This is a genomic window from Polaromonas sp. (assembly GCF_036676035.1).
Classification (GTDB): domain Bacteria; phylum Pseudomonadota; class Gammaproteobacteria; order Burkholderiales; family Burkholderiaceae_C; genus Polaromonas.
Genome location: NZ_JAKFDR010000123.1, coordinates 1 through 56,028, shown reverse-complemented (window position 1 = coordinate 56,028; position 56,028 = coordinate 1). Strand labels below are relative to the sequence as shown.

The 56,028-nt window shown below is 63.6% G+C and carries 54 protein-coding genes (1 of these 54 only partly in view); 29 read left to right on the top strand and 25 right to left on the bottom strand.

The genetic code is table 11. From position 1 onward, the window contains the following. Together paaX and gloA are read left to right on the top strand one after the other, a co-directional pair. A protein-coding gene (paaX, locus tag V6M61_RS19415) for a phenylacetic acid degradation operon negative regulatory protein PaaX (protein ID WP_332778242.1) crosses the window boundary here: on the top strand, nt 1-807 show its 3' portion. 117 nt of this gene lie to the left of the window's left edge; 807 of the gene's 924 nt are visible here — the last part of the coding sequence; its start codon lies off the left edge, out of view; its stop codon occupies nt 805-807. Between the two features lie 269 nt (nt 808-1,076). Continuing rightward, nucleotides 1,077-1,463 (top strand): lactoylglutathione lyase, encoded by a 387-nt coding sequence (gene gloA / locus V6M61_RS19410; RefSeq protein WP_332778241.1) that lies wholly within the window; start codon nt 1,077-1,079, stop codon nt 1,461-1,463. A gap of 81 nt (nt 1,464-1,544) precedes the next feature. On the opposite strand, the gene eda is transcribed toward gloA, so the two are convergent. The 7 genes from eda to V6M61_RS19385 form a co-directional block, all read right to left on the bottom strand. Then, nucleotides 1,545-2,195 carry a bifunctional 4-hydroxy-2-oxoglutarate aldolase/2-dehydro-3-deoxy-phosphogluconate aldolase gene (gene eda / locus V6M61_RS19405; protein WP_332778240.1) on the bottom strand — a complete coding sequence of 217 codons (651 nt, stop codon included), beginning with the start codon at nt 2,193-2,195 and terminating at the stop codon, nt 1,545-1,547. 23 nt (nt 2,196-2,218) lie between these two features. Next, nucleotides 2,219-4,036: a phosphogluconate dehydratase gene (gene edd, locus V6M61_RS19400; protein ID WP_332778239.1), complete on the bottom strand. Its 1,818-nt coding sequence runs from the start codon at nt 4,034-4,036 to the stop codon at nt 2,219-2,221. Between the two features lie 171 nt (nt 4,037-4,207). Next, nucleotides 4,208-4,558 carry a DUF4238 domain-containing protein gene (locus V6M61_RS21080; RefSeq protein ID WP_442957820.1) on the bottom strand — a complete coding sequence of 117 codons (351 nt, stop codon included), beginning with the start codon at nt 4,556-4,558 and terminating at the stop codon, nt 4,208-4,210. Between the two features lie 104 nt (nt 4,559-4,662). After that, a complete protein-coding gene (locus V6M61_RS21075) occupies nt 4,663-5,076 on the bottom strand; it encodes a GFA family protein (protein WP_442957819.1) in 414 nt (137 codons plus the stop codon). A 102-nt stretch (nt 5,077-5,178) separates the two neighbouring features. Continuing rightward, nucleotides 5,179-5,610: a DUF4145 domain-containing protein gene (locus V6M61_RS19395; RefSeq protein WP_332778238.1), complete on the bottom strand. Its 432-nt coding sequence runs from the start codon at nt 5,608-5,610 to the stop codon at nt 5,179-5,181. A 323-nt stretch (nt 5,611-5,933) separates the two neighbouring features. Continuing rightward, entirely contained in the window at nt 5,934-6,260 is a 327-nt protein-coding gene (locus V6M61_RS19390) for a barstar family protein (protein WP_332778237.1), read from the bottom strand. Nucleotides 6,261-6,988: 728 nt separating this feature from the next. Further along, entirely contained in the window at nt 6,989-7,531 is a 543-nt protein-coding gene (locus tag V6M61_RS19385; RefSeq protein WP_332778236.1) for an OmpA family protein, read from the bottom strand. A gap of 97 nt (nt 7,532-7,628) precedes the next feature. On the opposite strand from V6M61_RS19385, the gene V6M61_RS19380 reads away from it, so the two are divergent. Both V6M61_RS19380 and V6M61_RS19375 read left to right on the top strand, forming a co-directional pair. After that, a complete protein-coding gene (locus V6M61_RS19380; protein WP_332778280.1) occupies nt 7,629-8,177 on the top strand; it encodes a gamma-glutamylcyclotransferase in 549 nt (182 codons plus the stop codon). Between the two features lie 194 nt (nt 8,178-8,371). Next, nucleotides 8,372-8,887: a superoxide dismutase family protein gene (locus V6M61_RS19375; RefSeq protein ID WP_332778235.1), complete on the top strand. Its 516-nt coding sequence runs from the start codon at nt 8,372-8,374 to the stop codon at nt 8,885-8,887. A 30-nt stretch (nt 8,888-8,917) separates the two neighbouring features. Here V6M61_RS19375 and V6M61_RS19370 read toward each other — a convergent pair whose 3' ends face one another. Further along, nucleotides 8,918-9,481, bottom strand: coding sequence for a nucleotidyltransferase family protein (locus V6M61_RS19370; RefSeq protein WP_332778234.1), 564 nt, complete (start codon nt 9,479-9,481; stop codon nt 8,918-8,920). A gap of 52 nt (nt 9,482-9,533) precedes the next feature. Here V6M61_RS19370 and pdxH point away from each other — a divergent pair, with 52 nt between their 5' ends. The 9 genes from pdxH to xylB all read left to right on the top strand — a co-directional run bounded on the left by pdxH (nt 9,534) and on the right by xylB (nt 19,550). Beyond that, a complete protein-coding gene (gene pdxH, locus V6M61_RS19365) occupies nt 9,534-10,184 on the top strand; it encodes a pyridoxamine 5'-phosphate oxidase (protein ID WP_332778233.1) in 651 nt (216 codons plus the stop codon). A gap of 335 nt (nt 10,185-10,519) precedes the next feature. Then, nucleotides 10,520-11,827, top strand: a complete 1,308-nt coding sequence (locus tag V6M61_RS19360; RefSeq protein ID WP_332778232.1) for an ABC transporter substrate-binding protein — start codon at nt 10,520-10,522, stop codon at nt 11,825-11,827. A gap of 266 nt (nt 11,828-12,093) precedes the next feature. Continuing rightward, on the top strand, nt 12,094-12,951 hold the full coding sequence (locus V6M61_RS19355) for a carbohydrate ABC transporter permease (RefSeq protein WP_332778231.1): 858 nt from the start codon (nt 12,094-12,096) through the stop codon (nt 12,949-12,951). Nucleotides 12,952-12,958: 7 nt separating this feature from the next. Next, nucleotides 12,959-13,789, top strand: a complete 831-nt coding sequence (locus V6M61_RS19350) for a carbohydrate ABC transporter permease (RefSeq protein WP_332778230.1) — start codon at nt 12,959-12,961, stop codon at nt 13,787-13,789. 31 nt (nt 13,790-13,820) lie between these two features. Continuing rightward, nucleotides 13,821-14,870 carry an ABC transporter ATP-binding protein gene (locus V6M61_RS19345; RefSeq protein ID WP_332778229.1) on the top strand — a complete coding sequence of 350 codons (1,050 nt, stop codon included), beginning with the start codon at nt 13,821-13,823 and terminating at the stop codon, nt 14,868-14,870. A 14-nt stretch (nt 14,871-14,884) separates the two neighbouring features. Beyond that, on the top strand, nt 14,885-16,300 hold the full coding sequence (dalD, locus tag V6M61_RS19340) for a D-arabinitol 4-dehydrogenase (protein ID WP_332778228.1): 1,416 nt from the start codon (nt 14,885-14,887) through the stop codon (nt 16,298-16,300). Beyond that, on the top strand, nt 16,297-17,079 hold the full coding sequence (locus V6M61_RS19335; RefSeq protein ID WP_332778227.1) for an L-iditol 2-dehydrogenase: 783 nt from the start codon (nt 16,297-16,299) through the stop codon (nt 17,077-17,079). Before dalD ends, V6M61_RS19335 begins: the two co-directional genes overlap by 4 nt. A gap of 35 nt (nt 17,080-17,114) precedes the next feature. Continuing rightward, on the top strand, nt 17,115-18,050 hold the full coding sequence (locus tag V6M61_RS19330) for an AraC family transcriptional regulator (RefSeq protein WP_332778279.1): 936 nt from the start codon (nt 17,115-17,117) through the stop codon (nt 18,048-18,050). Between the two features lie 15 nt (nt 18,051-18,065). Further along, nucleotides 18,066-19,550: a xylulokinase gene (xylB, locus tag V6M61_RS19325; protein WP_332778226.1), complete on the top strand. Its 1,485-nt coding sequence runs from the start codon at nt 18,066-18,068 to the stop codon at nt 19,548-19,550. 8 nt (nt 19,551-19,558) lie between these two features. On the opposite strand, the gene folK is transcribed toward xylB, so the two are convergent. From folK to V6M61_RS19300, 5 genes are all read right to left on the bottom strand, one after another. Then, complete coding sequence (folK, locus tag V6M61_RS19320; RefSeq protein WP_332778225.1) at nt 19,559-20,059, bottom strand: 2-amino-4-hydroxy-6-hydroxymethyldihydropteridine diphosphokinase; 501 nt, start codon at nt 20,057-20,059, stop codon at nt 19,559-19,561. 11 nt (nt 20,060-20,070) lie between these two features. After that, nucleotides 20,071-21,696 carry a polynucleotide adenylyltransferase PcnB gene (gene pcnB, locus V6M61_RS19315; RefSeq protein WP_332778224.1) on the bottom strand — a complete coding sequence of 542 codons (1,626 nt, stop codon included), beginning with the start codon at nt 21,694-21,696 and terminating at the stop codon, nt 20,071-20,073. A 63-nt stretch (nt 21,697-21,759) separates the two neighbouring features. Next, nucleotides 21,760-22,434, bottom strand: a complete 675-nt coding sequence (locus tag V6M61_RS19310; protein ID WP_332778223.1) for an HAD family hydrolase — start codon at nt 22,432-22,434, stop codon at nt 21,760-21,762. An 11-nt stretch (nt 22,435-22,445) separates the two neighbouring features. Continuing rightward, entirely contained in the window at nt 22,446-23,132 is a 687-nt protein-coding gene (gene hda, locus V6M61_RS19305; RefSeq protein WP_332778222.1) for a DnaA regulatory inactivator Hda, read from the bottom strand. A gap of 40 nt (nt 23,133-23,172) precedes the next feature. Beyond that, nucleotides 23,173-24,243: an AI-2E family transporter gene (locus V6M61_RS19300; protein ID WP_332778221.1), complete on the bottom strand. Its 1,071-nt coding sequence runs from the start codon at nt 24,241-24,243 to the stop codon at nt 23,173-23,175. A 145-nt stretch (nt 24,244-24,388) separates the two neighbouring features. Between V6M61_RS19300 and purM the strand changes: the two genes are divergently transcribed. The 3 genes from purM (at nt 24,389) to V6M61_RS19285 (ending at nt 27,713) form a co-directional block, all read left to right on the top strand. Then, nucleotides 24,389-25,420 (top strand): phosphoribosylformylglycinamidine cyclo-ligase, encoded by a 1,032-nt coding sequence (gene purM, locus V6M61_RS19295; protein WP_332778220.1) that lies wholly within the window; start codon nt 24,389-24,391, stop codon nt 25,418-25,420. A gap of 48 nt (nt 25,421-25,468) precedes the next feature. Continuing rightward, nucleotides 25,469-26,659 carry an MFS transporter gene (locus V6M61_RS19290; protein ID WP_332778219.1) on the top strand — a complete coding sequence of 397 codons (1,191 nt, stop codon included), beginning with the start codon at nt 25,469-25,471 and terminating at the stop codon, nt 26,657-26,659. Between the two features lie 127 nt (nt 26,660-26,786). Then, a complete protein-coding gene (locus V6M61_RS19285) occupies nt 26,787-27,713 on the top strand; it encodes a ParA family protein (RefSeq protein ID WP_332778218.1) in 927 nt (308 codons plus the stop codon). A 21-nt stretch (nt 27,714-27,734) separates the two neighbouring features. Here the strand turns inward: V6M61_RS19285 and V6M61_RS19280 are convergent, their stop codons facing one another. The 4 genes from V6M61_RS19280 to murJ form a co-directional block, all read right to left on the bottom strand. Then, nucleotides 27,735-28,691, bottom strand: a complete 957-nt coding sequence (locus tag V6M61_RS19280) for a PA2778 family cysteine peptidase (protein ID WP_332778217.1) — start codon at nt 28,689-28,691, stop codon at nt 27,735-27,737. Continuing rightward, nucleotides 28,688-29,074: a PA2779 family protein gene (locus tag V6M61_RS19275; RefSeq protein WP_332778216.1), complete on the bottom strand. Its 387-nt coding sequence runs from the start codon at nt 29,072-29,074 to the stop codon at nt 28,688-28,690. Before V6M61_RS19275 ends, V6M61_RS19280 begins: the two co-directional genes overlap by 4 nt. A gap of 185 nt (nt 29,075-29,259) precedes the next feature. Next, nucleotides 29,260-30,108 carry a SirB1 family protein gene (locus V6M61_RS19270; RefSeq protein WP_332778215.1) on the bottom strand — a complete coding sequence of 283 codons (849 nt, stop codon included), beginning with the start codon at nt 30,106-30,108 and terminating at the stop codon, nt 29,260-29,262. Between the two features lie 104 nt (nt 30,109-30,212). After that, entirely contained in the window at nt 30,213-31,778 is a 1,566-nt protein-coding gene (gene murJ, locus V6M61_RS19265; RefSeq protein WP_332778214.1) for a murein biosynthesis integral membrane protein MurJ, read from the bottom strand. A 239-nt stretch (nt 31,779-32,017) separates the two neighbouring features. On the opposite strand from murJ, the gene rpsT reads away from it, so the two are divergent. Then, nucleotides 32,018-32,320, top strand: coding sequence for a 30S ribosomal protein S20 (rpsT, locus tag V6M61_RS19260; protein WP_332778213.1), 303 nt, complete (start codon nt 32,018-32,020; stop codon nt 32,318-32,320). Nucleotides 32,321-32,603: 283 nt separating this feature from the next. Here the strand turns inward: rpsT and V6M61_RS19255 are convergent, their stop codons facing one another. Next, nucleotides 32,604-32,915 (bottom strand): DUF3579 domain-containing protein, encoded by a 312-nt coding sequence (locus V6M61_RS19255; protein WP_332778212.1) that lies wholly within the window; start codon nt 32,913-32,915, stop codon nt 32,604-32,606. A gap of 240 nt (nt 32,916-33,155) precedes the next feature. Here V6M61_RS19255 and V6M61_RS19250 point away from each other — a divergent pair, with 240 nt between their 5' ends. Next, nucleotides 33,156-34,370, top strand: a complete 1,215-nt coding sequence (locus V6M61_RS19250; protein ID WP_332778211.1) for an aspartate aminotransferase family protein — start codon at nt 33,156-33,158, stop codon at nt 34,368-34,370. Nucleotides 34,371-34,372: 2 nt separating this feature from the next. Beyond that, nucleotides 34,373-35,296, top strand: coding sequence for an ornithine carbamoyltransferase (gene argF / locus V6M61_RS19245; RefSeq protein WP_332778210.1), 924 nt, complete (start codon nt 34,373-34,375; stop codon nt 35,294-35,296). A gap of 56 nt (nt 35,297-35,352) precedes the next feature. Here argF and V6M61_RS19240 read toward each other — a convergent pair whose 3' ends face one another. Further along, on the bottom strand, nt 35,353-36,117 hold the full coding sequence (locus V6M61_RS19240) for an SDR family oxidoreductase (protein WP_332778209.1): 765 nt from the start codon (nt 36,115-36,117) through the stop codon (nt 35,353-35,355). Nucleotides 36,118-36,299: 182 nt separating this feature from the next. On the opposite strand from V6M61_RS19240, the gene kynB reads away from it, so the two are divergent. The 3 genes from kynB to kynA are packed head-to-tail and all read left to right on the top strand — an operon-like array spanning nt 36,300 to nt 39,228. Further along, nucleotides 36,300-36,965 (top strand): arylformamidase, encoded by a 666-nt coding sequence (kynB, locus tag V6M61_RS19235; RefSeq protein ID WP_332778208.1) that lies wholly within the window; start codon nt 36,300-36,302, stop codon nt 36,963-36,965. 14 nt (nt 36,966-36,979) lie between these two features. Beyond that, the gene (gene kynU, locus V6M61_RS19230; RefSeq protein ID WP_332778207.1) at nt 36,980-38,341 is read left to right on the top strand and encodes a kynureninase; all 1,362 of its coding nucleotides are present in this window, start codon (nt 36,980-36,982) and stop codon (nt 38,339-38,341) included. Nucleotides 38,342-38,343: 2 nt separating this feature from the next. Then, nucleotides 38,344-39,228 carry a tryptophan 2,3-dioxygenase gene (gene kynA / locus V6M61_RS19225; RefSeq protein WP_332778206.1) on the top strand — a complete coding sequence of 295 codons (885 nt, stop codon included), beginning with the start codon at nt 38,344-38,346 and terminating at the stop codon, nt 39,226-39,228. Between the two features lie 77 nt (nt 39,229-39,305). Here kynA and V6M61_RS19220 read toward each other — a convergent pair whose 3' ends face one another. After that, on the bottom strand, nt 39,306-41,258 hold the full coding sequence (locus tag V6M61_RS19220) for a sigma-54-dependent Fis family transcriptional regulator (protein ID WP_332778205.1): 1,953 nt from the start codon (nt 41,256-41,258) through the stop codon (nt 39,306-39,308). Nucleotides 41,259-41,623: 365 nt separating this feature from the next. On the opposite strand from V6M61_RS19220, the gene adh reads away from it, so the two are divergent. Both adh and V6M61_RS19210 read left to right on the top strand, forming a co-directional pair. Further along, nucleotides 41,624-43,144, top strand: a complete 1,521-nt coding sequence (gene adh / locus V6M61_RS19215; protein WP_332778204.1) for an aldehyde dehydrogenase — start codon at nt 41,624-41,626, stop codon at nt 43,142-43,144. Between the two features lie 10 nt (nt 43,145-43,154). After that, nucleotides 43,155-43,298: a DUF779 domain-containing protein gene (locus tag V6M61_RS19210; RefSeq protein ID WP_442957818.1), complete on the top strand. Its 144-nt coding sequence runs from the start codon at nt 43,155-43,157 to the stop codon at nt 43,296-43,298. A gap of 232 nt (nt 43,299-43,530) precedes the next feature. Here V6M61_RS19210 and V6M61_RS19205 read toward each other — a convergent pair whose 3' ends face one another. The 3 genes from V6M61_RS19205 to V6M61_RS19195 form a co-directional block, all read right to left on the bottom strand. After that, nucleotides 43,531-44,727, bottom strand: a complete 1,197-nt coding sequence (locus V6M61_RS19205; RefSeq protein WP_332778203.1) for an FAD-dependent monooxygenase — start codon at nt 44,725-44,727, stop codon at nt 43,531-43,533. A gap of 79 nt (nt 44,728-44,806) precedes the next feature. Further along, nucleotides 44,807-47,740: an aconitate hydratase gene (locus V6M61_RS19200; protein WP_332778202.1), complete on the bottom strand. Its 2,934-nt coding sequence runs from the start codon at nt 47,738-47,740 to the stop codon at nt 44,807-44,809. Nucleotides 47,741-47,867: 127 nt separating this feature from the next. Beyond that, entirely contained in the window at nt 47,868-48,293 is a 426-nt protein-coding gene (locus tag V6M61_RS19195; protein WP_332778201.1) for a hypothetical protein, read from the bottom strand. 165 nt (nt 48,294-48,458) lie between these two features. Between V6M61_RS19195 and V6M61_RS19190 the strand changes: the two genes are divergently transcribed. Together V6M61_RS19190 and V6M61_RS19185 are read left to right on the top strand one after the other, a co-directional pair. Next, nucleotides 48,459-49,292, top strand: coding sequence for a helix-turn-helix domain-containing protein (locus V6M61_RS19190; RefSeq protein WP_332778200.1), 834 nt, complete (start codon nt 48,459-48,461; stop codon nt 49,290-49,292). 134 nt (nt 49,293-49,426) lie between these two features. Continuing rightward, nucleotides 49,427-51,643, top strand: a complete 2,217-nt coding sequence (locus tag V6M61_RS19185; RefSeq protein ID WP_332778199.1) for a molybdopterin-dependent oxidoreductase — start codon at nt 49,427-49,429, stop codon at nt 51,641-51,643. Between the two features lie 126 nt (nt 51,644-51,769). Here the strand turns inward: V6M61_RS19185 and V6M61_RS19180 are convergent, their stop codons facing one another. Next, a complete protein-coding gene (locus tag V6M61_RS19180) occupies nt 51,770-52,138 on the bottom strand; it encodes a nuclear transport factor 2 family protein (RefSeq protein ID WP_332778198.1) in 369 nt (122 codons plus the stop codon). Then, nucleotides 52,135-53,592 carry an MFS transporter gene (locus V6M61_RS19175; RefSeq protein WP_332778197.1) on the bottom strand — a complete coding sequence of 486 codons (1,458 nt, stop codon included), beginning with the start codon at nt 53,590-53,592 and terminating at the stop codon, nt 52,135-52,137. The genes V6M61_RS19180 and V6M61_RS19175 overlap by 4 nt, the downstream gene beginning before the upstream one ends. 203 nt (nt 53,593-53,795) lie before the next feature. Here V6M61_RS19175 and V6M61_RS19170 point away from each other — a divergent pair, with 203 nt between their 5' ends. From V6M61_RS19170 to V6M61_RS19160, 3 genes are all read left to right on the top strand, one after another. Continuing rightward, nucleotides 53,796-54,734 (top strand): AraC family transcriptional regulator, encoded by a 939-nt coding sequence (locus tag V6M61_RS19170; RefSeq protein WP_442957821.1) that lies wholly within the window; start codon nt 53,796-53,798, stop codon nt 54,732-54,734. Between the two features lie 31 nt (nt 54,735-54,765). Further along, nucleotides 54,766-54,915, top strand: coding sequence for a hypothetical protein (locus V6M61_RS19165; protein WP_332778195.1), 150 nt, complete (start codon nt 54,766-54,768; stop codon nt 54,913-54,915). Between the two features lie 295 nt (nt 54,916-55,210). Further along, the gene (locus V6M61_RS19160; protein WP_332778278.1) at nt 55,211-55,870 is read left to right on the top strand and encodes a dihydrofolate reductase family protein; all 660 of its coding nucleotides are present in this window, start codon (nt 55,211-55,213) and stop codon (nt 55,868-55,870) included. The last annotated feature ends 158 nt before the right edge of the window (nt 55,871-56,028 follow it).

Sequence of the window (56,028 nt, the reverse complement as noted above, 5' to 3'; positions counted from 1 at the left end):
CGTCGGCAATCAGTCTGGCTCGGCAGTTTGATTACCCTGGTGGAGCTGTTCGGTCTGGCACCGAGGCTGGTGCGTACGAGCGCATTTAGACTGACTGCGGACGATTGGTTTGTTGCGACGCGCATCGGCCGGCGCAGCTACTATGGTTTGTCGGATGTGGGACTGCTGCGTGTGCAGCATGCGGACCGGCGCATCTACGAGTTCAATCTGCCTGCGTGGGATGGCCGCTGGACGCTGGTCGTTCTGGACAGCGCCATGCGCGCCAGCGTGCGTCAGCACCTCAAGCGTGAATTGCTCTGGGAGAGTTTCGGGCAGCTGGCGCCAAACGTGTTCGCGCACCCCCATGTCGATCACCGCTCACTGCAGGAAATCGTGAAGGCAGCGCGCGCCGAAGAACTGGTGGCCGTGCTCAGCGCCGAAAGCATCGAGTCGTATTCACGCAAGCCCTTGCAGACCATCATGCACGAAACCTTCAAACTGACCCAGGTGGAGCACGCCTGGAAACAATTCATTGCACGGTTCGCGCCGGTCGCTGAAGAGCTGGAGGGCCTGAGCCAAGCCGAGGCCTTCTTTGTGCGCACGCTTCTTATCCACGAGTATCGTCGGGTGCTGCTGCGCGATCCCAATCTGCCTGAAGCCTTGTTACCCGCCGACTGGCCTGGCGTCCACGCAAGGCAGTTGTGTGAGACCCTTTACCGTGGATTGCTGGCAAGCAGCGAACAATTCCTATTCGCCCAGGTAGAAACATCGGATGGGCCGTTGGCAAAAACACCTCGCGCGATCGCTCGACGGTTGACGCGCGCTTAGGGCTCGTTCAGCAATAACTTGCACATTTGTCTCGCCAGCTTAGTGCGCACTGCGTTGTTGTGAATCGCTTGTGTGGCAGAGCCACACGGCGCGCTCCACGCCTAGCATTGCATCCCGAATCCGACGGTCAAATGCACAACTTATTTCTGAACGAACCCTTAGATCCAGATGCATGCCATGCATGGGTATTGACCCCGGTCAGCAGCCGACTTGCCTTTGGAAGGGAGGTCCGAAATACGCGGACCAGCGATCCGCCTGATAATCCCAACATGCGACTCCTCCACACCATGCTTCGCGTTGGCAATCTCCAGCGCTCCATCGATTTCTACACCCAGGTCATGGGCATGAAACTGCTGCGCACCACCGAGCGGCCCGAGCAGAAGTACTCGCTGGCCTTCGTGGGCTACGGCAGCAACCCCGAGCATGCCGAGATCGAACTGACCTACAACCACGGCGTGGACAGCTACGAGCTGGGCACGGCCTATGGCCACATCGCGCTGGGCGTGCCCGACGTTTATGCGGCCTGTGAAAAAATCAGGTCGGGCGGCGGCCAGGTCACCCGCGAGCCAGGCCCGGTCAAGGGCGGCAGCACGGTGATTGCTTTTGTCACCGATCCCGACGGCTACAAGATCGAGTTGATCGAGCGCTCATCCTGAACGCTCGGCCTTCACCCAATCCGCTATTGTTTTAATAGCTGCTTGCGCAATAAACACCAGGGCTGACAGCCATTTTCATGCTTAGCTGGCGGTGCGACGGAGCTGGACGGCCTCGCGGGCCAGCGCGGTAATGCGCGCCCAGTCCCCGGCCGCCAGCGCATCGGCGGGCGTGAGCCACGATCCCCCGACACACACCACATTGGGCAAAGCCAGCAGCTCGGCGGCATTGCCTGCGGTCACGCCCCCGGTGGGGCAAAAGCGCACGTCGCCAAATGGGCCGCTCCAGGCTTTGAGCATGGCCGGGCCTCCGGCCTGCATGGCCGGGAAAAACTTGAGCTCGGTCAAGCCGTCTTCCTGTGCCGCCATGATTTCGCTGCCGGTGGCCACGCCGGGCAGCAAGGGCAGGTCCGCATCGCGACAGGCCTGGGCCACCGCATGGGTGTAGCCGGGGCTCACGGCGAAGCGGGCGCCCGCCATGGCGCAGGCCTGTACATCGGCGGCGCTGCGCACCGTGCCGGCGCCGACGACGGCTTCGGGCACATCGCGGGCAATGGCTTCGATGCACGCCAGCGCTTCGGGCGTGCGCAGCGTGACTTCCAGCATGCGGATGCCACCGCTGACCAGGGCCCGCGCCAGTGAGATGGCCTGCTTTTTGTCGCGCAGCACAATCACCGGGATGACCGGCGCGTCCTGCATCACTTGCAGGGCTGTCAGATGTCCAGAGTCATTCATGGTTGCTTCATCTCTCCGTTTTTTCATATCCATGTCAGGGCGCCTTCTTCGGCCATCAGGGCACTGCGCCGCATGCCGGCAAACAGCTCGCGCCCCATCCCCTCGCCATTGCCCTGGCGCAGGGCCTCGGGCATGGCAGCGGCCGGTCTGGCCAACCATTCCTGCTCGGGCACTTTAACCCGCAACACCCCTGTCACCGAATCGAGCAGAACCACATCGCCATCACGGATCTTGGCCAGCGGGCCACCCGCGGCCGCCTCGGGGGAAACGTGAATCGCGGCCGGCACCTTGCCCGAGGCGCCACTCATGCGCCCGTCGGTGACCAGCGCCACCCGAAAGCCCTTGCCCTGCAAAACAGCCAGCGGCGGGGTGAGTTTATGCAGCTCGGGCATGCCGTTGGCCTGAGGGCCTTGCCAGCGCACCACACACACCACATCACGCTCCAGCTCGCCGGTGTTGAAGGCCTTGTGCAGGGCTTCCTGCGAATCAAACACACGGGCCGGCGCCTCAATGATGTGGCGGTCATCCGGCACCGCGGACACCTTGATCACGCTGCGTCCCAGGTTGCCCTGCAGCAGCTTGAGCCCGCCCGTGGCGCTGAAGGGCTGCTTCGCAGGCCGCACAATGCTTTCATCCTTCGAGGCGCCGGCATCGTGCCAGGTCAGGGCTTCGCCGGCCAGCGCCGGCTCCCGGGTGTATTCACGCAGGCCGCCTTCGCGCACCGTGAGCACATCTTCGTGCATCAGGCCCGCATCCAGCAGCTCGCGAATCACGAACCCGGTGCCGCCTGCCGCCTGGAACTGGTTCACATCGGCGCTGCCGTTGGGATACACGTGAGAGATCGTGGGCACCACGTCCGACAGGTCAGAAAAATCGTTCCAGTCGATGAGGATGCCCGCCGAGCGGGCCACGGCCACCCAGTGAATCAGGTGGTTGGTGGAGCCGCCCGTGGCCAGCAGGGCCACCATCGCATTGACGATGGCGCGTTCATCGACGATGCGGCCGATCGGCGCAAAGCGTTTTGATTTGGTGATGCCCAGCACGGTACGCGCCGCCTCGCGGGTGAGCTCGTCGCGCAGCGCTCCTCCGGGCGCCACAAAGGCCGTGCCCGGCACATGCAGGCCCATGGCTTCGAGCAGCATCTGGTTGCTGTTGGCCGTCCCGTAGAAAGTGCAGGTGCCCGGGCTGTGATAGGACTTGAGCTCGGCATCGAGCAGGCCCTCGCGCCCGACCATCCCCTGCGCGGCCAGCTCGCGGACCTTGGCTTTTTCCTTGTTGGGCATGCCCGAAGGCATGGGCCCGGCCGGCACAAACACCGTCGGCAAATGGCCGAAATGCAGCGCCCCGATCAGCAAGCCCGGCACGATCTTGTCGCACACCCCGAGCATCAGCGCCGCATCAAACATGTCGTGCGACAGCGCCACGGCCGTCGCCAGTGCAATCACGTCGCGGCTGAACAGGCTCATCTCCATGCCGCTCGTGCCCTGCGTGACCCCGTCGCACATGGCCGGCACGCCGCCGGCCACCTGCGCGGTAGCCCCCAGTTTGCGCGCTTCGTCCTTGATCAAGGCCGGGTAAGGCTGCAGCGGCACATGGGCCGACAACATGTCGTTGTAGGCCGTGACAATGCCAATGTTGGGCGCCCGCTGGGTGATCACCTTGAAGCGGTCATCGACAGGAATGCCGGCCACCGCATGCGCCAGGTTGGCGCAGCCCATGCGGTCTGTATTGTGATTGCGGCTGGATGCGGCATCGATCTGTTTCAGATAGGCGCTGCGCGTCGGCCGGCTGCGCTCGGCGATCCGGGCCGTGATGTCAGAAATCGTGGGGTGAAGCGTCATGTGGGGCGTAGGGTAGTTAGGTGCCTGAGGAGTTTGTAACTTTATTACAGACTCCATGGTAACGGGTTACAGGCGATTTTGAAAGCGCCGGGTTACAGACTGGTTACCAAATCAGGGCCAAAAAATGACCCCGAGGGGTATTTTTTAAAGACGCCAAATCGTTTTTGACTTTTACCAAAGCCAGCCCGGCGTGCAGGCTGCCTGCCAGGCTAGCAGCCGCCATATCTCTGGCCCGACCGGACCACCGCTGCTCCGTGGTAAGGCGATAAAGCGTTTGATGGCTGACGCTGCGGCCCATTCAATCTTCGAAAGATGGGTTTCCAGCGATGCATTGGCATCTTCGAAACAACCCGGACCGTCGTAGAAACCACGCACGATCGAGAGATTCCTGGGTGCGCGCCGCTTGATTTCACCGTCTGAGATCGTGGCGACCCACGCAAATGGGTCCTTGACCCTCTCCGATTCGGGCGAGACAAAGTTGCTCAGATAGAAGCGCGGGACCGTGTGCGCCCTAGTAGCCACAACCTATATGCCTCAAATCGTTCAACGAACGTTGGAGGCAACCGGACCGCAACACTCGCGGCGAAGCCGTCTTCTGCAGTTGTGGGTCCGTGTCGAGCGACCAGTTATACGGATGCTTCATCGTCAATAGCCCTGCATGAGGATGGGAGAGCAACCCACGTTTCCTTGGATGCGTGGTTCGCAGAATACACCGGCGCCTGAAGCCCGCTCCCGGCAAGACAGCCGCCTGCAACTCCGATGAGCTGTGGCAGTGAGGAGATATACCAGAAGAGAGTGGTTCCACACACCGAGCAGAAGTGACGCTCCTGACGAGTGTCTTCGCCCGAGCTCTGGAAGGCGTAGATCGTCGTTGCCCCTTCCTGCGCCGTGACACTCGACTTCAAAAAATACGTCGAGACTCCGAAAGCGCTACCAGTGCGACGCTTGCAGTTTTCGCAATGGCACACGCCGTGCATTTCAGGCGGACCCGAAACCGCAAGTGACGCTTGACCGCAAGCACAGATGGCTGTTCGTTGCATAGGCGTGCCGCAGTGGTGATTCAAGCCGTATAACGTGAAAGTAACCGACGGCCGATAGGCGGGCGAAAGCCTGCCGGGAGGACGTCCGTGTTGACTGACTTGTTAGCCATCGCGCTTCTCAATGGCCTTGCGGGCTCCCTCCGGGAGTGCGGAATACAGCTCCGCGATGCGCTTTGGCTCAGCGATTCGGTTGTCAACGATGATGTTCAACAGGCCGAACAGCCCTTGTACGATCTGCGGATCGTCTTTGACCGCAAGCTCTCCTGGGTGAACGGCGTTGTTGCCCGTGACCCGTACAACGTCTAGTGCCTGCTGTATCTGAACGGGCAGGCCGTTCTTCACAAGTCCGGCGATGTCGTCGTTAATGTTCTTTCCAGCTTCTCCCAGGTGGATGCACAACTTCTGCAACGCAAGACGTAGCAGGGCGGCAGATCCCCTCGGTGAAGGGCCTGCGATGTTCCTCGCTTCCAAGTAGTCTGCTTTCACGTCATCGGGCATATCGGCGTGCGGAGGTGCCGCAGCAGCGACGTTCATGGGGTACAGCGAGTGCGCAGTCCCTTGATCCACGAACCACACCATTCGTCCTTGGCAATGGTGGCAATTCGCGACATGGACGTCCGTCGTTTGGTGGCTCCGACCGCCCCCGGGAACGGGAATGCTTCGGAGCGTGTCGTACCACCAAAACTGGGAGTAAACCCCGCAATGAGGGCACGTGAAGCTCTTGCCTTTGAACTCGGGGGCTACGTATGTCATGGTTGTTGTGGGCTAACGTGAAGATGACCAGACCACCAACATGCGCGGCGAAGCCGCCTCCTGCTGTTGTGGGTCCGCGTCGATTGACATGTTAAGTCTCGGCTTCATTCGAGAACCAATGCTACTCGCGCGTTCTCACCCCGCTCGCCGTACCGCGAATTCACTGCGGCCGTGCACTCTAGGAAGGCACGTGCAACTTCCGGTGCGCGCTTCGCAAGGCTCTCGAACGCCGGTACAACGAGCAAGAGCTGCTCGTCTTCGTTGATGCGAACTGCCGCCAAAGGGTGTCCGTCGGTCAGGCTCGACATGCAGTCGATCCAGGCGTCCATGTTGCAGCCATAGAAAGACGGGAAACCCATCGCAGAGGCGAGCGTTGCATGGAACGTCGGCCCGTCAACAATCTTGGAGGTCTCCACGACGATGGTGCGCATGTGCTGAGATTTAACGTTGAAGCCAAGCGACGCCGTAGGCGTCCGGCTTGGGCGACCAGTTAAAACTCATTGCTTGCTCCTTTCGATGACAACGTGAAGGACCAACGCAACCACTAACATTGCGCCGCTCAGCACAGCGAGGGGTAATACCGCCCAACGCAACATCCCTACAGCCGCCATGGCGTGAAAAGCGCTGGACCAAGTTTTCGGATTGCCAACTGTAAGCCCGCCTGCGACTGTGAGTACCACAACAGCAGCCACTAGCCCCAAGGCGAGTGCCCATCCGCGCAACAGTTGCAAGCGCCCTGCACTTGCGAGGGTCCTAGGGTGGCGTTCAGACAGCGTCGTTCTCATGGGTTTTAAACTTTGATATATCCCGCAAAACTGCGGAATAACATGGCGCGCAAAATTCAAGAAAACTGTTTGCTGTCATGGACTTAGCTCGCTGATCTGCATGCATGCGAAGGTATATTGGTTTTGCCAAAGTCGCTGTCCCTATTGCGCACCCCCCTCACCGGCGGGGCCTGTTGCGCGAGCGACTACGCTGTTTGCACTATAGCCTGGGCACTGCGAAAACTTGGCTGCATTGGGCGGGTTTTCATCCGCCGGCGCACATGGGAGGATGTGATGCGGCATTTGCGCAACACGGGTCAGCCCATGTCGTTATACACAAGTCGGCACCAGACTTGTGGCGACTCTGGCTGACCTTCTTACCCCTATCTATCCCCCTATTGCAGGCTGATCTCCACACGACGTGCTTCGGCATTGCTGCCGCTGCCGGCCATCTGCTCGGGCTTTTTGAGCTCGATCTGGCTGTCGGCCACGCCGGCCGTTTTCAGGGCCGCCCTGACCGCCAGTGCACGCTCCCTGGCCAGTTCGGCATTTTTGGTGGCATCGCCGGTAGCGTCATGGAAGCCGGAAATCACCAGCTTCCTGCCCGCCCGGGCACCCTTGATGACGTCCGTCAGGGCCTCGCTGGCACCCGCGGCAAGCTCCGCCTTGCCGGACGCAAAGTAGAACTTGACCACGCCGTTTTCAACCTTCACGCTGGCCGCGTCTGCAGCAGCCTGCGCGGCAGCCTGGCTGGGCTCAGCGGGCTTGGCGGCCTCCTGCGCAGCCATTGGCTTGCCCGCAGCCGCCGGCTTTGCCTTGGGCATGGCGCTATTTTTATGGATGCCGAAGCCAATCACCGAGGCCACCACCAGCACCACGATGCCAAACAAAAACCCTAAAACAGCATAGCGCTGTGCATCATCTTCTTGAGAAAACATGGGCTGCTCCGTACAAAAAAAACCTGTTGCATTGTAAAGTGTGAGCGTGACCAACCCAGCCATTGCACCCCTGCAGCCCTTGCGCAATCCGGATGACATGCTCAGCACCACCCTGCGCGAGTGGGGTGGCCACGGCGACCTGTGGATTTTTGCCTACGCCTCATTGATCTGGCGGCCCGAATTTGAATTTTCCGAAGAGCGCTTTGCCACCATCCATGGCTTTCACCGTGCGCTGAAGATGTGGAGCCGCATCAACCGCGGCACGCCGGACTGCCCCGGCCTGGTCTTTGGCTTGCTGCCGGGCGGCAGTTGCAAAGGCGTGGCCTTTCGCATCCCCCGGGCGCAGGTCGCTGCCGCGCTGCCGGTTTTGTGGGCCCGGGAAATGCCCACCGGCGTTTACGATCCCCGGTGGCTGCGTTGCCATACCGGGCAAGGCACGATCAGGGCGCTGGCCTTCACGCTGGCCAAAGACAGTCCCAGCCACACCGGCGTCCTGCATGAAGACCATTACCGGCAGATATTCTCGCGTGCCTGCGGCCGTTATGGCACCACCCTCGAGTACGCGCAGCTGACTTACGACAAACTGCGCACGCTGGGAATTCATGACCACGCGCTCGGAAAACTGCTGCAGCTGGTCAACCGCTGATGAACGTGGGGTTACCGTGCGCCGCGAAGGGCCGCCCCAAGCAAGCACAGCCCCCTCGGGGGGCAGAGAGCTACACGCAGTGAGCGAACGTGGGGGCCATCATCATCTTGCAAACGCGGACGATGAAGCCTAAAGTAAGGCCCGCTCCATACCAACCAACTTGACAGCCATCAAAAAAGAGAAAGGCATCCACCATGAAGCACCCCTTGACACTGCTTGTCGGCGCCCTTGTTGTGACAGCCTGCGCCTCGACAAGCAGCAGCCCGCGCGCCGTGGCCCGGCTTCAAAGCACCACCGGCAATGCCACCACCGGCACGGTCAGCTTTGCCCAGACCGGCGACAAGGTGATGGTCACGGGCGAAGTGCGCGGCCTCAAACCCAATGCCGAGCACGGCTTTCACGTGCATGAAAAAGGCGACTGCTCCAGCGGCGACGGCCTGAGCGCCGGCGGGCATTTCAACCCCGATGCAAAAAGCCATGGCCAGCATGGAGCGGGCATGCACCATGTCGGAGACCTGCCCAGCCTGAAAGCCGACGCCAGCGGCGTGGCCAGGTTCAGCTTTGAATCCAGAAGCATCGCGGTTGGCAGCGGTGCCAGCGACATCGGGGGCCGGGGGCTGATTGTTCACCGTGATCCCGACGACTACAAAACCCAGCCCACCGGCAACGCCGGCCCGCGGCTGGCATGCGCAGTCATTGCCAAGGTCTAAAGGTCTAAAGCTCTAAAGCGCTCGGGCGCCTCAGCGCTGCCTGAGCAGCACTTCGGCCCGGCGCAAGTCTTCCAGCGTGTCAATGTCGGTGACCGTTCCGGGGTCGTCAATGTCGACAAACGCTACTGAATTGATAGCCTCCTGCGCCCGTACTACCTGGGCGGCGCCCTGATTTCCTTTTAAACGCAGGAGTTCGGGGCCGCACGCCGCCGCAAAGCGGACCGGGTGCCCGCGCCGGCCCTGGTACAGCGGCACCGTGACCGCGCTGGGCGGCGCCAGGGCGATGGCGCGCAGGGTTTCACTGCGGATGAGGGGCAGATCAGCCGGCAGGATCAGCCAGCCCGAGGCATCGGCCGTGGCCCTCACCCCGGCCGCAATCGAGTCCCCCATGCCGGTGTTCACTGCATCGGGGCCCAGCGCATCGGGCCGCACCACATGGAGGGGCAAGCCGCTGGCCCGCACGGCGTCCAGTACGTGGTCCAGCACCGGTTTGCCGGCCAGCAAGGCTTCAAGTTTGTGCACGGTTCCCCCTGACGCTGCAAAACGCTCGCCGTGGCCGGCGGCCAGAACAATCACAACGGGCAGGCTGGGCATGGGCAGGGTTGTTGAGGTGAGGTGGGGCGAGAGCAATCTCTATACTTCAAGTATGTCAGAGCTCCCCTCATCCATTGCCGACCTTCGCAAAAGCTACGAGCGCGCCGAGCTCAACGAAGAAGCCTCGCAGCCCGACCCCTTGAAGCAATTCGACCAATGGCTGAACGAAGCCATTGCGGCGCAGGTGCCGGAACCCAATGCCATGACGCTGGCCACTGTGGCCGGCAACCTGCGCCCTTCCACGCGCATCGTGCTGATCAAGGGCTTTGATGCGCGCGGCATCGTCTGGTTTACCAATTACGACAGCCGCAAGAGCCGCGAGCTGGCCGGCAACCCCTACGCGGCACTGCAGTTTCACTGGGTCGAGCTGGAGCGCGTGGTGCGCATCGAAGGCCTGGTTGAAAAAGTATCCCCCGAAGAAAGCGACGCCTACTTCAACAGCCGGCCGCTCGATTCCCGCATCGGCGCCTGGGCCAGCCCGCAAAGCCAGGTGATCTCGGGCCGCGGCGTGCTGGTGGCCAATGCCGCCAGGTACGGCGCGCAGTTTTTGCTGAAACCGCCCCGCCCTCCTCACTGGGGCGGGTTCCGGCTCAAGCCCGACACCTGGGAATTCTGGCAGGGCCGAAAAAGCCGCCTGCATGACCGTTTGCGCTACACCCTGCAAGCAGATGCCAGCTGGCTGCGTGAGCGCCTGGCGCCCTGAAGACAAAAACACCCGCCACCCCGCCTTGCCTTCCCCCAGGCCTGACCTGTCTTGATCCCTGCACCTTGACCCCGCTGACCGTGGGGCATTGCGGCACGCCCCGCTCAAGCCCCAACCCCCTTTGGCGATTGCTGTCCTGGTGTGATAAAGCCCGAAAACTGTACGTTTTCAATCAATATTGGTGAAACCCCTAGGCTATTGCTGCAATTAAGTACAGGCCCGCCTGGAGGAAGTATCAATCTGGGGCGCATCAAGCTTTATCGTTCTCCTTGTCGACGCTGTGCCCACAACACGTCGCACATCGCTCAATCAAGCAAGTTATCAGGAGACATCACATGAAACTGAAAGCAACATTGGCTCTGGCTGCCGTTATGGCCATCACGGGTGCCGCACAAGCCGCCACAGAACTCGTCATTGCGACCGTGAACAACGGGCACATGATCGAGATGCAAAAGCTCACCAAACATTTCGAGCAGGCCAACCCCGACATCAAGGTGAAATGGGTGACGCTCGAAGAAGGTGTGTTGCGCCAGCGTGTGACCACCGACATTGCCACCAAAGGCGGGCAGTTCGACATCATGACCATTGGCATGTATGAGACGCCTATCTGGGGCAAAAAGGGCTGGCTGCAGGAACTCAAACCCGATGCAGCCTATGACGTGGACGACCTGCTGCCGTCCATGCGCAACGGCCTGACGGCCGACGGCAAGCTCTACGCTGCACCGTTTTATGGCGAAAGCTCGATGCTGATGTACCGCAAGGACCTGGCCGACAAGGCCGGGGTGCAGGTGCCCGACCGCCCCACCTGGGCGCAGGTGAAAGACCTCGCCGCCAAAATCCACAACCCCAAGGAAGGCGTCTACGGCATTTGCCTGCGCGGCAAGCCGGGCTGGGGCGACAACATGGCCTTTCTGACCACCCTGGTCAATACCAGTGGTGGCCAGTGGTTTGACATGAGCTGGAAACCGCAGCTGGAATCCAAGCCCTGGAAAGATGCCATCAGCTTTTATGTGGACCTGCTGAAGAACTACGGCCCTCCGGGTTCATCGGCCAACAGCTTCAATGAAATTCTGGCGCTGTACAACGCGGGCAAATGCGGTATGTGGGTCGATGCCACCATTGCAGCGAGCTTCATCACCGACCCCAAGCAGTCCAAGGTGGCTGACAAGGTGGCCTTTGCACAAGCGCCCACCATGGTGACGCCTAAAGGTGCGAACTGGCTCTGGGCCTGGGCGCTGGCGATTCCGGCCGGCTCCACCAAGGTTGAGGCAGCACAAAAATTCGTCAGCTGGGCAACGTCCAGGGAATACATCCAGCTGGTGGGTAAAACCAATGGCTGGGGCAGCATTCCGACAGGCACCCGCAAGAGTACCTACACCAATGCCGAATTCCTGAAAGCCGCCAGGTTTGCCACGGCCGAAAAAGCCGCCATCGACTCGGCCAACTCCAACGACAGCACGCTGCCCAAGTCACCTTATGTCGGTGTGCAGTTCGCCGCCATTCCGGAGTTTCAGGCCATCGGGATTGCCGTGGGCCAGCAGATGAGTGCCGCACTGGCCGGCAAGGTCACCGTGGATGCCGCCCTGAAAGCCGGACAGATTGCCGCCGAACGTGAAATGAAAAAGGGCGGCTACTACAAGTAAGCGCAGCGCTCGCCAGGCGCGCGCTTTTTTTCAAGCGCCGCGCCTTGACGTGAACTAGTACTGCAACCCGGAAGTAGCGAAACAAAATGAAAGTGATGGATTCGTGCCCAGGGCAAGGCGCCAAGCCGCAGCGAAGGCTATGCGCCTTCGCAAGGGTTGCAACGCCGCCATGGGTGCGAAGACACGCTTTCATGTTTCGATATTTTCGGGTTGCAGTACTAGAGCCTTGGCAGGCCCTGGAAAATTTTTGACGCGGAGACCTTCCCATGAACCGATTCCTGCCCCGCATGTTGCTGGCACCGGCGGTGTTCACGCTCTTCCTCTGGATGATCGTACCGCTGGTGATGACGATTTATTTCTCGCTGATCCGCTACAACCTGATGCAGCCCGATCAAAGCGGCTTTGCGGGGCTGTCGAACTACGAGTTCTTCGTCACCGACCCCTCGTTCACCACCGCCGTGATCAACACCTTGCTGCTGCTGGGCAGCGCGATCATCGTCACCGTGGTGGGCGGCATTGCCCTGGCACTGCTGATTGATGAGCCTTTTCCGGGCCGTGGTGTGGTTCGTCTGTTGCTGATTTCGCCGTTTTTTGTGATGCCTCCCGTCAACGCCCTGATGTGGAAGCACATGATGATGAACCCGATTTACGGCGTGCTGGCGCAAGTCTGGCAATTTTTCGGGGCAGAGCCGGTGGACTGGCTCACCGACCTGCCTCTGTTCAGCGTGATCGTGATGGTGTCGTGGCAATGGCTGCCGTTTGCCACGCTGATTTTTATCACTGCCTTGCAGTCCATGAGCCGCGAGCAACTGGAGGCCGCCCGCATGGACGGTGCCACCTATTTGCAGCAATTGCGCTACCTGGTGCTGCCGCATCTGGGCCGGTCCATTGCCGTGGTGGTGATGATTGAAATGATTTTCCTACTGAGCGTATTTGCAGAGATCTACACCTCCACGGCGGGCGGGCCGGGCGACGCCAGCACCAACGTGGCTTTTCTGATCTTCAAGCAGGCGCTGCTCAATTTTGATGCGGGCGTGGCCTCGGCCGGTGCGCTGTTTGCTGTGGTGCTGGCCAATATCGCGGCGGTCTTTTTGATTCGCATGGTCGGCAAAAACCTCGATTGAACACACCATGTCACAAAATACCCGATTCATACCGGCCTTGCTGCTGCGCAGCGCCGTCGCCTGGGGCATCACGCTGCTGCTGTTCTTCCCGCTCGGCTGGCTGATGTTGACCTCCTTCAAGACCGAACTGCAGGCCATTGAAGTGCCACCGCAGTTCTTCTTTACCCCCACGCTGGAGAATTTTCATGAGGTCGAGGCGCGCAGTGACTACCTGCTGTACGCCAAGAACTCGGTCATCACCAGCGTGCTATCCACCCTGCTGGGCCTGGTGATCGCGGCCCCGGCAGCCTATTCGATGGCCTTTTTTCGCACACCGCGCACACGCGACATTTTGATGTGGATGCTCTCCACCAAGATGATGCCCGCCGTGGGGGCATTGGTTCCCATCTATGTGCTGGCCCAAAAGAGTCATCTGCTGGACACGCAACTGGCGCTGGTCATCGTCTTCACCCTGAGCAACCTGCCCATCATGGTGTGGATGCTGTATTCGCACTTCAAGGACATTCCGCATGAAATTCTGGAGGCTGCACGCATGGACGGGGCCACGCTCTGGCAGGAGTTCAGTCGCGTACTGCTGCCGCTGGCCGTCGGCGGTCTGGCATCGACCGGATTGCTGTGCCTGGTGCTGAGCTGGAACGAGGCTTTCTGGTCTTTAAATCTCAGCTCGGCCAAGGCCGGCACGCTGGCCACGCTGATTGCGTCCTACTCCAGCCCCGAAGGCCTGTTCTGGGCCAAGCTCTCCGCCGCTTCATTCATGGCGATTGCCCCCATCGTTGTTTTTGGCTGGTTCAGCCAGAAGCAGCTCGTTCAAGGTCTGACGTTTGGCGCGGTGAAATAAGCCGTACCCGACTGCACAAGAAAGTATTCACATGGCATTCCTACAACTTAAACGCGTCGAAAAACACTTCGGCCCGGTGAGCGTGATCCGGGGCATCGACCTGACGATTCAAAAAGGCGAGTTCGTCGTGTTTGTCGGCCCCTCGGGCTGTGGCAAATCAACGCTGTTGCGCCTGATTGCCGGCCTGGAGGCGATTGACGGCGGCTCGCTGCATCTGGACGGGCGCGACATCACCGAACTGCCCTCCTCCAAACGCGACCTGGCCATGGTGTTCCAGAGCTACGCGCTGTACCCGCACATGAGCGTCTACGAAAACATGAGCTTTGCGCTGAAACTGGCCAAGGCGGACCCGGCGGTGATTGATGAAAAAGTACAGCGCGCCGCCAAAATCCTGAACCTCAGCACCTACCTGCAGCGCACGCCCAAAGACCTGTCGGGCGGGCAACGCCAGCGCGTGGCCATTGGCCGCGCCATCGTGCGCGCGCCCAAGGTGTTTTTGTTTGACGAGCCGCTGTCCAACCTGGACGCTGCGCTGCGTGGCCAGACCCGCGTTGAAATTGCCAAGCTGCACCGGGATCTGGGGGCCACCACGGTGTACGTCACGCACGACCAGGTGGAGGCCATGACGCTGGCAGACCGCGTGGTGGTGCTGCGTGATGGCCAGATAGAGCAGGTCGGCACGCCGCTGGAGCTTTACGACCGGCCCGCCAACCAGTTTGTAGCGCAGTTCATCGGCACCCCTCAAATGAACATGGTGGCGGCGGCGCTGGTCCCTCAACTGGCCAATGTCTTTCGCATCCCCTTGCCGGCAGACGGCTTTGTCGGCCTGCGCCCCGAAGGCGTGATGCTCCAGGCCCCCGGCAGCGGCCCGCTGCAGGGCCGCGTCGACCTGATCGAAGCGCTGGGTGCCGAGACACTGGTTTATGTCACCAGCGAACAGGGTGCCCAGCTGGTCGCACGCCTGAACACGCGCACCACGGTGCGCGTGGGAGACCGCGTGGGCGTGGCCATTGACGCCCACACCGCACACCTGTTTGATGCCCAGGGGCGTATCGCCCTGACGGGTGCCATCGCTGCCTGAAGGAATTTGTCGTCATGCCGCGCTCCGCAAATTCCCCCCTCGTGATGCTGCATCTCGGGCTGGGCTCCTTCCACCGGGCACACCAGGCCGTGTACCTGCACGAATTGATTCAAACTGGCGACACCCGCTGGGTGCTGGCGGGCGGCAGCATCCGCCCGGACATGACGGACACCATCGCCGCCCTGCAAGCCCAGGGCGGGGCCTACACGCTGGAAACCGTGACCCCGGCGCAGGTGCGCAGCTACCAGCGCATCGAGTCGATCAAAACCATCGTGCCCTACGATGCGGCGCTGTCGGGCCTGGTGACGCTGGGCGCCGACGCCCACACCCGCATCATTTCGTTTACCGTCACCGAGGCGGGCTACTACCTGGACGCCCAGGACCGGCTGGACCTGAATTTCGACGACCTCAGGGCCGACGTCATTGCCGCAGGCAAGGGCCAGCCGGGCAGCACGATTTATGGCGCGCTCACGGCCATTCTTCGCCAGCGCATGCACCAGCAGGCAGGCCCTGTGACACTGCTGAACTGCGACAACCTGCGCCACAACGGCGACCGGGTGCGCAGCGGCCTGCTGCAATTTATCGGGCTGCTGCCCGATTCATCCGACAAGGCCGGGCTGCTGCAGTGGATTACGGCCAACACCAGCTGCCCCAACGCCATGGTGGACCGGATCACGCCGCGCCCCACGCTCGATGTCGCCGAGCGCGTACTGGCCGTCACCGGGCGGGTGGATGCCGCCGCCGTCATGGGCGAGAGCTTTATTCAGTGGGTGATTGAAGATAACTTTGTGAATGGCCGGCCGGCTTGGGAACGCGTTGGCGTTGAAATGGTGGCGTCTGTGGCGGCATACGAAGAAGCCAAGATTCGCCTGCTCAACGCCACCCACAGCTGCATTGCCTGGGCCGGCACACTGGCCGGGTATTTCTACATTCACGAGGGAACCCAAGACCCGGTGATTCGCCAGTTTGCGTATGACTATGTCACCGATGACGTGATTCCCGTGCTCTCACCCAGCCCGCTGGATCTGGCGAAATACCGCGACGTGGTGCTGGACCGCTTCAGCAACCCGGCACTGAAAGACACCAACCAGCGGGTGGCGATGGACGGGTTTTCCAAGATTCCCGGCTTCATCGCCGCCACCTTCCGCGAGCGGCTGGCACGCGGTGAGGGCATTGACAGCGTGGCCATGCTGCCGGCGCTGTTTCTGGCCTACCTGCAGCGCTGGCACCGCGGACAAATCCCCTACACCTACCAGGACCAGGCCATGGACCCGGCAGTGGCCCACGCCATCTGCGAAGCCGCTGATCCGGTGGCGGCCTTCTGCGCTGATGTGCCCCTGTGGGGCGACCTGGCGGGTGATGCGCGACTGGTGAACGCGGTGCGCCGCGCCAGCGCACGGGTAACTCTTTTTGAAAAGGAACAACTATGAGTGGACGCTTGAACAACAAACATGTGCTGTTGACCGGCGCGGGCGGCGGCATTGGGCTGGCCGTGGCGCTGGCGTATCTGGCGCAGGGCGCACGCTGCACGGTGGCAGACCGCAGCGAGCAGCCACCGCCCGAATTGGCCGGGGCCGACATGGCTGACCGCGTGCATTACGCGGCCACCGATGTGACGCAGATGGCGCAGATTGACGCCCTGCTGGACGCCGCCGAGCAACGCTTCGGTCCGGTGCAGGTGCTGTTCAACAACGCCGCCCTGTTTGACATGGCCCCGCTGCTGGAGAGCCACGAGACCATGTTCGACAACCTGTTTGCGGTCAACGTCAAGGGCATGTTCTTCGTCATGCAAAAGACGCTGGCACGCATGGTGGCGCATGGCGTGGCGGGCGGTGCGGTGATCAACATGGCGTCGCAGGCAGGCCGCCGCGGCGAGGCCCTGGTGTCCCACTACTGCGCCACCAAGGCCGCCGTCATCAGCTACACCCAAAGTGCGGCGCTGGCCATGGCACCGCACCGCATCCGCGTCAACGCCATTTCGCCCGGTGTGATTGACACGCCCATGTGGCAGCATGTGGATGCGCTGTTCGCCCGCTACGAAAACCTGCCCCTGGGCGAGAAGAAAAAGCGGGTTGGCGAGGCGGTGCCGCTGGGCTATATGGGCGCACCGTCCGACATCGCGGGCGCAGCGGTTTTTCTGGCCAGCGACGAGGCCTCCTACATCACCGCACAGACGCTCAATGTAGACGGCGGCGCCGTGATGAGCTAGGCTTGATATCCGAACCATTGACCGGCACCGTCACCATGCCTGCGCGCCACCGAACGCTCCCCCGCCAGCGCCTGCCCGAGCTGGAGCACGACTACTCACGCAGCCCGTCGCTGGGCTATGAGTCGCCCAGAAACGAGGGACTGATTCACTGCCTGGAGCATGGTTTTCCCACGCCCCTGGCGCGCTGGCACTACCACGACGAGTACGAACTGCACCTGATCGTCGCCACCTCGGGCAAGGCCTTTGTCGGCGACTACATCGGCTCGTTCCAGCCCGGCCATCTGGTGCTGACCGGGCCGCGCCTGCCGCACAACTGGATTTCGCTGGACCTGCCCGAAGGGGGCATCGCGCAACGCGATCTGGTGATTCAGTTTCCCCACGAGCCGATCGCGCAGGCAGCGGTGCACATCCGTGAACTCGAAGAGGTGCTGCCCTTGCTGGAGCGTGCACGCAATGGCATCGAGTTTTTCGGTCTGTCAGACCGGGCCACCGCGCAATGGCACAGGATCAAGGCGGCCCGCGGACTCGCGCGCTTTGCCGCGTTCTGCGATTTTCTGAGTGAACTGGCGCGCTGGCCTGACTACCGGCTGCTGTCAAATGCCCAACTGCAAAGCGTGGACAACGACGCACAACTCGACCAGATTGATGGCATCGTGAGCCGCATCACCGACAACCTGACCCAGACGCCGTCTGCCGCCGAACTGGCCGCCGAGCTGGGCATGAGCGAAAGCCGCTTTTCGCGATTTTTTCGCCGCGCCACCGGCAACACCTTCACCGATTTTGTGAACCAGGTGCGCGTCAATCGCGCCTGCCAGTTGCTGATGGAGTCTGACCGTTACATCACCGACATTTGCTACGAAGTGGGTTTCAACAACGTGGCCAACTTCAACCGGCGCTTTCTGGATGTCAAGGGCATGACGCCCAGCGAATTCCGTCGGCAGGTGGATACCCGCTTTGGCATCCGGCACTGAGCGCAGCAACACCCCATGTACCTCGGTATTGATTTAGGCACCTCAAGTGTCAAGGTTCTTGTGCTTGATGCGCAGCATGCCGTGCTGGCCGTGGCCGACGCCGCACTCGATATTTCGCGGCCGCAGCCACTGTGGAGCGAGCAGGACCCGCAAGCCTGGTGGAGCGCGCTGGACCAGGCCATGCAGCAGCTGCGAAGCCAGGTACCGCGGGCGCTGAGCCAGGTGCGCGCCGTGGGCCTGTCGGGCCAGATGCATGGTGCCGTGGTGCTGGGCGAGCGCAGGCAGGTGCTGCGCCCCGCCATTTTGTGGAACGACTGCCGCGCCTCGGCGCAATGCACGGCGCTGGAGGCCGCCGTGCCGCAGTCGCGCCAGATCACCGGCAACCTGGCAATGCCCGGTTTCACCGCCCCAAAACTGCTGTGGCTGCGCCAGCACGAGCCCGAGGTGTTTGCACAAACCCGCCTGGTGCTGCTGCCCAAAGACTGGCTGCGCCTGAAGCTGACGGGTGAGGCGGTCAGCGACATGTCCGACGCGTCTGGCACGCTGTGGCTTGACACCGGCGCGCGTTGCTGGAGCGCAGAGATGCTGGCCGCTTGCGGGCTGAGCGAGCAGCACATGCCGCGCCTGGTGGAAGGCACCGGGGCCAGCGGCCAGCTACTCGCCGACGTGGCCAGGGCATGGGGTTTGCCCGCCGGCGTGACGGTTGCAGGCGGCGCTGGCGACAACGCCGCCACGGCCGTCGGCGTGGGTGCCGTGCGGCCAGGCCAGGGCTTTGTGTCACTGGGGACGTCCGGTGTCATCTTTTTGGCCACCGATTCGTTTCGGCCCCAACCAGAAACCGCCGTCCACGCCTTCGCACACGCCCTGCCCCAGCGCTGGCATCACATGTCCGTCATGCTGAGTGCGGCCAGCGCCTTTGGCTGGGTCACACGCCTGACGCAGCGTTCAAGCGAAGCCGCACTGGCCCATGAAGCCTCACTGCTGAGCCTGTCAGCACGCGAGCAGGCCCCGATTTTTCTGCCCTACCTCTGCGGTGAGCGCACACCCCACAACGACGCCCACGCGAGCGGCACCTTTATCGGCCTGCGGCCCAAGCACGATGCACCCGACCTGGCCTATGCCGTGATGGAGGGCGTGACATTTGGCTTGATGGACGGCCTGAACGCCATGCAGGGGCGCAAACCAGGCAGTGAAGCCCTGGCGCTGGTAGGCGGCGGTGCGCGCAGCAATAGGTGGGGACAAATGATTGCGTCGGGCCTGGGGCGTCCCCTGACCCGCGACGAGGGCGCGCAGGCGGCTGCGGCGCTGGGCGCGGCCCGGCTGGGCTGGATGGCCGACGGCGGCACTGAAGAAGAGGTCTGCCTTGCGCCAAAAGACACCGCCCATTTCGAGCCCAATGCGCCCGAAGCCTCACTGCTGCAGGAGCGCTATCAAAAATTCAGGACACTGTACCCGGCGCTTCAGCCTTACTTCTTTGGCGCTCAAAAAGAGGCCGCCTGAAGCCGCCCTTACAACACCCCGGCAAGCCGCTCAATGCCTTGGTGCGCCACGGCACTCAGCTGTTCGGCACTGACTCTGTCGGCTGCAATTTCAGCCAGCGGCACCAGCACAAACGCGCGCTGCATCATGCGCGGGTGCGGCACCGTCAGGCGTTCTGAATCAATGCGGGCGCTGCCGTAGAGCAGCAAGTCCAGGTCCAGCGTGCGCGGCGCGTTGCGGTAAGGCCTTTCGCGCCCGGCCTGCTGTTCCAGCTGCTGCAGCTGCGCCAGCAGCAGAGGTGCCGGCAAGCCGGTTTCCAGCGCCACCACCGCATTGAGGTAATCGGCGCCCGGGGCCTGGCTCTCCTGGGCCGAATCGGTGTCCAGCGGCGCCGTTTTGTACAGACTGGAGCATTGGCGCACCTGTGTGAGCGGCAGGTGCTTCATCGCCTCAATGGCCTGGCGGATGGCGGCACCGGCATCACCCAGATTGGCACCGAGGGCAACGTAGGCTGTGACCCGGCTGGCCATGGCTTCCGGACTCAAGTATCAGAGACGGCGCCGGGCGATGAATGGCCTGCCGCGCTGGCCGTGCCGTCGACATTGCCCCGGTTTGCCGGCTTGCGGCGGCGCCGGCGCTTTTTGGCTGGTGCTGGTTCGCCGGACTCTGGGGACGGTGCAGGAAAATCATCTTCGGCAGCGCGATGGGCATGGGTGGTGGAGGGGCTGCCCGCATCGGCATCCTGCCGCTTCACACGCACTCTGGGGTGCTGCGGTTTTTGCAGCTGCTCCTGGCGGGCCTGCTCGATCATGTCGTGCCGCTCGTCATCGTAGGCGGTGCTGAACTTCTCCCACCATTCGGCCAGCGAGGCGTCGATCTCGCCGGTCTGCGCGCGCAGGCGCAGGAAGTCAAAGCCGGCCCGAAAGCGCGGCTGCTCCAGCAAAGAGTAGGGCGAGCTGCCCACGCGCTTTTCAAAGCGCGGCTGCATCATCCAGATCTCGCGCATGTCGGTGCCCAGTTTGCCGCGGCCCGACACATCGCCAATCCTGGCGTTGAAGGCATCGTCAATCGCATCCTGCAGCGCCGGCATGGCGTGCTCGCCGTGCTTGCGGCGCCGGGCCCAGCCGCTGCGCACATCGTCCCACAGCACACAGGACAGCAGGAAGCTGGGCGCTACCGGCTTGCCCTCGCCCACGCGGCGGTCGGTGTCCTGCAGCGCCAGTTTCAGGAAGGGTTGATCGGCCATCTCGACCACCACGTCCAGCAGCGGGTAAATGCCGGTGCCCAGGCCCAGGCCTTTGAGCTGCTCAATGCTGTCCAGCGCATGGCCGGTCTGCAGCAGCTTGAGCATCTCGTCAAACAGGCGCGACTGCGGCACATCGGCCAACAGGCCCTTCATTTCGCGCAGCGGCGCGGCGGTCTTGTCTTCAAACTTGAAGCCCAGGCCGCTGAGCTTGGCGGCAAAGCGAACCGCACGGATGATGCGCACCGGGTCTTCGCGGTAACGCACGGCCGGGTTGCCAATCATGCGCAAAATGCGTTTTTTGGCATCGCGGATGCCGTGGTGGTAATCAACCACGATCTGCGTTTCGGGGTCGTAGTACATGGCGTTGATGGTGAAATCCCGGCGTGCCGCGTCTTCTTCCAGCGGGCCCCAGACGTTGTCGCGCAGCACCCGGCCCGACGCATCCACGGCATGCTTCATGCCGGCCAGCTCGCTCTTGCTGGTCCGCTCGTTGCCGCCTACCTGCTCGGCCTGGCTGCTGTCCAGGTGCGCACGGAAGGTCGACACTTCAATGACTTCATACTCGCGGCCACGGCCGTAGATCACGTGAACGATGCGAAAGCGCCGCCCAATGATGAAGGCGCGGCGAAACAGGCTTTTGACCTGCTCGGGCGTGGCATCGGTGGCCACATCGAAGTCTTTGGGGCGCAAGCCCACCAGCAGGTCGCGCACCGCGCCGCCCACGATGTAGGCTTCAAAGCCGGCCTGTTTGAGCGTGCGCACCACGTCCATGGCGCGGTCATCGACCAGCTGGGGATCGATGCCGTGCTCTTTGGGGCCGACGTCCTGGCGTTGGCCGAAAGGTGATTTTTTGACCCGTTTGGCGCCAAAGTCCGTGCTGGCGGACTTGCCAAACAACTTATCGATGAATTTTTTGATCATGAAAACAGAAATTTTGCGGGGTAGCCCGTCGTTGCAAGGCGCAACTGGCGCGGCTCCTGCCAATTAGAACAGGTCAAGTATGCGCCATCCGCGCTCGGTCGCAATGGCGCGCAGGCGCTCATCCGGGTTGGTGGCCACCGGATGGCTCACTTTCTCCAGCAGCGCCAGATCATTGAGGGAATCGGTGTAAAACGTGGTTTCCACGTCGTCCCAGCTCAAGTTGCGGGCCGCCAGCCATTGTTCCATACGCGTGACCTTGCCCTCCCGGGCCGAAGGCGTGCCTTTGATTTCACCGGTCAGATTGCCCAGGGCGTCGCGCTCCAGCTCCACGGCGATCAGCTCCTTCACGCCAAAGGCCTCGGCAATCGGGCGGGTCACGAACTCATTGGTGGCCGTCACGATCACCAGTTCGTCGCCGGCCGCGCGGTGCTGCTGAACCAGTGCCAGGGCCTGCCCTGTGATGGTTTTTTGCACCACATCCCGCATAAAACGGTCGTGAGCAGCTATTGATTTGATAGCACCCTGTTCCCGGATGGCCTGCGTGGCAAAGCGCACGTAGTCATGGACATCGAGCGTGCCGGCACGGTACTGCGCGAAAAATTCGGCGTTGCGGCGCTTGAACTCGCTGGCATCGCACCAGCCCAGCGCAATGGTGAATTCGCCCCACTCGTAATCCGAGTCAATCGGGATCAGCGTGTGGTCAAGATCAAATAAAGCAATCTTTTTTGGAACGGTCATTTCGCAGTCACTTATTCACTTTCCAGCATGGATTTGATCAGCGGGATCGTGATGGCTCGCTTGGTTTGCAAGGCGTAGCCGTCGAGCTGGTCCAGCAGCTGCATCAGGCTGCCGAGGTCTCTTGAAAAACGGGTCAGCATGAAATCCATGGCCTCGTCGCTCAAAAACACGCCGCGCGCATCGGCTTCCTGGCGCAGCACGGCCCGGCGCTCGGGCTCGGTCAGCGCCTGCAGGGCAAACACATGGCCCCAACCCAGGCGGGTGCGCAGGTCCTCGCGCAGCGCCAGGTCGGCGGGCGGCACCTTGCCGGCGGCCAGCACCCAGCGCGGGCGACCGTCCGCAGAGCTCAGCGCATTGACAAACCAGTTGAAGGCCGCGTGCTGCTGCACGGCCGTGTACAGGTGGCAATCGTCCAGGATCACCGCGGCCCAGGCTTCGTTGAATTCGGGGGGCTCCAGCACCGAGGCGTCGAGCCAGCCCACCGACGCGCCCTGCTCGCGCAGCGCCTCGTTCACGGCCTTGAGCAAATGGGTTTTGCCGCTGCCTGCTTCGCCCCACAGGTAAGTGGGTACGGGCGAACGCAGCGTGTTGCCGGCCCACAGTTCGAGGTGCCTGAGCGCGGCCTCGTTGGGACCGGCAAAAAAATTCGAAAACGAAGGGACGGAAGCCAGCCCGATATCCAGCGCAATCTGTTTCATGCACGCTCGCTGTCTGTTTCACGTCTGCTCATGGGAGTCATCAGACCGTGTAAAGCCTGCTGGCCATGTAACTGACCTTGAGGCGGCGAATGGCGACCAGCAGCACGGCGCTGGCCGGCAACGCAACCAGCACGCCCACAAAGCCAAACATCTGGCCAAACGCCAGCAGGGCAAAAATCACCGCCAGCGGGTGCAGGCCAATCCGCTCACCCACCAGCCGCGGCGTCAGGACCAGGCTTTCCAGCAGCTGCCCCAGACCGTAGACCACCGCCACCATGACCAGGGCCTTGACCGAGGCAAACTGCAGCAGGCCCGCCAGCAGGGCCAGCAACAGGCCCAGGCCAAAGCCCACGTAAGGAATGAACATGGCCAGCCCGGTAAAAATGCCAATCGGCAAGGCCAGATCGAGCCTGAACAGCGCCAGCCCGATGGCGTAAAAAGCCGCCATGGCCAGCATCACCAGCAACTGGCCGTGCAGGTACTGGCCGAGCACGGAATCGGCTTCATCGGTAAAGCTGTCGTAGGCCGTGCGCAGGTGCGGCGGCACCAGCTCCAGGATGCGCGCCACAAACAGCTCCCAGTCCATCAGCAGGTAAAACAGGGCCACCGGAATCAGCACCGCATTGCCCACAATGGCCAGCGCCACGCTGCCGCCGAGCTTGAGGGACGACAACAGCGAGCCAAAAGCGTCCTCGAAGTTGGCATTGAGGTACTTGAGCACAAAGGCCTTGATGCTGGCGACATCGAGCGAGACATGGATGCCAAACTGCGCCAGCCAGGGCGTCAGCCCGGCATTGAGCCGGTCCGCCAGTACCGGCACCTGCTCGCGCATCAGCGGTATTTCCTTGGCCAGAATCGGCACGATGAGCAGCAGCAGGCTCAGCAGCAGCACCAGAAACAGGGTTTCGACCAGCAGCACGGCGATCACGCGCGGCAGCCGGCCCTGGCCCAGTGCGTCAAGCCTGTTGACCACGGGCGTCAGGGCGTAGGCCAGGACGGCCGCCACCACAAAAGGCGTGAGCACCGGCGCCAGCAGCCACAGCAACAGCAGCGCGAGGGCGGCGATGGCGCACCAGGTGGCAGCGCGTTTTTGGGTGGGAGTAAATTGCATACAGCCTGACAGGGGGTGACCCCTTAGAATCTTAGGCTGAATTCTATCGGGCTTGCATCCGTGCTCCAGACAGCGCCACGCAAGCCCGACAGAGATTTAGCGAACCCCCTACGACGGCAGCACAGCCCACCACAGCCCTGACACCATGACCACATCCCCACTTTCGTACAAAGACGCCGGCGTTGACATTGACGCCGGTGACGCCCTGGTTGAGCGCATCAAGCCATTGGCCAAGAAAACCATGCGCGAAGGCGTGCTGGCAGGTATTGGCGGCTTCGGCGCCCTGTTCGAGGTGCCCAAGCGCTACAAGGAACCGGTGCTGGTCAGCGGCACCGACGGCGTCGGCACCAAGCTGCGCCTGGCCTTTGAATGGAATATGCACGACACCGTGGGCATCGACCTGGTGGCCATGAGCGTCAACGACGTACTGGTGCAGGGTGCCGAACCGCTGTTTTTCCTGGACTACTTCGCCTGCGGCAAACTGCATGTGGACACCGCCGCCGCCGTGGTGGGCGGCATTGCCAAAGGCTGCGAACTCTCGGGTTGCGCCCTGATTGGCGGCGAAACCGCCGAGATGCCCGGCATGTACCCCGAGGGCGAGTACGACCTGGCCGGTTTTGCGGTGGGCGCGGTCGAAAAGTCCAAAATCCTGACGGGCAAGGAAGTCCAGCCCGGCGACGTGGTGCTGGGCCTGGCCAGCAGCGGCGTGCATTCCAATGGTTTTTCCCTGGTGCGCAAGTGTATTGAGCGCGCCGGCAACCAGCTGCCCGCCACGCTGGACGGCAAGCCCTTCAAAGAGGCGCTGATGGAGCCGACCCGCCTGTACGTCAAAAACGTGCTGGCCGCCCTGGCCCAGCACCCGATCAAGGCACTGGCCCATATCACGGGTGGCGGCCTGCTCGAAAACATCCCCCGCGTGCTGCCCGAAGGCACGGCCGCTCACCTCAAAAAGGGCAGTTGGCCGCAAACCGAACTGTTCGCCTGGCTGCAAAAAACGGCCGGCATCGACGATTACGAGATGAACCGCACCTTCAACAACGGCATCGGCATGGTGGTGGTGGTGGATGCGGCCAACGCCCAGGCCACCGCGCAAACCCTGCGCAGCGCCGGTGAGCAGGTTTATGAAATCGGCGTGATTGCCGCACGCGGCGATGGCGCTGCAGTCGTGGTCGGCTAAGCTGCCGCTGACCCGCTACTAGCCCACTAACCTGCGCTAACCAGCAGGATGCCTGATACCCCCAGCCCCTTGCGGCGCTTGCCGCCCGGCATCTGGGCACTGGGATTTGTCAGTCTCCTGATGGACATCTCCTCCGAGATGATCCACAGCCTGTTGCCCGTTTTCATGGTCACCGTACTGGGCACCAGCATGTGGGCTGTCGGCCTGATCGAAGGCGCCGCCGAAGCGACGGCCCTGATCGTCAAGGTGTTCTCGGGGGCTTTGAGCGACTACTGGGGCAAACGCAAGCCACTGGCGGTTCTGGGCTACGGCCTGGGCGCGCTGTCCAAACCGCTGTTTGCACTGGCCAGCAGCACAGGTTTCGTTCTTGCGGCGCGCCTGATGGACCGCGTGGGCAAAGGCATTCGCGGCGCGCCGCGCGATGCACTGGTTGCCGATCTGGCACCGCCTGACATGCGCGGTGCAGCGTTCGGGCTGCGCCAGTCGCTGGATACGGTGGGGGCATTCGTCGGCCCGCTGCTCGCCATGGGCCTGATGCTGCTGTGGACCAACGACTTTCGGGCCATCTTCTGGGTTGCCATCATTCCGGCCTCTCTGGCGGTGGCCCTGCTGGTGTTCGGCGTGCGGGAGCCCGAACGCCCCCAAGGCACCCTGCGCACCAACCCGATCAGCCGGAACAACCTCAGACGCCTGCGCGGCCCATACTGGTGGGTGGTGGCCATTGGCGCCGTATTCACACTGGCCCGCTTCAGCGAAGCCTTTTTGGTATTGCGTGCCGTTCAGGGCGGCCTGCCGCTGGCCTACACGCCACTGGTTCTAGTCGCTATGAATGTGATTTACGCCTTGGGTGCCTATCCTTTTGGCAGGCTGTCGGATGCCATGAGCCATACCCGGCTGCTGGGCTGGGGCCTGCTTGTCCTGATTGCAGCCGACGCGCTGCTGGCCTGGAGCAGCCACTGGGCCTGCGTCGGGGCGGGCATCCTGCTGTGGGGCCTGCACATGGCCATGACCCAGGGACTGCTGGCCACGATGGTGGCCGACACCGCACCCGCCGATCTGCGCGGCACGGCCTTCGGGGTTTTCAACCTGATGGGCGGCATCGCCCTGCTGCTGGCCAGCACCGTGGCCGGCATTTTGTGGGATCAACTGGGCGCACCGGTCACGTTTGCGGCAGGCGCCGTGTTCTGCGTGGCAACGCTGTTGCTGCTGTGGCGACGGCCGGGCGCCAACCCTTTTTAAATATCGCCCGGCCTTGCCGCTTGACGTTGCGCCGCTGCAAAATCCATAGCACCAAAGGCAATTCCTGCCTGGACTTTCACCGACTTTTGCTCCAAACTGCATCTTTTGTACCGTTTTGGAGCCATCAATGCCGGTCATCGCAGTCGTCAACCGCAAGGGAGGCAGTGGCAAAAGCACGCTGGCCGCGCACATTGCGGCGTGGTGCGCGCGCCAGGGCAGCTCGGTGATGCTGGGCGATGTGGACCGCCAGCAATCCGCGCGGGCCTGGCTGAAACGGCGCGATGCCGCCCTGCCGGTGATCGCCCCGTGGGCCGTGGACCAGAAAAACATGCTGCGCGTACCGACGGGCATCACGCATGTGGTGCTGGACACGCCGGGCGGCATGCACGGTTTTGAGCTGGCGCGTGTGGTGATGTTTGCCGACGTGCTGGTGATGCCGGTGTGCAGCTCGATATTTGACCGCGAAGCCGCGGCAGCCTGCCATGCCGAGTTGATGGCCCTGCCGCGTGTTGCCAGTGGCCGCTGCCGGCTTGCCACGGTGGGCATGCGCATCGATGGCCGCACCCATGCCGGGCTTGCCCTGCGCGAATGGTCGCAAGCCATCGGCCTGCCTTTTCTCGGCGCACTGCGCGAAACCCAGCTGTATGTGCGCAGCCTCGAAAAAGGCATGACGATTTTCGATTTGCCAGCGCACGCCGCAGCCACCGATCTGGCGCAGTGGGCGCCCATTGTGGAATGGTTCAAGCCGCTGCTATACCCGCCGCAAGCCGCCAACGATGCCCTGCCGCTGTCAGGCCCGGATGCTGCGGCGACCCGGATGCCCCAAGTCCTGCGGCCCCCCCAGGCCAATGAACCCCTGCCCACCCGCCTGGGCAGCCCGCGCCCCAGCAGCCTCATGCCGGCGCAGGAGTCCATGGTGCATGGGGGACGCTTGTCGGTCCACGGTGCGGGCCGAAGCACCGGGGCGGTGCTGGCATCCACCGCAAAACCCGCCATGACGCGCAAGCTCAATTCAGCGGATGGCTTGCAAATCCCCCAGTTTCTAAAACGCTAAAACGCGGAGCCTGACATCGCGCTAGAGTTTGGCGCGTATCTCTGTTTGCAGGTTGCGGTAGCGTTCCGCCCTGACACCGCCAATGGCCACGGCGCGGTCTATGGCCGAAGCGGCCTCACGGTACTTGCCCTGCTCCATCAAAACTTGCGCCAGGTTGTTCCAGGCGTCCGCAAAATCCGCATGCTGCCGGGTGGCCGCCAGGTAGGCGGACGCCGCGCGATCGAGCTGGCCCAGGGCATAAGCGGTGTTGCCCGCGCCCAGCAGGGCCGCGCGATGCTGGGGCCAGGCCTGCAGTGCCGCGGCGTAAGCGGCTTGGGCGGCGCGGGGCTGCACACGTTCCAGCGCCGCCGCCGACACCGCATACGCATCGGGCTGCGCCGTCGCGGGCAGCCGCGTGGGTGGCAGTGCCACCATGGCCCAGGAGTCACCGCGTGCCCAGGTGCGCTCAAAGGTAAACAGCGACATCTCCAGCCGCTCGGTGACGCCCGAGTGCAGCGTGATGGTGTTGTGGGAGCGGTCAAATCCGATCACCACGGCGTAATGCCACAGCGGTGAAAACGAAAACGCCAGATTCTGCAAAACGAGCACCGGGTTGCCCGCGGCCACTTCGCGCAGCAAGGCCTCCATGCGCGGGGCCAGCGGGTAGGCCAGCAGGCCCTGGCGCCGGCTGGCGGCCAGCAGCTCGACCTGCAGCGAGCCCTGGCGGCCCGGCAGATAGACCTGATCGGTCAGATCGTCGGGCAGCACCCGGACACCCGCAGCCTGCGCCACCATGGCCAGCGCCGCTGGGCCGCAGTGGTACTGCTCCTGGGGGAAGAACGGAACATTGTCAATCTGCGTGACCGCCGGCAAATCGGCCGGCCATTGCTGCGACAGCTGCGCGACCTGCGGCGTCGCACAGCCCGCCAGCCCCAGCAGGACGCAAACAAAAACCCCCGCGACAGCGGGGGTCCGAAGACACGACAGCAGTGGCTTCATCGAGCCGAGCGGGTGAACGGGAAAACCTTCGTCAGCCCCAGGATGTCGGTGACCAGCAGCACGAGAAACAAAACGAAGATAAAGCCCAGAATGCCGCCGGCTGGCGCCTGGTCGACGCGATCGGCCAGTTGCGCCACTTCGGCATCCGACATGGCCTTGACGCGGTCCGTCGCTGCCGCGCTGCTCACGCCCTGGGCTTCCAGTGCCGTGCGGACATCTTCACGGGCCAGAAAGGCCGCCACCTTGTCACGGTTGGCATCAGCCACCTCGCTCGACATGGCCTCGGTGGTTGTCACCACGCTGGCTTGCGCGGTCAGGGGCAAGCCCATCAGGGTGGTGCTGACGATCAGCACCGATGCAATTAAACGTTTGAATAGGTTCATGAGAAATCCCTCCGGTTGTAGTTAATAAGTCCCAATCAGCGCATCCAGGCGCACTGCGCAATTGGAATTTAGCCAGCGCCTCCACCGGCGTCAACGCAACTTACACAACGAAACATGGCACGCAGACCTTTTATCCTTGACACGAAAGGGACGAAAGGGGGTGCGGCGCAACGCCCATCAAACCTTCAGTTTCTCCGGCGCAACTCGGACACGCGTTCGGCAATCGCATCAATGTCCAACGCATCGTCGGCATGCGTCAGGTATTTTTCCAGGTCAGCCACGGCGCGGCTTGCTTCGCCTTGCGCCGCCCAGGCCAGGCCGCGGTCCCGGTATTCAGGCCAGGCTTCAGGCTGCAACACAATCAGGCGGTCCTGCACCGCAATCAGCCGCCCCCAGTCTTCCTGGGTTTTGTGGATTTCCTTGAGGTTGCGCAGCATGCGGCCAATGATCTCGCGCGGCGGCGCCGACTGCAGGTAAAGACCGATCGGCACCTCAAACTCGTCGACCAGCCCGCTGCGCTGCCTGAACGGCTCCAGCCGCTCGGCCAGCTCTTCACGGCTTAGCGACTGCCCGGTGAACGGGTCAATCACCACCTGGCCTTTGGGCAGGTTGACCTTCACCATGAAATGCCCCGGAAACGCCACGCCGCGTGCATTGAGGCCCAGACCCGCCGCCAGTTCCAGCCAGAGCACCGCCAGCGTGATGGGAATGCCGCGCCGGGTTTTGAGCACGGCGTTCAGGTAGCTGTTGTCCGGGTCGTAGTAGTCATTGACATTGCCGCCGAAACTTAAGTCCCGGAAGAAAAACTGGTTCAGCGCGCGCAACTTCTGCAGGGCCGGCGCGTCGGCCGGCAGGCGGCGCTTGAGGCGGGCCAGCAGTTGGTCGACATCGCCCAGCACCTGCTGCACGTCCAGCTCCGGATATTCGTCCTGGGCCAGGCTGACAGCCGCTTCCAGCAGCGGGAAATGCTCGTCGCTCTGCACCAGGCTGGAGAAATACTGCAACGGAGACGGGACGGCTAAATTCAGTTCCATGGCCCTACTTTCTCACAAACTGGCGCCTCATGTCACTTCAAGATTCACGCCAGACACACCCCAACTCCGCCGGGCGCGGGTACCGCCCTGACTGGTTAGAGTTGCTAACGCCGCAGCAGTTGCCGCAGCTTCAGCCCGGAGACCCAAAGCGCTACAAAATAGATAGCTGCTGACGCAATCAATACAAGGGCCAGAAGCCCAATTCGCTGCAAATAAAGATCGCGCATGCCGACCCAGCTGACGGTGGCGGCCGCCCACAGCAGAAACACCGCCAGCAAGGCGCTGGCGGCCAGCACCTGCAGCGCAAAAACGCCCCAGCCCGGCGCGGGCTGGTAGCTGCCGCGCCGGATCAGCCCGACCAGCAGCCACGAGGCATTGATCAGGGCGCCGATACCGATGGCCAGCGCCAGCCCGGCATGCTGCAAAACCGGCACCAGCACCAGATTAAGAAGCTGCGTGAGCACCAGCACCACCACCGCAATGCGCACCGGGGTTTTGATGTCCTGGCTGGCATAAAAGCCCGGCGCCAGCACCTTGATCGCCACCAGCCCCAGCAAGCCCGCGCCATAGCCCATCAGCGCCGTGGTGGTCTGCTGCACGTCACGGTCGGAAAAAGCGCCATAGTGGTACAGCGTGGCCACCAGTGGCTGGGCAAACGTGAGCAGCGCCACCGCGCAAGGCACGGCCAGCAGCACCACGATGCGCAGGCCCCAGTCCAGCATGGCGGAGTATTTGTCCGCGTCATTGGCGGCTTTGGCCGCGGCCAGCTGCGGCATCAGCACCACGCCAATGGCCACGCCCAGCAGCGCGGTCGGAAACTCCATCAGGCGGTCGGCATAGTTCAGCCAGCTGACACTGCCGGGCGTCAGGTGCGAGGCAATCTGGGTGTTGATCAGCAGCGAAATCTGCGCGACGCTGACCCCCAGCAGGGCCGGCAGCATCAACATCACTATGCTTTTGGTAGCTGGATCCGCCCGTGCAGCGCGCACTGCAGCCAAATTGAGTCCTATTTTCGGCAGCAGCCCCAGCCTGAGTAGGGCCGGCACCTGCACGCCCAGCTGCAGCAGCCCCCCCAGCATCACCCCGGCCCCCAGGGCATACACCGGCTCGATGCCCTGCGACTTGAACCAGGGTGCGCCCAGCCAGGCCGCGCCAATCATGGCCAGGTTCAGCAACACCGGCGTGGCTGCCGGCACGGCAAAGCGCTTCCAGGTGTTCAGCACCCCGGCCGACAAGGCCACCAGCGACATGAAACCGATGTAGGGAAACATCCAGCGCGTCATGAACACCGCCGCCTCAAAGCCGCGTGGCTCCTGCTTCAGGCCACTGGCCATGGCCCAGACCAGCACCGGCGCGGCGGCCACCCCGATCACGCAGGTCAGCAGCAGCGCCCAGCTCAGCAGCGTGGCCACCCGGTCGATCAGCAGCTTGGTTTCGGTCTCCCCCTGCTGAGTCTTGCTGGCCGCCAGCACCGGCACAAAGGCCTGGCTGAAAGCCCCTTCGGCAAACAGCCGGCGAAACAGGTTGGGAATGCGAAACGCCACATTGAAGGCGTCGGTCAAGGCGCTGGCGCCAAAAGTCGACGCAATCAGCAGTTCCCTCACCAAACCGGTGATTCGGGAAACCAGCGTCAGCAGGGAAACGGTGGAGGCGGCTTTGAAAAGTGACACAGCAGGAGTTTATGCGCTGATGCCAGCTCGCCAGCCCTTCCGGCGAAGTTTTCTGGGCGCGCGGCGCCTAACGCAATCTCCGGCGGGCGCAATCAATTTTTCGACGGGCCGCCCCTAGAAAAATTAGCCCCCTCGGGGGGCAGAGAGCCACACGAAGTGGGCGAACGTGGGGGCGTTATATAATCATGGGCTTCGCTTGCAACATCCACAGACTCCTACCAGGATTAAAGGAACCATATATGGCTACCGCCAAACCCAAGAAAAAGAACCCGCGCCTTGCGTCGGGCCGCAAACGCGTCCGCCAGGACATCAAACTCAATGCCGCGAACACCTCGCTGCGCTCCAAATACCGTACCGCTGTGAAAAACGTCGAAAAAGCCGTTGTCAGCGGTGACAAGGCGAAAGCCACCGAACTCTTTGCCAAAGCGCAAAGCATTGTGGACATCGTGGCCGACAAGGGCATCTTCCACAAAAACAAGGCTGCTCGCGACAAGAGCCGCCTGTCCGCCAAGGTGAAAGCCCTGGCCACCAAAGCCGCCTAAGCATTTAGGCAAATCGCCCGGACTGATTCTTCGGTCCGCCGTTTTGTAGGGTGCGCTGCAAGCAAAGCAAAAAGCCGTCGAAAGACGGCTTTTTTGTTTTCCATTTCCCGTTTTAAGTTTCACCACGGATGTGCCAGAAAGCGTAGCGAGCGGGTGCGAGGCAAGGCGCACGGAGCGCAGCAACCGGCAATGTACTTCAGGTATTCGAGGATTGCGACTGAAAGGGAGATGGGGCCCTTTCGTTCCCATCCGGCGCAACGCCGCATCGTGCCCGCGCTTAGCTTTATGGCTTATCCGGCAGCAGACAGGCCTCGGCGATCTGCAGATCATTGTCCCTGGCAAAGTTCAGCACAAAGTCCCAGGCCATGGGCTCGATCTGGCGCAGCTCACTGTTGACCACCACGCATTTGACGCCGTTGATCACCGTGGGAACGCACCAGGGAGAGTAAGTCAGGTGGCTGCCGGGGTGGGGGCCGCCCGGGCGGAAATGGCTCATCACACCGCACAGCCTGTCCGCCCAGTCGCTGGGCCGGAAGGTTTTGCCGTCACGGGTGATGCCCTGAATGAAGACTTCTTTGGCGGAGTTGGAGACCATCGGGTGGAGGTTTTTTGCGCGCCAAGGGCGAGGATATTGCCCATGCTGCGCCGCACAAGTATTCTATCTTATATAAGACTTAGGACCTGTCATTCTCCTGTCGTTGGAATCACCACGATCGGGCATTGCTGTGATGCAGGAACGTCACCAAAGGCCGCATAGTCTGCGCCTAAAATCACTTCAGGCCCCGCCACTTTAGCGCGGCCACCTTCTTTTAGCCATGTTCCCCGGAGTTTTCGCATGACTGCTGCCCTGCCCCACCACATCGAAGCCGCCTCTCCCCACGTGATGAACACCTACGGCCGTCTGCCGATAGCGCTGTCGCATGGCCAGGGCTGCCGCGTCTGGGACGTCAACGGCAAGGTCTATCTGGATGGATTGGGGGGCATTGCGGTCAACACCGTCGGCCACAACCACCCCAAGCTGGTGCCGGCCCTGCAGGAGCAGATTGGCAAGCTGATTCACACCTCCAACTACTACCATGTGCCGCTGCAGGAGACGCTGGCGGCCAAGCTGGTGGAGCTGTCGGGCCTGGAAAACGTGTTCTTTTGCTCCACCGGCCTGGAAGCCAACGAGGCCGCCCTGAAACTGGCCCGCAAGTTCGGCCACGACAAAGGCATTGAAAAGCCCGAAATCGTGGTCTATGAAAAAGCCTTTCACGGCCGCAGCATTGCCACCCTGAGCGCCACCGGCAACCCCAAGGTGCAGGCCGGCTTTGGCCCGCTGGTCGAGGGCTTTATCCGCGTGCCCCTCAACAACATGGACGCGCTGAAAGCAGCCACGGCCAACAACCCCAACGTGGTGGCCGTGTTTTTTGAAGCGATTCAGGGCGAAGGCGGCATCAACACCATGAAAGACGACTACCTGCGGCAGGTGCGCAAGCTCTGCGACGAGCGCGACTGGCTGCTGATGATCGACGAAGTGCAGTGCGGCATGGGCCGCACCGGCAAATGGTTTGCGCACCAGTGGTCGGGCGTCAAGCCCGATGTGATGCCCCTGGCCAAAGGCCTGGGCTCGGGCGTGCCGATTGGCGCCGTGGTGGCCGGCCCCAAGGCCGCCAGCATCTTCCAGCCCGGCAATCACGGCAGCACCTTCGGCGGCAACCCGCTGGCCATGCGAGCCGGCGTGGAAACCATCCGCATCATGGAAGAGGAAGGCCTGCTGGCCAATGCGGTCAAGGTGGGCGAGCACCTCAAGGCTGCGCTGGAACGCGAGCTCGCCGGGGTGGCGGGCGTCAAGGAGATTCGCGGCCGCGGCCTGATGCTGGGCATCGATTTAACCAAACCCTGCGGCGATCTGGTCAAGCGCTGCGCTGAAAATGGCCTGCTGATCAGCGTGACCGCCGATACGGTCATCCGCATCGTGCCCTCGCTGATTCTGACGACGGCCGAGGCCGATGAAATCACGGCCATTGTGTGCCCGCTGATCAAACAGCTGTTGCAAGAAAGCGCGTGACCATGGCCAGCCCCCTGAAACACTATCTGCAGTTCAGCGACCTCAACGCCGGCGAGTACGCCTACCTGTTCGAGCGCGCCGCCATCATCAAGAAAAAGTTCAAGGCCTACGAAAAGCACCAGCCGCTGACCGACCGCACGCTGGCCATGATTTTTGAAAAAGCCTCCACCCGCACGCGCGTGAGCTTTGAAGCCGGCATGTACCAGCTCGGCGGCTCGGTGGTGCACCTGACCACCGGCGACAGCCAGCTGGGCCGGGCCGAGCCGATCGAAGACAGCGCCAAGGTCATCAGCCGCATGGTGGATCTGGTGATGATCCGCACCTACGAGCAGACCAAGATTGCCCGCTTTGCCGAGCATTCACGCGTGCCCGTCATCAACGGCCTGACCAACGAGTTTCACCCCTGCCAGATCCTGGCCGACATCTTCACCTACATCGAGCACCGCGGTTCCATCCAGGGCAAGACGGTGGCCTGGGTGGGCGACGGCAACAACATGGCCAACACCTGGCTGCAGGCCAGCGAGATCCTGGGCTTCAAGGTGCACCTGAGCACCCCCAGCGGCTACGAGGTCGACCAGTCGGTGGCCGGCATGCGCTCCGCCGACAGCTACCAGGTGTTCAAGGACCCGATGCAGGCCTGCGCCGGCGCCGACCTCGTGACCACCGACGTCTGGACCAGCATGGGCTACGAAGCCGAGAACGAAGCGCGCAAAAAAGCCTTTGCCGACTGGTGCGTGGACAGCGAGATGATGCGCGTCGCCAAGCCCGATGCGCTCTTCATGCACTGCCTGCCCGCGCACCGCGGTGAGGAGGTGGAAGCCGACGTGATCGACGGCCCGCAATCGGTGGTGTGGGACGAAGCGGAGAACCGGATGCATGTGCAAAAGGCACTCATGGAGTACCTGCTGCTGGGTAAATTAGCCTGAGCCAAGGGCATTTCTCGACGGGCCGCGTCTAGAACACCCTGCCCGTTGAGGCCAACCTAGCCGCGCCCCACAAACGGCATCTTCGTGGCCATGATGGTCATGAACTGCACGTTGGTGGACAGCGGAAGCGCCGCCATGTGAACCACCGCGTCGGCCACTTCTTTCACATCCATCATCGGCTCAACGGCGATCTCGCCGTTGGCCTGGGGCACGCCTTGGGCGATGCGTGCTGAGAGCTCCGTCAGGGCATTGCCAACATCAATCTGCCCGCAGGCAATGTCGTACTTGCGGCCATCGAGTGAAATGGATTTGGTGAGACCCGTGATGGCGTGCTTGGTCGAGGTGTAGGGCGCTGAATTGGGCCGTGGTGCGTGGGCGGAAATCGAGCCGTTGTTGATGATGCGGCCACCCTGCGGCAGTTGCTCCTTCATCAGTTTGAAAGCGCCCTGCGCGCACAGAAACGAGCCGGTCAGGTTGATGTTGACGATGTTTTGCCATTGCTCAAAAGCGATGTCTTCAAAATTCACACCGATGCCGCTCACGCCGGCATTGTTGAACAGCACATCGAGGCGACCAAACACTTCCTTGATTCTGGCAAACAGCGCGGCGACAGATTCAGGCTGGCTCACATCGGTGGCCACGGGCAAGGCGCGGCTGGTGCCCGACTCTTTGGCCACATCATTGAGTGGCTCAATGCGCCTGCCGGCCAACACCACGCTGTAACCCTCTTGCAAAAATGCCAGCGCGACCGCCCTGCCGATGCCGGTACCTGCGCCGGTCACGAGGGCCACCTTGTTACTTGCTGTGTCCTGGGAGTTCATGGAGTGCCTTTTGTCGCTTTAAAAGTGAATGCAATAGTAAGCTGATGCCGAAAAACCGGATTGTGCCGGAGGCCTTCCGGGGCTTGCAACGAGATTGCAATTACTTTAGGCTTAAACTATTTTCAAATACTGTTGGAAATAACCGACACCACGGCTTTTTCAGCGGTGCTACCTTTGCAGTCATGACAGCCAGAGCCCTCCCATCCACCACCGCAAAGCCCTTGAGACTTTGGGACATATCACCCCCCGTGGCGCCAGGCTCGCCGGTTTTTCCGGGCGACACGCCCTACCAGCAGCAATGGGCCGCGAGCATCGCGCCGGGCTGCCCGGTGAACGTCAGCACCATCACCTTGTCGCCGCACATCGGCGCACATGCCGACGCGCCGCTGCACTACGACCCGCAGGGCGCCACCATCGGTGCGGTCGATCTCACGCCCTATATCGGGCCGTGTCGCGTCATTCACGCCATCGCCAAAGGGCCGCTGATCGAGTGGGAGCACCTGGCGCATGCCGTACACGACCTGCCGCCGCGCGTGCTGGTTCGCACCTACCAGCGCATGCCGGTCGAGCACTGGGACCCCACGCTCGCGGCCTACGCGCCCGAAACCGTTGAGCGCCTCGCAGCGCTCGGCGTCAAGCTGATCGGCATCGACACCGCCAGCATCGACCCAGCCGAGAGCAAAACCCTGGACAGCCACCAGGTGATCCGCCAGCGCGGCCTGCGCGTGCTGGAAAACCTGGTGCTTGATGAGGTGCCCGAAGGCGACTACGAACTGATTGCCCTGCCGCTCAAGCTGATGACGGCCGATGCCTCCCCCGTTCGCGCAGTCTTGCGCGAACTCCCCTGAAAGATGAACCTGACATGACCACAACTCTGCAAGATTGCCGCGCACTCGATGCGCAAGACCCGCTGCGCACCCTGCGCGAGCAGTTCAGCCTGCCCGAAGGCGTGATTTACCTGGACGGCAACTCGCTTGGCGTGCTGCCCAAAACCGCGGCGGCCCGCGTGGCCGAAGCCGTCACCAGCGAATGGGGCCAGGGCCTGATCCGCAGCTGGAACAGCGCGGGCTGGTTCAGCCTGCCGCAGCGCCTGGGCGACAAGATTGCGCAACTGATAGGTGCAAAACCCGGCGAGGTGGTGGCCACCGACAGCACCTCGATCAATCTCTACAAGGTGCTCAGCGCGGCGCTCCATATCGCCGCGCAGGACGCGCCACAGCGCAAAGTCATCGTGAGCGAGCGCAGCAACTTCCCAACCGACCTCTACATCGCCCAAGCCCTGTGCAAGGAACGCGGTTACCGTCTGCAACTGGTGGAGCCCGAAGAAATTGCAGGCGCCCTGACCGCCGAGGTGGCCGTGCTGATGCTGACGCATGTCAACTACCGCACCGGTGCCATGCACGACATGGCCGCCGTCACGGCCGCCGCCCACGCTGCCGGTGCCTTAACGGTTTGGGACCTGGCGCACAGCGCGGGCGCCGTCCCCGTGGACCTGAACGGCGCGAAGGCCGATTTCTCGGTGGGCTGCGGCTACAAATACCTGAACGGTGGCCCCGGCGCGCCAGCCTTTGTCTGGGTCAACCCCCAACACGCCAACCGCTTCTGGCAGCCGCTGGCCGGCTGGTGGGGCCACGCAGCACCGTTTGAGTTCACACCCGACTACCGCCCAGCCCCCGGCACTGCCCGCTACCTCTGCGGCACCCAGCCCATACTGAGCATGGCGGCGCTGGAGTGCGGGCTGGATAGCGTGCTGGCCATCGAAGCCCATGGCGGCATGGCTGCGCTGCGTGCCAAATCGCTGGCCCTCACCGATTTGTTCATCGAACTGGTTGAGGCGCGCTGCGCAGGCCACGGTCTGGGGTTGGCCACGCCGCTCGAACACGCGCAGCGCGGCTCGCAGGTGTGCCTGACGCTTGAGCACAGCCCCCACGCTCCACCGCTTCGCGGGTCGCTGCCCCCCGAGGGGGCCGTCACCGCCTTGGGGCGGCCCGGCGGCGGTGAGTCAGCCGCTTACGCCATCGTGCAGGCGCTGATTGCGCGCGGCGTGATTGGTGACTTCCGTGCGGGCGACGGCAAACAGCACCTGGACATCCTGCGCTTCGGCTTCACGCCGCTCTACATTGGCTTTGAAGACGTCTGGAATGCCGTGGAGCACCTCAAGCAGGTACTTGACACCGGCGAGTGGCAAAGCGCCGAATTCAACCAGAAACACGCGGTGACCTGATCATGTGCCCTCACGCCCACCCCCCTGCCCAACCCAAGCACGGCTCGGCCCTGACGCCCGAACGCATCGTCCACGACGAGAAGGCGCAGCTCGACTTCAGCCGCGACATGAGCTATGGCGACTACCTGCAGCTGGACGCCATCCTGAACGCGCAAAAACCACTCTCGCCCGCGCACGACGAGATGCTGTTCATCATCCAGCACCAGACCAGCGAGCTGTGGATGAAGCTGATGCTGCACGAGCTGCGCGCGGCGATCCGCTGCGTGGCGGCCGACGACCTGGGCAGCGCCTTCAAGATGCTGGCGCGCGTGAGCCGCATCATGGAGCAGTTGGTCCATGCCTGGGACGTGCTGGCCACCATGACGCCGCCCGAGTACAGCGCAATGCGCCCCTACCTCGGGGCGTCAAGCGGCTTTCAGAGCTACCAGTACCGCTGCATCGAATTCGCCCTGGGCAACAAGAACGCCGCCATGCTCCAGCCGCACGCCCACCGGCCGGACCTGCTGGCGCAGGTACAAGCCGCCTATGAAGCCCCCTCGCTCTACGACGAGGCCCTGCGCCTGCTGGCGCGCCGCGGCCTGGCCGTGCCCGCCAGCCACACCGAGCGCGACTGGACCCAACCCTACCCCGAAAGCGCAGCAGTCGAGCAGGCCTGGCTCACTGTCTACCGTGACCCCAAGCAGCACTGGGACCTGTACCAGCTCGGCGAGGAACTAACCGACCTCGAAGACGCCTTCCGCCTCTGGCGTTTCCGCCATGTGACCACAGTTGAGCGCATCATCGGCTTCAAGCCCGGCACGGGCGGCACCAGCGGCGTCAGCTATCTGCGCAAGATGCTGGACGTGGTGCTGTTTCCGGAGATCTGGAAGCTGCGGACGGATTTGTAGCCTCTCCATGAGGTCAAAAGAAGCCTCCAGCCCGCATGAAACCTGCGTGAATCACCCCTGAAGGGAGAGAAGATCATTCAGACTTTTCCGCGCAGTTTGCGGTACAAGGTGTTGCGGCTGATCCCCAAACGGCGCGACGCCTCGGAAAGATTGCCCTGCGATTCACCCAAAATGCGTTCAATGGTCCGCCGGGACACTTCCCGCAGATCCGGGTCGGCCTCGTCTCGCGCCGCGCGTGCGGCAGCCTCTGGCACCTGCCGCAGGGCCTGGGCCAGGTCGTCGGGCAGATGGGTCCAGCCGATCACGGTTTCGTGGTCGTCCAGCAGGGCGCAAGCGGTGCGCAGTGCGTTGGCGAGTTGCCGTACATTGCCGGGCCAGCGGTAGCCGCGCAGGGCCTGCAGCAGGTCGGGGGCCACCTGCAGCTCGCGCTCGGGCAGAGTGTCACGCAACTGCTGCTCCAGCAGGTGGTCCAGGTCCGAGCGTTCGCGCAAGGCCGGCAGCTGCAGCGTGAGGCCGTTGAGGCGGTAGTACAGGTCTTCCCGGAAACGGCCGCTCTGCATTTCCTGCGGCAGCTGGCGGTGCGTGGCGCAGATCAGCGCAAAGTCCACCGCCACCGGCTTGCCGCCACCCAGCGGCACCACCTGGCGCTCCTGCAGCACGCGCAGCAGGCGGGCCTGCAGCGGCAGCGCCATGTCGCCAATTTCGTCCAGAAACAGCGTGCCACCCTGAGCTTCACGGATACGGCCGGGCGCACCCTCGCGCCGGGCGCCGGTATAAGCACCGGGGCTGTAACCAAAAAGCTCGGCCTCGATCAGGTTTTCCGGCAGGGCCGCGCAGTTGACTGCCACAAAGGGCTGGCTGCAGCGGGGCCCGCTGGCATGCACGGCACGTGCAAACACTTCCTTGCCCACACCGGATTCGCCCTGCAGCAGCAGCGCAATCGGCTTGCCCATCACCTTGCGGGCGCGTTCGATGGCGGCGCGCAGCACCGCATCCCCCGTATCCAGCGCTGCCAGTGCGTCAGCCATTGCCGCGCCTCCCAGAGGACTTGGGCGGACCTCAACGGGGTCCGGCGTGAGCGGGCTCGGAGTATGACGGCCGGCCTCCACCCGCATCCAAAACGCCCGACCCGCGGCGGTATGCACCACGCGCGGCGTGGTGGACGGGCGTCGGCACCAGTCCTGCAAGGTGGGCAGGTTGACGGCCAGCAGGGCGTCCAGCGTCGTGCGGCCAATATCGATCCAGGCCAGGCCCAGCATGTCCAGTGCGACCGCGTTGGCGCCCGTCAACAGACCGTCTTCGGCCAGCGCCACCAGCCCTTCGGCAACGGTGCCAATGCCTTCGGACTGGGCGTGTAAGCGCAGCCGCAGGCCGCCCGCATGGCGGGTGTCAAACAGCCTGTGCTCGATCATGCGCGCGGCTGAGCGCACCAGGCCCAGCGTGTGCCGGTGGTAGCCCCGGTGGTCGCCCGAAATATCGAGTGCTCCGAGCAGCCGCCCTGCGCAGTCGTGGATGGGAGCCGCCGCACAGGTGAGAAAGCCGTTGCGCTCCAGATAGTGCTCTGCCGCATGCACCACCACGGGCAAGCCGTCGGCCAGCGCGGTGCCGATCGCGTTGGTGCCCCGGTAGTGCTCGTGCCAAGTGGCCCCGGGCCGCAGGGCCACCCGCTCGGCCCGGCTCACGAACTGCGGGTCGCCCAAAGCATGCAGCAGCATGCCGTCTGCCCCGGCGAGGATGACCATGCTGTCGGTGTCACGTGTGTGGTCAAACAGGAACTCCATGACAGGATGGGCATGGGCTACCAATTCGTGCTGGCGCTCCTGCGCGCGCGCCAGTTGCGCCGCGGATGCATGCGGCGCACCGGGCATGCGGCCACAGGGTTGCAGCCCTGCTGCCCAGCTGCGCTGCCAGGAGCGGGCCAGTTCGAGCTGGATCAGGTCGGCAGGCAAGGCGCCGCTGTCCATCAGGATGCGGCGCGCTTGACGGAGTTGGCCCGGCGCTGGGCGGGCCTGGAGTACAGGGGATTGCATGGCCGAATGTCTCCTAGGTTGGGCGGGATGGGTGCGCCATCTCCAGCATTGCAACTCCGGCATGGATGCAACTATGTGATTGTGCGGCATGTGCGGGACCGGTTTCAGCAAAAATCGTCGGGTGAACTGTTCCGTTTCGTGACACCTGTACCGAACCTGTACCAAAAACATCCGCCCCGCCAGAGGCCGTGGCAGCCCGAGAACCCTCTGTGGCACCGATTTGGGCCGACATTGCCCCCTTTTCATGCAGAAGGCGGTGCTGGCACAACGCATGCAAAAGGCACTCCCCGAAACGGTCGCAACCCGTGTTGACGCCGGATCAAGCCCTTATCCAGTTCATTCCATCCATACAGCAGGAGACAACCATGCTTTACGCCAATCCCGGCACCGCCGGTGCCAAAGTCACGTTCAAGCCCCGTTACGACAACTTCATCGGCGGCAAGTTTGTTGCCCCCGTGAAAGGCGAGTACTTCGACGTCATCACCCCCATCACCGGCAAGCCTTACACCCAGGCCGCCCGTTCCACTGCTGAAGACATCGAACTGGCGCTCGACGCCGCACACGCCGCCGCCGCCCAGTGGGCGCGCACTCCGGCCGCTGAACGCGCCAATATCCTGCTCAAGATCGCCGACCGGATCGAGCAGAACCTCGAATTGCTGGCTTACGCCGAAACCGTCGACAACGGCAAGGCCATCCGCGAGACCCTGAATGCCGACATCCCGCTGACCGTCGATCATTTCCGCTATTTCGCCGGCTGTCTGCGTGCCCAGGAAGGCAGCCTGAGCGAAATCGATGAAAACACCATCGCCTACCACTTCCACGAGCCGCTGGGCGTGGTCGGCCAGATCATCCCCTGGAACTTCCCGATCCTGATGGCCGCCTGGAAACTGGCCCCGGCCCTTGGCGCTGGCAACTGCGTAGTGTTGAAGCCCGCCGAATCGACGCCGATCTCGATCATGGTGCTGGTCGAACTGATCGCCGACCTGTTGCCACCGGGCGTGCTCAACGTCGTCAATGGCCATGGCCGCGAAGCCGGCATGCCGCTGGCCTCCAGCAAGCGCATCGCCAAGATCGCCTTCACCGGCTCCACCGCCACCGGCCGCGTCATCGCCCAGGCCGCCGCCAACAACCTGATCCCGGCGACCCTGGAATTGGGCGGCAAGTCGCCCAACATCTTTTTCGCCGACATCGCCAACGCCGACGACGACTTCTTTGACAAGGCCATCGAAGGCCTGGTGCTGTTCGCCTTCAACCAGGGCGAAGTCTGTACCTGCCCGTCGCGCGCCCTGATCCAGGAATCGGTCTACGACAAGTTCATGGACCGCGCCCTGGCCCGCGTCAGGGCCATCAAGCAAGGCAGTCCGCTCGACACCGAGATCATGATGGGTGCCCAGGCTTCCCAGATGCAGATGGACAAGATCCAGACCTACCTCGCCCTGGGCAAGGAAGAAGGCGCGCAGGTGCTGATCGGTGGTGACCGCGCCCGGCTGCCCGGTGATCTGGCCGGTGGGTACTACATTCAGCCGACCCTGTTCAAGGGTCACAACAAGATGCGCATCTTCCAGGAAGAAATCTTTGGCCCGGTGCTGGCCGTCACCACCTTCAAGGACGAAGCCGAAGCCCTGGCCATCGCCAACGACACGCCCTACGGCCTGGGCGCCGGCGTATGGACCCGTGACGGCAGCACCGCCTACCGCATGGGCCGCGCCATCCAGGCCGGTCGCGTCTGGACCAACTGCTATCACGCCTACCCGGCACACGCCACTTTCGGCGGCTACAAGGAATCGGGCATCGGCCGCGAAACCCACAAGATGATGCTCGACCACTACCAGCAGACCAAGAACCTGCTGGTGAGCTACAGCCCCAAGGCCCTCGGCTTCTTCTGAGGTCGAATGCGTGTCCGCAACGCCCGCTGCGCTGGCCCTGATCGACACGCTGCGCCAGACGCACGGGCCGCTCATGCTCCACCAGTCGGGCGGCGGCTGCGACGGCACCTCGCCCATGTGCTACGTGCTGGGCGAGTTGATGGTGGGCGACTGATGCGCGCAGCCCCCTGGAGGGACATTTCCCTGGCATCGCACCGGAGCATGAGCCTCGCAAGCGCTGCACCAGCGGCGTCAGCTACCTGCGCAAGATGCTGGACGTGGTGCTGTTTCCGGAAATCTGGAAGTTGCGCACGGATTTATAAGAAAAGTAGCTGTAGCCCATATAAAACGTGTGCAGCAAGCTACTCTTTTAATAGCAAAAGCAGCAAAACAGAAAGCCCCGAAACTCACGCCTGCCTGGGCGTCGCCCCGTACAGCCAGGGCACATCCAGCAGCCGCTCACCCAGCAGCTTGAGCGCCATGTCGCGCCCCCAGCGCACCAGGCCGTCCGCGTGAAAGATCTGCCCGTTGCGCAAGGCTCTAGCCTGCACCCGGGCATTGCGCTGCCAGCGATTGAGGGCGTAGCGCTGCAGCATGGTCGGCACATCGAATGCCGGGTCCAGTGCCTGCATGAGCGCATGGCCCAGCTCGGCCGCGTCTTCAAGGGCCATGCCAGCGCCCTGCGCCAGATAAGGCAGCATGGGGTGGGCCGCATCGCCCAGCAGGGCCACACGGCCCACCGCCTGCTGGTGAGCCCCGGCCATCGGCGGGCGGTCGCACAGCGCCCACACGCGCCAGCCGTCAATTGCCGCGATCAGGTCCTGCAGTGCCGTGCAGGTGCCGGCCAGCGCGGCAGCAAGTTCGCCGGCGTGGTGGTTGTGGTCCCACTGGTCGAGATCGCCTTCCAGCTGGCCCTGCACGATCGCCACCACATTGAGCCATTCTCCCGCGCGCACCGGGTAGTGCACCACATGCAGGCGCGGGCCCAGCCAGGCCGTGATGTGGCTGCTGCGCAAATGCGCTGGCAGGCTGGCCTGCGGCAGCAAGGCCCGGTAAGCCAGGTGACCGGTCTGGCGCGGCAGGCCGTCACCCAGCAGGCGCTGGCGCACGGTGCTCCACAGGCCGTCGGCGCCAATCAGTGCGTCCGCTTCAATTTCAAGGGCGCCTGCCTGCACCGTGACCGCCTGGGCGGTCTGGCTGAAAGACTGCAGCGGGCGGCCCAGGTGAAACTTCACGTCCTGCTGCTGCACGGCAGAAAGCAGCAGGCGATGCAGGTCAGCCCGGTGTACGGTGGCGTAGGCGGCGCCATAGCGCTGGACCATCGCGTCGCCCAGCGGCAATTCGCCCAGCGGCTGGCCGGAGACGGCATTGCAGACCTGCAGGCGGTCGGGAAATGCCGCCACGGCCTGCAGGGCCTCGGTCAATCCCCAGCCGTGCAGCACCTTGACGACATTGGGGCCGAGCTGGATGCCCGCGCCGACCTCGCTGAAGGCGGGTGCCCCCTCAAACAGACGCACCTCCCAGCCCGCACGCGACGCCGCCAGCGCCGCCGCCAACCCGCCTATGCCGCCACCGGAAACTATCACGCCCCCACGGTCATTCACTGCGTGTAATTCCCTGCCCCCCCGAGGGGGCTAATTTTCCTTGGGGCGGCCCGGCGGAAAATTGCTATGGCTCGCCTGCTCATGAAGCGAGAAGCTGCCTGAGTACGTAAGGCAGGATGCCGCCATTGCGGTAGTAGTCGACCTCGATCGGGGTGTCGATGCGCAGCGTGGCCACCACTTCCTGGCGCGAGCCGTCGGCACGCGTGATCACCAGCGTGGCGTCGCTTTGCGGCTTGAGTTCGGGATGGGGCAGCACATCGATTTCCTCGTTTCCCGTCAGGCCCAGCGACTGCCAGGAATCACCGCCCTTGAACTGCAGCGGCAGCACGCCCATGCCGACCAGGTTGCTGCGGTGGATGCGCTCGAAACTTTTGGCCACCACGGCCTTGATGCCCAGCAGCTGCGTGCCCTTGGCGGCCCAGTCGCGCGAGGAGCCGGTGCCGTATTCCTCACCCGCGAAGATCACCGTCGGACGGCCTTCGGCCATGTACTTCATGGCGGCGTCATAGATGAACATCTTCTCGGGGACAGTGCCCGCGCCATTGCGGTACAGCGTCACGCCGCCCTCTTCGCGCGAGCCGTCGGGCCCGGCCGGAATCATCAGGTTCTTGATGCGCACGTTGGCGAAGGTGCCGCGCATCATCACGTCGTGGTTGCCGCGGCGCGCGCCGTAGCTGTTGAAGTCGGCTTTCATCACGCCGTTTTTCAGCAGCCACTGGCCCGCCGGTGAGCTCTCCTTGATCGAGCCGGCCGGTGAAATGTGGTCCGTGGTGATGGAGTCGCCAAACAGCGCCATGACCCGGGCCTTCTTCACCGAGTAAGCATCATTTTGGCCTCCAGCCCCCGTCTTACCCGCGCCAGCAGCTACGTTTTCCATAGCAAAATCATTGAAGAACGGCGGCTCGGCAATGTAGGTGCTGGCCGGCCAGGTGTAGCTGTCGCCCGACACGCCATGGATGTCGCCCCACAGCTTGCCCGGCTCGGTCTTGACCTTGGCGTAGTTCTCACGGAAGGCCTTGCCGTTCATCGCGAACTTCATGAGCTTGTAGATCTCGTCGCTGGTCGGCCAGATGTCGCCCAGGTACACGTCCCTTAACTTCCCATCTTTACCCTTGCCCTTGCCGACCGGCTCGGTCATCAGGTCGCGCAGCACAGTGCCGGCAATGGCGTAGGCCACCACCAGCGGCGGGCTGGCGAGGAAGTTGGCTTTCAGGTTGGGGTGGATGCGGGCCTCGAAGTTGCGATTGCCCGAGAGCACGGACGCGCACACCAGATCGTTCCGGGTGATCAGTTCGTTGAGTTCGGGCGTCAGATCGCCGGCATTGCCGATGCAGGTGGTGCAGCCGTAGCCGGCCAGTGCGAAGCCCAGCTTTTCCAGATAGGGCAGCAGGCCGGTCTGCGTGAGGTATTCGGTGACGATGCGCGAGCCGGGCGCCAGTGAGGTCTTGATGTGCGGCTTGACCGTCAGGCCTGCCTCCACCGCCTTCTTGGCCAGCAGGCCGGCGGCCAGCAGCACGCTGGGGTTGGAGGTGTTGGTACAGCTGGTGATGGCCGCGATCAGCACGTCGCCATGACCCACCGTAATACCGATGCTGGTGTGCTCCGGCGCACTGGCCAGGGCTTTGCTGGCCTCCAGCGTCGGGCGGTTGAGCACCATCTCGGCCATGTCGCGGGCGGCGCCGGGTTTAAGCGGCGGCGCCAGCGGCGCTTCGCTGCCGGACGAGGCGCCGTTGGGGCGGATCGGGTAGCGCGTCAGGAGCCTGTCGGCATGCTGGTTAAAACCGTTCTCGGCATTCGGCTTGCTGAACAAGGAGGCAAACTGGCCCGCCACCTTGCCCAGCTCGATGCGGTCCTGCGGGCGCTTGGGGCCGGCCAGGCTGGGCGTCACGTCGCCCAGGTTCAGCTTGACCACCTGCGAATAGTCGATCTCGCCCGAAACGGGCACGCCGAACAGGCCCTGGGCCTTGAAATAGGCCTCGAAGGCTTCGATCTCGGCCTTGGTGCGGCCGGTGCCCTTGAAGTAGTCAATGGTTTTTTCATCAACCGGGAAGAAGCCCATGGTCGCGCCATACTCGGGCGCCATGTTGCCAATGGTGGCGCGGTCCGGCAGCGCGAGCGTGCGCGTGCCCTCGCCGAAGAACTCGACGAACTTGCCGACCACCTTTTTCTGACGCAGCAGCTCCGTCACGGTCAACACCAGGTCGGTAGCCGTCACGCCTTCGCGCAGCCGGCCGGTCAGCTCAAAACCCACCACGTCGGGCGTGAGGAAGTACACCGGCTGCCCCAGCATGGCGGCTTCGGCCTCGATGCCGCCCACGCCCCAGGCCACCACGCCAATGCCGTTGATCATGGTGGTGTGGCTGTCCGTGCCGACCAGGGTGTCGGGGTAGTAGACACCGTCATCGGTCTTGTGCACGCCGCGCGCCAGGTATTCGAGGTTGACCTGGTGCACGATGCCAAAGCCCGGGGGCACCACGCCAAAGGTGTCAAAGGCCTGCATGCCCCATTTCATGAATTCGTAGCGCTCGCGGTTGCGCTGGAACTCCAGCTTCATGTTGAGGTCCAGCGAGTCTTTCTTGCCATAGTGGTCCACCATGATGGAGTGGTCGACCACCAGATCGACCGGCACCAGCGGTTCGATACGTTTGGGGTCTTTGCCCAGCTTGAGCGCCACGCTGCGCATGGCGGCCAGGTCGGCCAGCAGCGGCACCCCGGTAAAGTCCTGCAGCACCACGCGTGAAACGACAAACGGAATTTCGTCGGTACGCGCGGCGGTGGGTTTCCAGTTGGCCAGCTGCGCCACATGCCCGGCCGTGACCTTTTTGCCATCGCAGTTGCGCAGCACCGATTCGAGCACGATGCGCAGGGAGACCGGCAGGCGCGCCACTTGGGGGAACTGTTTCGTCAGCGCAGGCAGGGAGTACAGCTTGCCGGTCTTGCCCGAGCTGGTTTTGAACGACTTGAGCGTGGCGGCAAAAGCATGGGCTGGCTGGCGTGGTGCTTTGGGGGGCATGGCGGGCTCCTTCAATCTTGTGAACGAGCCCTATTTTGGCAGGCAACCGGAAAGCGCGAAAGCCGGGGGTGTTCTGACGGCCCGGCGACCGGCCAATACAGCGCTGAAAGAAGGCAGCTTGCGAGCCTTACCAGGCCTGCTGCGCACCCTGCCGGCGCAGGCCAAAAAACTCCAGTTCAGCCAGCACACCGACCGTCACGGCCTGCACCACGATGAAAGCCTGGCCCAGCAGGGTGGGCGCCGTCAGGCCACCCAGCAGCAGGGCCAGGCAGCCGATCACCCAGAGCACGTTGCCGCCAATCACCAGCCAGACCAACTCGCCCGGCATGAATTGACGCGTGGCAACGAAGGCGATGAAGGCCGCCACGGCAAACAGCGCCAAACCGGACCAGAGCAGCAGATCGTGGGGGATGCCCAGCAGGCCGGCCAGAAAACCCGGGGCCAGCACCTGCAGCAGGCCTGTGGCCACGCCGGTGGCGGCATCAGCCCAGAGCACACGGCGCAGAAAATTGGGGGACGCGATGAGGGATGCAATGAGGGGTGTAGTGGACATGACAGACTCCTTGGGTTGAGATAGCTGGTTTGACTGAAATTAAATCAAGCACCGCATCAAGCTATCAATCACGCGGCATGGGGGCAATGATTCCCGCCTTCGCGCGGCCAGTCGATTACCCGGCAGGTAATGAGACGCCGGCCTGATTGGCTTTACGATGCGCTCATGGATGCAAGCACCCAACCCACCCACGCCGGGCGTCGCCCGGTCGCACAACCTTTTGGCGACCACCTGCGCCACTGGCGGCAGCACCGGCGCCTGAGCCAGTTCGATCTGGCACAGGAGGCCGACATCTCGACCCGGCACCTGAGTTTTGTGGAAACCGGCCGGTCCGTGCCCAGCCGCGAAATGGTGCTGCGCCTGTCTGAGCGGCTGGACATTCCGCTGCGCGAACGCAACGCCTTGTTGGTCGCTGCCGGCTACGCGCCCATGTACCGCGAACGGCCGCTGGACGACCCGGCGCTGAGTTCGGCCCGGCAGGCGGTGGAGCTGATCCTCAAGAGCCACGAGCCCTTTCCTGCCATCACCATCGACCGGCACTGGAACCTGGTGGCCGCCAACAGCGTGGTGCCCCACTTGCTGGCCGGCGCCGATGCCTCGCTGCTGCAAACCCCGGTCAATGTGCTGCGCCTGAGCCTGCATCCGCAGGGGCTGGCGCCGCAGATTGCCAACCTCGCGCAATGGCGCCACCACCTGCTCGAGCGCCTGCGCCAGCAAATTGCCGCCACCGCCGACCCCGTGCTCGCGGCCCTGCTGGAAGAGTTGCGCGCCTATCCCGTGCCGGCAGGCGCCGAAGACGAGCACCTGGAAGGCGAACACCTGGGCGTGGTCATGCCGTTCAAGTTTCGGACCCCGGGTGGTGTGCTGAGCTTCATCAGCACCACCACCATCTTCGGCACGCCGGTCGACGTGACGCTGCAGGAACTGGCGATGGAGACCTTTTTCCCGGCGGATGAGTTCACCAGGCAGGCGCTGCAGGCTTTGATGTCGCCGACGTGATCGACAGCCGGTTGAAACAGGCGCCAGATGCGGATTCAAAACGGAGAAGTTATGTACCCCCACGCTCACATTCGTTCACTGCCCCCCGAGGGGGTGCATGCCTGCCTTGAGGCGGCTCGGCGGGAGGCATAACCATGACGGACACCACTACCCACCACCGGATCTGCCCGCTGTGCGAAGCCTGCTGCGGGCTGGAGCTCAAGGTCAGGGACGGCAAGGTCATCAGCATTCGCGGTCACGATGCCGACGTCTTCAGCGCCGGCTACATCTGCCCCAAGGGCGTGGCGCTGAAAGACCTGCATGAAGACCCGGACCGGCTGCGCACGCCGCTCATCAAACGCGATGGCGAGTTCGTGCAGGCCAGCTGGGACGAAGCCTTTGCCGAAATCGGGCGCCGCCTGCCGCCCATCCTCGCGCAGCACGGCCGCCATGCCGCCGCCCTGTCGGTGGGCAACCCGTCGGCGCACAAGATCAGCCTGCTGCTGTACTTTTCGCGGCTGGCCAAGGCACTGGGCAGCCGCAACGTGTTCTCAGCGTCCACGCTGGACCAGATGCCCAAGCAGCTGTCCAGCGGGCTGATGTTCGGCCACTGGCTCAGCATTCCGGTGCCCGACATCACGCGCTGCGACTTCCTGCTGATGCTGGGCGCCAACCCTGTCGCATCCAACGGCAGCCTGTGGACCGTGCCTGACTTTCGCGGCAAGGCCAAGGCCATGCAGGCGCGCGGCGGCAAGTTGGTGGTGATCGATCCGCGCCGCACTGAAACCGCGGCCATGGCCGACGCGCATCATTTCATCCGCCCGGGCTCCGATGTGTTTTTTCTGCTGGGCCTCGTGCACACGCTGTACGACGAAAAACTGGTCAAGCTCGGCCGGCTGGCGCCCTGGGTCCAGGGCGTGGACGACGTCGGCGCGGCAGTAGCGCCTTTTTCTGCTGAAGCGGTTGCGGAGCGCTGCGGCATTGCAGCGGCCACCATTCGCCGGCTGGCGCGTACCTTGGCCAGCACCGGGCGTGCCGCCGTTTATGGGCGGCTGGGCACCTGTACGCAGGAATACGGCTCGCTGGCCAGCTGGCTGGTGGACGTGCTCAACATCCTGACCGGCCACCTCGACGAAGCCGGCGGCGCCATGTTTCCCAAGGCCGCAGCCTTTGCCGTCAACACGGCGGGCCCATCGGGCAAAGGGCGCGGCATCACTACCGGCCGCCACAAAAGCCGCGTGAGCGGCGCACCCGAAGTCTTCGGCGAACTGCCCATCACCTGCCTGGCCGAAGAAATCGAAACCCCGGGGCAGGACCAGATCAGGGCGCTCATCACGGTGGCCAGCAACCCGGTGCTGTCGTCCCCTAATGGCGCGCGGCTGTCCAAGGCGCTAGACCAGCTTGATTTCATGGTCAGCATGGACATCTACCTCAATGAGACCAGCCGCCACGCCGACGTGATTTTGCCCGGCCTCTCGCCGCTGGAAGACATGCACTACGACGTGGCCTTCCCGCAGTTCTCCTGGCGCAATCATGCGCGCTATAGCCAACCGGTGTTTGCCCCCGCCGAGGGCCAGCCGCCGGAATGGGAAACGCTGCTCAAGCTCGCGGCCATCGCCTCGGGCAAAGGGGGTCCGCAAGCCGACGCGAAGCAGATCGACGACGACAACTTTGCCGACGACGTGAAGCGCCTGTTCGGCGACCACGCCGGCGCGGTGCTGCAGGCCACAGCCGGTCTGCGCGGCCCGGACCGCCTGCTGGAACTGGCGCTGCGCAACGGCCCCTATGGCGATCAGTTTGGGCTCAAGCCCGAAGGCCTGAACCTGGCCAAGGTCAAGGCTGCACCGGGTGGCATCGACCTGGGCGAACTCGCGCCGCGCATTCCAGAGGCGCTGCGCACGCCCTCCGGCCAGATCGAACTGGCCCCGCCCTCCTTGCTGGACGACCTGAAACGGCCGGCCCAGGATCTGGCCCGTGCCGTGCCACAAATGGTGATCGTCGGGCGCCGGGACGTGCGCTCCAACAACAGCTGGATGCACAACCTGCCCCTGCTCGCCAAGGGCCCGTTTCGCTGCACTGCGCTCGTCCACCCCGCCGATGCGCAGCGCCTGGGCCTGGCCGACGGCTCGGTCGCGCGCATCAGCAACCAGGGCCGCAGCATCGAGGCCCAGGTGCAAGTGAGCGACGAGATGATGCCAGGCGTGGTGAGCCTGCCGCATGGCTGGGGGCACGACCTCGAAGGCACGCGCCTGGGCCTGGCCGCGCAGCGCCCGGGCGCCAACCTCAACGCGCTGCTCGACGAGAACGCGCGCGACCCGCTGTCGGGCAACGCAGTACTGAGCGGCGTGCCGGTGCAACTGGCGGCTACCTGAGGCCGGATGGAGCCGGGACAGGACGCGGTTCGGCTATGAGCTGACCGTCGCGTGCCAACACGCAAGCGGTTATTCACGGCAGGTTCAGTTAGAACACCTACAACCAACCGGCGCACCGGCTCGACGCTACGCAACGATGAACTGGTAGTCGCCGACGATGAGGCCGTCTGCATCGACATGGAGGAACTCGAGTCCGACGGCGACCACTTCACCGTTGCCCGGGCGGATCATCTCCCAGTTGAATGTGACGACCTCGCGCAGGGCTTGCGCGTTCCTCACCGCCCGGAACACAAATCCTCCGAGACGAACATTCTTGTCGTGCGAGCCGGTGACCCGCTGCTCCAGGGCTTCGTAGCCGCGCGCTTCGAGCGTTCTCACGTAGTGAACGCCATCAGGCAGCCAGAGCCGAGCGATCGCGTCTCGCCGTGCTGATGGGTCCGGCTCATTCCACAACGCGACATAGCGGTCGGCAAGGTGTTGCGCATCGATCATCATGATTGCTCCTCGGGAAGTGCGCTCCGGCTGAAGTGCCGGTACAGCGCGGCAACGCCCAACGACAGCGCGAACAAGTACAGCAGGCTGGCACCAAAAGCGCGTGCTGCGGCAGCAAGACCTGCCTCCTGACCCACCGCGCCATAGAACAGGATGCCGATCAGCGCCACCCCGAGCGCGTTGCCCACCTGCTGCACCGTCGCCAGCACGCCGGACGCAACGCCCGCATGCTGCGGTGGCAACCCGGCGAGCACGGTCGAAACCAGCGGCGCCATGACCATCCCGAGGCCGCATCCTTGGACCAGCAGCACCGGCAGCATGAGGGCAAGGTTCTCGGCGGACAGCCTTCCCACCATGCCGTACAGCGTCGCGTGGCCGGCGGCCAGCACCAGGGCACCGGCAAAGATCGCGTGCCGGCCGAGCCGTCGCGCGAACCACGGCGAGGCCATCGAGGTTGCGAAAAAACCGGCTGCCAGCGCGGTGAATACCAGGCCTGAGTTGAGCGGCGACAGCCCCAGCCCCTGCTGCAGGTACAGCGCCAGCACGAAGTAGAACGATGCGTTGCTCGCATAGAACATCAGCGTGACCAGCAAGCCCAGGACGAAGGGCCGCTGCGCCAGCAGCGCAGGCGCAACCAAAGGCTGGCCGCCGCGTGCAGACAGGCTGCGCTGGTAGTGCCAGAACGAGGCGAGCAGCGGCACCGACGCAGCCAGGCAGACGAGGCTCCACAGTGGCCAGCCCTCGTCGCGCCCTTGGACCAGCGGAAACACGGCTGCCGTCAGTGCTACCGCCACGAGCGCCATGCCTGGGAGGTCCAGGCGGTTCGCGCTCTGGCCTTGCATCGGCGGCAACACGCGGCCGCTCAATGCCAAGGCAAGCGCCCCAATAGGTACATTGATCAGAAAACAGCTGCGCCAGCCCAGCCCGGCCAAGTCGGCGTGGACCAGCAGCCCGCCGATGAGTTGACCGCTCGCCGCGCCCAGCCCCAGAGTCAAGCCATAGGCGGCGAAGGCCTTCGCACGCTCGGGCCCGCTGTAGAGCAGGCCCAGCATGGCCAGCACCTGCGGCTGCAGCAGCGCACCGGCGACGCCCTGCGCGATGCGCGCGGCCACGAGCACGGCTGCGTTGGGCGCCATGCCGCACGCCGCGGAGGCCAGGGTGAACAGCCCCACACCGACGACGAAGAGCCGGCGGCGGCCATGGATGTCGCCAAGACGTCCGCCGGTGATCAGCATCGCGGCGTTGGCCAGGCCGTAGCCGACGACGACGAGTTGCAGCGCGCCTGTGCTCGCATGCAAATCATGCTGAATGGACGGAATGGCGACATTGACGATGAAGAAATCGAGCACCACCATGAAGGTGCCGCTGAGCATCACCAACAGCGCGAGCAGGCTGGGACGCTGCGCGGCGCCTGCAGCAGGCGGCACGAACGCGGCGGAAGGGACGGTCTGGGACATTGCATCATTCCTGTTCGAAAAAACTGCACAGCGGCAGTGTGTTCAAGATCCGAGCGCTTGGCCATGACCTGTCAGGTCATGGTCCACGGGCCGCCGGGGGTAACGAGCGATCGCTGTGGAATGGATGCTACGGGCCGCCCTATGGACGAACAATGTTTAAAACGCTATATTTTTTATCCAATCATCCAAAATTCAACGCCTCCATGGACCCGCTCGACGAAGTCTTCTCTGCCATGCGCGTGGAAAGCGCCCTGTATGCCCGGCTGGAGGCCACAGCGCCCTGGGGCCTGAGTACCCGGCGAGGGGACAACCAGGCACGCTTCGGTCTCATGCTGCGCGGCGGCGGCTGGCTGACCCTCGACGAGGGCGCGAGCCACCGGGAGCCGATTGCCTTGGTCGCCGGGGATTGCTTCGTCATTCCCCACGGCCTGCCCTACACGCTGCGCGACGACCCGAAGTCGAGCACGGTGAACTGCGTCGACGTCGTGCGCGCGAACATCGGCGGCGTGGTGCCACTGGGCGGCGGCGGCGCGGGCACCACCGTGATCAGCGGCTGGTTCACCTTCGATCCGTACGGCGCGCGGCCGCTGCTGGACCTGTTGCCACCGCTGCTGCACATCCGCATGGACCAGGACCGCACCCATCTGCTGCAGGCCACGCTGCAATTGCTGGCGATGGAGACGGCGCAACGGGGTCTGGGCTCGGGCCTGATCGTCAGCCGCCTGGCGGATATCATCTTCGCACAGGCGGTACGGGCCTACATAGATTCGCTCGACGCCGAAGCCGATACCGGATGGCTCGCCGCGCTGTCGGACCGCCGCATCGGCGCGGCGCTGCATTTGCTGCACAAAGATGTCGCGTCCAGCTGGACCGTGGAGGCGCTGGCCGCGGCAGCCGGCATGTCGCGCTCGGCGTTTGCCCTGCGGTTCAAGGAAAAGGTCGGCCAGTCGCCGCTCGACTACCTCACGCGCTGGCGCATGTTCCGCGCCGGCCATTTACTGCGCCACACGGACAAGCCCTTGGCGGAAGTCGCCAGCAGCGTCGGCTATGAGTCCGAGGCGGCCTTCAACAAGGCCTTCAAGCGATCGACCGGCGCCGCGCCTGGCGCCTATCGTCGAAGTGCACTGCTTGCCGCCGTGTGACGCCTCATCTTCGCCGGGGACCATTGTCGGCGTGCGGCCACAACGGGCCCTTGGAAATCCCGCCGACGCGCAGCGCCCGGGCGCCAACCTCAACGCGCTGCTCGATGAGAATTGGCGCGACCCGCTGCCGGGCAACGCGGTGCTCAGCGGCGTGCCGGTGGAAATGTCGGCAGCGGGCTGAAAAAGGCTCGACGCTTTCGCCACGAATTGCTATCTATTTGATAGCTGTTTCCGCCCGTGATACCTGGGCTACAAGCATTATTTACCATTGCTCAGCAGTCCGTAACGAAGGCGACGCCAGCCATGCTGTCATTCTGAGCGCAGCGAAGAATCTTGCCAGCATACCGCGCCGCCTGTCGATCCTGAGGCCCTTCGTTCGTCGTATGCTTGAAGCGATGGAGGTCCGATCGGTAGATCGGGCCCGACCGCTGGTCCGCCGCATGGCGCCCGACATCCCCGAACTGGAGAAACACCTCATGTCCAAGCTCAGGATCAACAGCTTTGCAGTGTCCATCGACGGCTACGGCGCCGGCCCCAGCCAGAGCCTCAACAACCCGCTCGGGATCGGCGGCGTCGCGTTGCACGAATGGGCCTTTGCCACGCGCACGTTCAGACAGATGTTCGGTGGCGACGGCGGCACGACGGGCGTGGATGACGATTTCGCGGCGCGCGGATTCGCCAACATCGGAGCCTGGATTCTCGGGCGCAACATGTTCGGCCCGGTGCGCGGACCGTGGCCCGACGATACCTGGAAGGGATGGTGGGGCGCCAATCCGCCCTACCACACCCCGGTGTTCGTGCTGACCCATCACCCGCGCGCATCGATCACGATGGAAGGCGGCACGAGCTTCCACTTCGTGACCGATGGCATCCACGCCGCCCTGGAGCGCGCCAGAGAGGCAGCCCAGGGGCTGGATGTGCGACTGGGCGGCGGCGTCGCCACGATCCAGCAGTACCTGCGCGCCGGCCTGGTGGACGAGATCCACCTGGCGATCGCCCCCACCCTGCTCGGCCGCGGAGAGGCTTTGCTCGACGGCATCGATCTGCCAAGCCTGGGCTACCAATGCACGGAGCATGTCGGCACTCCGAACGCAATGCATGTCGTTCTGACGAGGCCGGGGCAACAGAAGCCGTGAGGCTGCTAGTGTGGTGTTGCATGCTTGACGGCACCAATAAAACCGATGGATTTTTGTTCAGGACAAGGCGCAAACCACAGCAATAGCCCCGCTATTGCGCGGATTTGCAACGCCGTCATGGACGAAAAGACGCGGTTTTATGTGCCGGATAGCGTGCA

Bases quoted from the DNA above. Each gene is read 5' to 3' on its own strand.
- gloA (WP_332778241.1), top strand. From the start codon at position 1,077: ATGCGACTCCTCCACACCATGCTTCGCGTTGGCAATCTCCAGCGCTCC.
- eda (WP_332778240.1), bottom strand. From the start codon at position 2,195: ATGAATGACTCTGGACATCTGACAGCCCTGCAAGTGATGCAGGACGCG.
- edd (WP_332778239.1), bottom strand. From the start codon at position 4,036: ATGACGCTTCACCCCACGATTTCTGACATCACGGCCCGGATCGCCGAG.
- V6M61_RS21075 (WP_442957819.1), bottom strand. From the start codon at position 5,076: ATGCAACGAACAGCCATCTGTGCTTGCGGTCAAGCGTCACTTGCGGTT.
- V6M61_RS19395 (WP_332778238.1), bottom strand. From the start codon at position 5,610: ATGAACGTCGCTGCTGCGGCACCTCCGCACGCCGATATGCCCGATGAC.
- V6M61_RS19390 (WP_332778237.1), bottom strand. From the start codon at position 6,260: ATGCGCACCATCGTCGTGGAGACCTCCAAGATTGTTGACGGGCCGACG.
- V6M61_RS19385 (WP_332778236.1), bottom strand. From the start codon at position 7,531: ATGTTTTCTCAAGAAGATGATGCACAGCGCTATGCTGTTTTAGGGTTT.
- V6M61_RS19380 (WP_332778280.1), top strand. From the start codon at position 7,629: ATGCTCAGCACCACCCTGCGCGAGTGGGGTGGCCACGGCGACCTGTGG.
- V6M61_RS19375 (WP_332778235.1), top strand. From the start codon at position 8,372: ATGAAGCACCCCTTGACACTGCTTGTCGGCGCCCTTGTTGTGACAGCC.
- V6M61_RS19370 (WP_332778234.1), bottom strand. From the start codon at position 9,481: ATGCCCAGCCTGCCCGTTGTGATTGTTCTGGCCGCCGGCCACGGCGAG.
- pdxH (WP_332778233.1), top strand. From the start codon at position 9,534: ATGTCAGAGCTCCCCTCATCCATTGCCGACCTTCGCAAAAGCTACGAG.
- V6M61_RS19360 (WP_332778232.1), top strand. From the start codon at position 10,520: ATGAAACTGAAAGCAACATTGGCTCTGGCTGCCGTTATGGCCATCACG.
- V6M61_RS19355 (WP_332778231.1), top strand. From the start codon at position 12,094: ATGAACCGATTCCTGCCCCGCATGTTGCTGGCACCGGCGGTGTTCACG.
- V6M61_RS19350 (WP_332778230.1), top strand. From the start codon at position 12,959: ATGTCACAAAATACCCGATTCATACCGGCCTTGCTGCTGCGCAGCGCC.
- V6M61_RS19345 (WP_332778229.1), top strand. From the start codon at position 13,821: ATGGCATTCCTACAACTTAAACGCGTCGAAAAACACTTCGGCCCGGTG.
- dalD (WP_332778228.1), top strand. From the start codon at position 14,885: ATGCCGCGCTCCGCAAATTCCCCCCTCGTGATGCTGCATCTCGGGCTG.
- V6M61_RS19335 (WP_332778227.1), top strand. From the start codon at position 16,297: ATGAGTGGACGCTTGAACAACAAACATGTGCTGTTGACCGGCGCGGGC.
- V6M61_RS19330 (WP_332778279.1), top strand. From the start codon at position 17,115: ATGCCTGCGCGCCACCGAACGCTCCCCCGCCAGCGCCTGCCCGAGCTG.
- xylB (WP_332778226.1), top strand. From the start codon at position 18,066: ATGTACCTCGGTATTGATTTAGGCACCTCAAGTGTCAAGGTTCTTGTG.
- folK (WP_332778225.1), bottom strand. From the start codon at position 20,059: ATGGCCAGCCGGGTCACAGCCTACGTTGCCCTCGGTGCCAATCTGGGT.
- pcnB (WP_332778224.1), bottom strand. From the start codon at position 21,696: ATGATCAAAAAATTCATCGATAAGTTGTTTGGCAAGTCCGCCAGCACG.
- V6M61_RS19310 (WP_332778223.1), bottom strand. From the start codon at position 22,434: ATGACCGTTCCAAAAAAGATTGCTTTATTTGATCTTGACCACACGCTG.
- hda (WP_332778222.1), bottom strand. From the start codon at position 23,132: ATGAAACAGATTGCGCTGGATATCGGGCTGGCTTCCGTCCCTTCGTTT.
- V6M61_RS19300 (WP_332778221.1), bottom strand. From the start codon at position 24,243: ATGCAATTTACTCCCACCCAAAAACGCGCTGCCACCTGGTGCGCCATC.
- purM (WP_332778220.1), top strand. From the start codon at position 24,389: ATGACCACATCCCCACTTTCGTACAAAGACGCCGGCGTTGACATTGAC.
- V6M61_RS19290 (WP_332778219.1), top strand. From the start codon at position 25,469: ATGCCTGATACCCCCAGCCCCTTGCGGCGCTTGCCGCCCGGCATCTGG.
- V6M61_RS19285 (WP_332778218.1), top strand. From the start codon at position 26,787: ATGCCGGTCATCGCAGTCGTCAACCGCAAGGGAGGCAGTGGCAAAAGC.
- V6M61_RS19280 (WP_332778217.1), bottom strand. From the start codon at position 28,691: ATGAAGCCACTGCTGTCGTGTCTTCGGACCCCCGCTGTCGCGGGGGTT.
- V6M61_RS19275 (WP_332778216.1), bottom strand. From the start codon at position 29,074: ATGAACCTATTCAAACGTTTAATTGCATCGGTGCTGATCGTCAGCACC.
- V6M61_RS19270 (WP_332778215.1), bottom strand. From the start codon at position 30,108: ATGGAACTGAATTTAGCCGTCCCGTCTCCGTTGCAGTATTTCTCCAGC.
- rpsT (WP_332778213.1), top strand. From the start codon at position 32,018: ATGGCTACCGCCAAACCCAAGAAAAAGAACCCGCGCCTTGCGTCGGGC.
- V6M61_RS19255 (WP_332778212.1), bottom strand. From the start codon at position 32,915: ATGGTCTCCAACTCCGCCAAAGAAGTCTTCATTCAGGGCATCACCCGT.
- V6M61_RS19250 (WP_332778211.1), top strand. From the start codon at position 33,156: ATGACTGCTGCCCTGCCCCACCACATCGAAGCCGCCTCTCCCCACGTG.
- argF (WP_332778210.1), top strand. From the start codon at position 34,373: ATGGCCAGCCCCCTGAAACACTATCTGCAGTTCAGCGACCTCAACGCC.
- V6M61_RS19240 (WP_332778209.1), bottom strand. From the start codon at position 36,117: ATGAACTCCCAGGACACAGCAAGTAACAAGGTGGCCCTCGTGACCGGC.
- kynB (WP_332778208.1), top strand. From the start codon at position 36,300: ATGACAGCCAGAGCCCTCCCATCCACCACCGCAAAGCCCTTGAGACTT.
- kynU (WP_332778207.1), top strand. From the start codon at position 36,980: ATGACCACAACTCTGCAAGATTGCCGCGCACTCGATGCGCAAGACCCG.
- kynA (WP_332778206.1), top strand. From the start codon at position 38,344: ATGTGCCCTCACGCCCACCCCCCTGCCCAACCCAAGCACGGCTCGGCC.
- V6M61_RS19220 (WP_332778205.1), bottom strand. From the start codon at position 41,258: ATGCAATCCCCTGTACTCCAGGCCCGCCCAGCGCCGGGCCAACTCCGT.
- adh (WP_332778204.1), top strand. From the start codon at position 41,624: ATGCTTTACGCCAATCCCGGCACCGCCGGTGCCAAAGTCACGTTCAAG.
- V6M61_RS19200 (WP_332778202.1), bottom strand. From the start codon at position 47,740: ATGCCCCCCAAAGCACCACGCCAGCCAGCCCATGCTTTTGCCGCCACG.
- V6M61_RS19195 (WP_332778201.1), bottom strand. From the start codon at position 48,293: ATGTCCACTACACCCCTCATTGCATCCCTCATCGCGTCCCCCAATTTT.
- V6M61_RS19190 (WP_332778200.1), top strand. From the start codon at position 48,459: ATGGATGCAAGCACCCAACCCACCCACGCCGGGCGTCGCCCGGTCGCA.
- V6M61_RS19185 (WP_332778199.1), top strand. From the start codon at position 49,427: ATGACGGACACCACTACCCACCACCGGATCTGCCCGCTGTGCGAAGCC.
- V6M61_RS19180 (WP_332778198.1), bottom strand. From the start codon at position 52,138: ATGATGATCGATGCGCAACACCTTGCCGACCGCTATGTCGCGTTGTGG.
- V6M61_RS19175 (WP_332778197.1), bottom strand. From the start codon at position 53,592: ATGTCCCAGACCGTCCCTTCCGCCGCGTTCGTGCCGCCTGCTGCAGGC.
- V6M61_RS19170 (WP_442957821.1), top strand. From the start codon at position 53,796: ATGGACCCGCTCGACGAAGTCTTCTCTGCCATGCGCGTGGAAAGCGCC.
- V6M61_RS19160 (WP_332778278.1), top strand. From the start codon at position 55,211: ATGTCCAAGCTCAGGATCAACAGCTTTGCAGTGTCCATCGACGGCTAC.